Here is a 52,291-nt window from a genome sequence, read left to right as displayed (position 1 = left end):
GTCGTCGAAGCGCATGCGACGAAGTCGCGAGTCTCGACGGCTCGGACGCGAGACAGCAGGGGGCCGCGAACCCGCCGCGGCCACGCGGCCAAAAACACAGATGGCACCATGGACAGGGTGAGTCCTAGCAATCCACCGCACCATCCGCCGCGCGCACTGGAGCAATCCACGAAGCTGCAGAACGTCCTCTACGAAATTCGTGGACCGGTGGGAGCGCATGCGGCACGGCTGGAGGCGGAGGGGCATCGCATCCTCAAGCTGAATATCGGCAATCCCGCGCCGTTCGGATTCGAGGCGCCCGATGTGATCATGCGCGACATCATCGCCGCGCTGCCGTATGCCCAGGGCTACTCGGAATCGAAGGGCATTCTCTCGGCCCGGCGTGCCATTGTGACCCGCTATGAGCTGGTCCCCGGCTTTCCCGAACTTGATGTCGACGATGTCTACCTGGGTAACGGCGTCTCCGAGCTGATCACCATCACGATGCAGGCGCTGCTCGACAACGGTGACGAGGTGCTCATCCCGGCGCCGGACTATCCGCTGTGGACCGCCATGACCAGCCTGGCCGGCGGTACCCCGGTGCACTACCTATGTGACGAATCCAACGGTTGGCAGCCCGATATCGCCGATATCGAATCGAAGATCACCGCCAAGACCAAGGCGCTGCTTGTCATCAATCCGAACAACCCGACCGGTGCGGTGTACTCCACCGAGGTGTTGCAGCAGCTGGCCGATCTCGCGCGCAAGCATCAGCTGCTGCTGCTCGCCGACGAGATCTACGACAAGATCCTCTACGACGATGCCAAGCATATTTCGCTTGCGACGCTCGCGCCCGATCTGCTGTGCCTGACCTTCAACGGACTCTCCAAGGCCTACCGGGTCGCGGGCTACCGCTCCGGCTGGTTGGCGATCACCGGCCCCAAGGAGCATGCGGCTGGTTTCCTCGAGGGCATCGATCTGCTCGCCTCGACCAGGCTTTGCCCGAATGTGCCTGCGCAGCACGCGATTCAGGTGGCACTGGGCGGACATCAGAGCATCGAGGATCTGATCCTGCCCGGCGGGCGACTGCTCGAGCAGCGCGATGTCGCATGGGAGCGGCTGAATATGATCCCGGGCGTTTCCTGTGTGAAGCCGAAGGGTGCGCTCTACGCATTCCCGAAGTTGGATCCGAACGTCTATGAAATCCGCGATGATTCGAAGCTGATCCTGGATCTGCTGCTGCAGGAGAAGATCTTGATGGTGCAGGGCACCGGGTTCAATTGGCCGAATCATGATCATCTGCGGATTGTCACGTTGCCGTGGGCACGGGATCTCGCGGTGGCCATCGAGCGCTTCGGGAACTTCTTGTCGAGTTACCGGCAATAGCGGCCGGGCGGTCCGCAGCCCCTAACCAGCGTGCGCTGAGCTACCGGATCGCCCCGCTTCTGGGTTCAAAACAGACCCCGCGTACGGATATTTGAGAGTTTTGGTTACTAGCTAGCGCTAAACGAGAACTTTTGTGTACAGTGTCTCTTGGCACTTCGAGTGCCCGGTCAAGTTGTCTACCCCCCCTGGACAACCTGACTTCGGGTCAGGCTGCCTACCCCCCTGGGCGCCGACCTGCGGGCGGCGGAGACATCCCCCTGCTCTCCGCCGCCCCCTCCCGATTTTCCATTCGGAATCCTTTCCTGGCTGCCCGCTGTTCGCTGCCGGTCCGTGAGCCGATCTTGAAAATGAAATCCTTTAAGCTCGCACCCAGGACTACAGACGAAAAGGTAGGAGTCCGGTGAGCCAGCGACCGACAACACCGCGCGCCGCGCGCACCCCGGGGCCGACGTCGAGGCAGCGCCATGAGTGATCACCACCACCATCACCATGACCATTCCGGCCCGATCGCGATCGGCGCGACCGCCGCCCGTGTGGTCGTCGGGCTGCTCGCCGCGATCGGTGTCCTGGTCGTGATCGCCGCGATGGTGCTGTGGCCGAGCAGTCAGCACATCGATATCCCGTTGCCGATGCAGAACGCGGGCGGTGGCGCGGTGCAGACCGAGGCCGGAACCGTGGTGATGCAGGACGTCGGTGCCTGCGGCAGTAGTTCTATCGGCAAGGTGTTCATCGATAAGCCCGAGCAGCCGCGCGCCACCGGCTATACCTGTCAGCGAAGTCTGATCAGCATCGATTCAGGTCCGCACGAGGGCAATCACACCCTGTTCGAAATCGCGCCCGGCCCGGGACAACCTGATCTGCGCGCCGGTGACCACATCCGGATCGTCCGGCAGACCGATCCGAGCGGAATGCCGCTGTACTCGTTCGAGGACTACTCGCGCGGGCTGCCGCTGACCCTGATCGTGCTGGCCTTCGTGATCGTGGTCATTGTGGTGGCGCGCTGGCGCGGATTGCGGGCACTGCTCGGCTTGATCTTCGCCTTCGCGGTGCTCGTGCTGTTCATGCTGCCCGCGCTGTTGGACGGCAAACCCGCAATTCCGGTCGCGTTGGTAGCGGGTGCGATGATCCTGTATGCCGTGCTGTATCTCGCACACGGCGTGAATCTGCGCACCAGTTCGGCGCTGCTCGGCACCCTGACATCGATGATCGTCGCGGCGGTGCTGTCGTGGATCGCCATCGATATCACGCATCTGACCGGACTATCCGAGGAACAGAACACCAACGTCGCCACCTACATTCAGCACGTCAGCATTACCGGCCTGCTGCTGGCGGGCTTCATTATCGGTTCGCTCGGCGTACTCAACGATGTCACCATCACCCAGGCTTCGGCCGCCTTCGAACTTGCCGCCATCGACGAATCCGCCTCGCGCCGCCAGATTTTCGCCGCGGCCATGCGCGTGGGCCGGGACCATATCGCGAGCACGGTCTACACCCTGGTGCTGGCCTATGCCGGTGGCGCGCTGCCGCTGTTACTGCTGTTCAGCGTCGCGGGCCGCTCCATCCGCGACGTCCTGACCGGTGACGCCGTCGCCATCGAAATCGCCCGCTCCGCCGTCGGCGGTATCGCGCTGGCCCTTTCGGTCCCGTTGACCACTGCCATCGCCGTCATGCTCGCCCGCCCTTTCGGCCACAAGCCCGAACCGGCCGCCCCCGCCCGGCGCTCGCGTCATGCGAAGTCCGAGTCATCCGGATCGGCCCGGCGCTCCGGCGGTTCGGCGCGTCCGGCCAAGTCGAGCGGGGGAGTCGCCACCGATATCAGAGATACCGGACGTCGGCGGATCTCGGATCAATCCTGGGACGACGAGCTGGGTACCGGCTCGAACAGGCAGGTCTCCTGGCACGACCGGCCCACGAATCCCCGCGCATATGACCGCGATCGCGGCTACCGCAGCGCCGAAGCACCGGACTACGAACCCGATTACGACACTGATCCCCGCGATTACCGCCGCCCCGACTCTCGCGGGTACGAAGGCACGTGGGGCGACCGAGGGTAACCGGCGCTGAATGCGCGAGTTTGCACCACACAGTGCCTTTGGTCACCGCGGACCTGCGCCGCGACGAAAAAGGGCCTGTGCAGTAGGTAACCAGGTCAGCGCGGTGCGGGTGTCGGCGCCGGGAAGGGGAAGAGCTCGGGCGGAATCGTCGGCACCACGATCGGCGGAAGCCCTGGTACGACAATGGTATTCGGGCCGGGTGTCGGTGCGGGGGCCTCGGTGGTTGTCGTGCGGCGCGGGGGTGGGGCGGCGACCGATTCGGCGGACTCGGGGGTGCTGGCCGGAGCGACGGCGATCTGCGGATCGAGGGTGGTGGTGCGCGGCGGGCTGGTCGGGGAGACCGAGGTCGGCGGATCACTGCTCTGCGAATCGCGCGTTAGAACCTGTGGACCGTAACCGAGTCCGAGTCCGATCGCGGCGACCACCGCCAGTGCGCTGACGGTCAACACCGCACCATTGATTTCCCGCTTGCCGCGGCGTCGCTTGGGTGGTGCGGACAGCCAGGCGGGCGAGAGCTCATCATCGTCGAGCATCGAATCCGCGGTGGGCGCGTGCCGCTGCGGGGTCTGGATGACCGTGCGCACCGGCCGCGCCATCAGGGCGGCACCGCGGGTGACCACCGTTTCCGGGCTGTCGGGAACGATGACCGGCACATTGATCCAGCGTTCGAGCACCTTGGCGATCAGCGGAATTCGCGCACATCCGCCGATCGCGAGTACACCGTGTACCGGACGCTCCGACCGCACGATGACATCGCGGGCCATCCGCGCCGACGATTCGATCGCCAACATGATGAGGGATTCGAAGTTCTCCTGGGCCAGCAGCACCAGACCCTGTTCGCTAGGCAGCGCAACGGCGGTATTCGTGGACAGTTGTTCCTTGGCCTCGCGGCACAGTGCGTCCAGGGCGGCCAGCCCCGCTGAATCCGGCGGATGCGCGATTCGGCCCGAGGCGATCTGCTGTTCGCGGATCAGCGAATCCAGGTAGTCACCGCTGATATCGCTGGTGCGTTCGCTGTGCCGGATCTCCCGGGTCTCGGTGTCGACGACACTGACCGTCAGCCCGGAGCTGCCGAGGTCGTAGACGACGAGTGACGAGATGTCGCGAATATCCCCGGTGGCCTGCGCGAATTCGACCGCCGCGATAATTTCGGGTACCAGTTCGTAATTGGTGAGTTGCTGACGTGCCATGGCCGCGCGCAGCGCATTGGCATGCTGTTCACTGCGGTAGGCGATCGCGGTGGCCGCGATGCCTGGCATGGATTCCAGCGTCACGCCGATCGCCTCGGCGGCCAACTCCTCGACTTGGTGTTCGACGACCGGAATGGTCTGCAGATCGAAGGAATGCGGTGCGATGGGGCGGATGGGGCTCGCGGTATGTGGTCTCGCCATACGGACGGCGCCGGCCCCCACCGAAACTCCCAGAACCGAACTCATCAGCTGCCTATCCCGTTCACACATCACGACATGCGGGCCTGCGCCGCCCGCCGGTGGATCGGCCCGCTCTCGGGACCCTACCGTCGACGTCCGACAGACCCGAAGGCAGGACCTGATCGTCCCGGCGTCGCCCCCGTGTCGCAGGCAACTCTACGGTGTACCCAGTCCGGCGTACATCCATCCGCCGTCTCGCCACATGGCACGATTGAGACAGTTCCGGCCGTCGATGATCGACCGTTTGCGAACCACCACATCGAGGTCTTGCGGACGCAATGTGACGAATTCGTCCCACTCGGTCAGCACCAGCACCACATCGGCGCGATCACATGCCTCGGTTACCGAGGTCGCGTAATTCAGGGTAGGGAAGATCCGTCGCGAATTCTCCGCCGCCTTCGGGTCGTACACCGTCACCACCGCGCCGTGCAACTGGATCATCCCGGCCACATTGAGCGCGGGTGAATCACGTACATCGTCGGATTCGGGTTTGAAGGCCGCACCGAGCACCGCCACATTGGCGCCGAGCAGCGAGCCGCCGCAGGCCCGCGCGGCCATATCGACCATCTTGGCGCGCCGGCGCATATTGATGTTGTCGACCTCGCGCAGGAAAGCCACCGCGTGATCGGCGCCGAGTTCACCGGAGCGCGCCATGAACGCGCGGATGTCCTTGGGTAGGCAGCCGCCGCCGAAACCCAGTCCGGCATTGAGGAATCGGCGGCCGATGCGCGCGTCGTAGCCGAGTGCGTCGGCCAGCATGGTCACATCCGCGCCGGTCGCCTCGCAGACCTCGGAGACGGCGTTGATGAAGGAAATCTTGGTCGCGAGAAAGGCATTCGCGGAGACCTTGACCAATTCGGCGGTGGCCAGATCGGTCAGCAGGAACGGCACCTCGGCCGCGATCAGGTCTGCGTAGATCTCGCGCACCAGATCCTCGACCCAGGCCATGTTTTCGCGCTCGCGATCCACACCGAGCACCAATCGATCCGGGCGCAGCGTGTCCTTCACCGCGAAACCCTCACGCAGGAATTCCGGATTCCAGGCCACCTCGATCTCGGCGTCGGTGAGCGCGCGGGCCCGCGCACCCAATGCCGCGGCGGTCCCGACCGGCACCGTCGACTTCCCGACGATCACCGTCGGCCGCTCCAGCAGCGGTGCGAGCGTATCGACCACGGCGTGCACATATTTCAGGTCCGCGGCGTATTCGCCCTTCTTCTGCGGTGTCCCGACCCCGAGGAAATGCACCTGGGCGTGGTCGGCGGCCTCCGCGTACGAGGTGGTGAACCGCAGCCGACCGGCATCCAGGTTCCGGCGCAGCACCTCCTCGAGCCCGGGTTCATAGAACGGCACCACACCATCGGACAGCTTCGCGACCTTGCCCGGATCGATATCCACGCCGATCACATCGTGTCCGAGTTCGGCCATGCATGCCGCGTGCGTGGCCCCGAGGTACCCGGTTCCGAAGACTGTGCATCGCATGATCGATTGATAGGTCCAGCCGATGGCCGCCCCACGTCGGTGCGGCAATGGCCTCGGCAACAGCAGATGTACAAGTGGCGACGTGACTTGCGGATAGGCGGTCTGAACTGCGCAAACTCATTCGGTGCCTGCCCGGTTACGATCGATCTTGTGCGACGCCAGCGCAAATTCGGGGCCCGCAGCGCCTGGGTGGTACTCGGCGTTGTGGTGGTGGCGTTGGTTGCGGGTCTGTGGCCGGTGTACGTCCGGCCCAAGGTCGATGTACCCGCGAAAGCCGATGCGATCCTGGTACTCGGTGGCGCGCACGATGGGCGCGAGAAGCTGGGACTGCGGCTGGCCAGCGAGGGTTACGCACCACGGGTGCTGTTCTCGGATCCATATGAGAACAGTGCGTTGACGAATCGAATCTGTCACAGCCGCTACAGCTTTCAGGTCACCTGTTTCGATCCTTCGCCGCGCACCACGCGCGGCGAAGGTCGCGAACTCGCCGAACTCGCTGCATCGGAGGGTTGGCGTCGAGTCATCGTCATCACCTTCACGCCGCATATCTCGCGGGCCCGCTACATCCTCGGGAAATGCTGGGACGGTGAGGTGCTCATGGTCGACCCGCGGCCGCGGCTGTCGGTCGCCCGGTGGGCTTACGACTACGTCTACCAGTCCGCCGGATACATCAAGGCGCTCTTCGAAGACTGCTAGAACCTGAAAGAGATTCGGCCCGGGTGCGCTGTGCGCACCCGGGCCGATCTTTCGTTTCCGCTTACCCGTCAGTTCTTGCGGCCGGGGGCCTTGGCGCCGGATTTGAAGCCAAGGCCGCCGGGCTTGGCGGGTGGGGGTGTTACCGCGGCGGAGCCATTGCCGTCGGCTGGCTGGTCCGGTTCGTCGGCGGATTGCGTTGCGGCTTCCGGGGTGGCGGGGGCCGGTTCGGCAGGAGCCGATGGTGCCGGGCCAGGGGCCTTGGGTCCGGGGCGTTTGAAGCCGGACTTCATGGCCAGGCCCTTGGCGGGAATGGACGGCTTGGTTTCGGTCGGGGTCGAAACCAGTTCGGTGGCCGGGGTTTCCGTTGCCGGGGTGGCCTCGGCCGAGGGTGCCGGTGCCTTGGCTCCGGGTGCCTTGGCCGCGCCCTTCATCGCGAGACCCTTGCCCGGTGCCTTCGCCGGGCCCTTCATTGCCAGACCCTTGACCGGGGGTGCGGGTGCCGCCGCGGCAGGTGCTGCTTCGGCAGCGGCATCGGGAATCGCCTTGGCTCCGGGCGCTTTCGCGCCACCCTTCATGCCGAGGCCCTTGCCCGGTGCCTTCGCCGGACCCTTCATGGCGAGGCCCTTGACCGGTGCGGCCGGAGCAGCGGTGTCCTCGGCGGGCGTCGCCTTGGCTCCCGGTGCCTTCGCGGCACCCTTGATACCGAGACCGCCACCAGGCGCCTTCGCGGCACCCTTCATACCCAATCCGCCAGGTGCCTTGGCACCACCCTGTATACCGAGTCCACCACCGGCCGGAGCTGCCTTCGGTTCGGCGGGCGCTGCGGCGGCGGGGGCCGGCTCGGGTTCGGCGGCAACCGGTTCCGGCTCGGGGGTCAGCTTCGGTTCCTGCACCACGGTCAGGTTTTCGGTGAGCTTCGACGGGGCGACCCGGTCGATGGCGTCGAGCATCAACTGCGCGACATCGACGACCTCGACACCCTGGCCGACCTCGCCGCCATCCTTGCGGGCGGTGACACCGTCGGTGAGCATGACGCGGCAGAACGGGCAGCCGGTCGCGATCTTGGACGGTTCGTTGCCACCGTTCAAGGTGGACAGCGCCTCGTCGACGCGATCGATATTGATGCGCTTACCGAGCTGTTCTTCCATCCACATCCGCGCGCCACCGGCACCACAGCACATGGAGCGTTCGCCGTGGCGGGGCATTTCGACGAGGGTGGAGCCGGAGGCCGCCATCAACTCGCGCGGCGCGTTGTAGACCTTGTTGTGCCGGCCCAGGTAGCACGGGTCGTGGTAGGTGACATTCTGCGATACCGAGGCGACCGGGATCAGCTGCTTGGTACGCACCAGCCGGTTCAGCAGCTGGGTGTGGTGCACCACTTCGTAGGTGCCGCCGACCTGCGGGTATTCATTGTTCAGCGCGTTGAAGCAATGCGCACAGGTGACGACGATCTTCTTGCGCGACTGCTCGACACCCTCGAAAACCGAGTTCAGCAGTTCGATATTCTGCTGCGCGAGCTGCTGGAACAGGAATTCGTTACCAGCCCGGCGCGCGGAGTCACCGGTGCAGGTCTCGTCGGCGCCGAGCACCATGAACTTGACGCCCGCGGTGGCCAACAGCTCCGCGACGGCCTTGGTGGTGCGCTTGGCACGATCCTCGTACGCACCCGCACAGCCGACCCAGAACAAGTACTCGTACCCGTCGAAGGAGTCCGCATCCTGGCCGAATACCGGGATCTGGAAGTCGAGTTCGTTGATCCAGTTCAGCCGGTCCTTGGCGTTCTGGCCCCACGGGTTGCCCTTGTTCTCCAGGTTCTTGAACAATCCGGCCAACTCGGAGGGGAACTCCGACTCGATCAACACCTGGTAGCGGCGCATATCGATGATGTGATCGACATGCTCGATATCGACCGGGCACTGCTCGACGCACGCACCACAGGTGGTGCAGCTCCACAGCACCTCGGGATCGATGATGCCGTTGACATCCTCGCCGCCGACCAGCGGACGCTCCGCCTCGGCCTTGGCCACCTCGGAGATCTTGGCCAGCTTCGCCGCATTGGGCTTGCCGTCGCCATCGACAAGGCCGATCTCGTCGCCGCCCATATCTTTGCGGCCGCCGGCCAGTAGATAGGGCGCCTTGGCGACACCGTGGTCGCGCAGCGACATGATCAGCAGCTTGGGCGAAAGCGGCTTACCGGTATTCCAGGCCGGGCACTGCGACTGGCAGCGACCGCATTCGGTGCAGGTGGTGAAGTCCAGCCAGCCCTTCCAGGAGAAGTCCTCGACCCGGCCCGCGCCGAAGGTGTCGACATCCGGGTCGGCGGTCTCCATATCGACCGGCTTGCCCTTGGACATCATCGGCTTCGCGGCACCCAGTGCGACGCCGCCGTCGTCCTCACGCTTGAAGTAGATGTTGAAGAAGGCCGCGAACCGGTGCCAGGCCACGCCCCAGTTGATATTGCGACCGACCAGCAGCAGGAAGGTGCTGCCCGAAACCATTTTGATGAACGCGAAGACGGAGACCATGGCCACGCTGGACGGCAGCAGCTTGGCCACCTGCATGGTGAAGAAGTCGGTCCACACCTCGGAGTGGCCATAGGTGGCGATCTTGCCGGCCTTCACCATGACCATGCCGATGCCCTCGATGAATACGATCGCCTCGATGACATAGGCCGGGCCGAACCGGGAACCGCTGAATCGCGACAGCCGCGCGGGCACCCGCGGGTGGTTGAGCTGGCGAATGACGATCAGCACGAGGATGCCGATCACGGTGCCGATGCCGAGCACTTCGTCCCAGAGGTGGTAGATGCCCCAGCTGCCGATGATCGGCCAGTGGAATTCGGGATCGAAGGTCTGCCCGTACGCCTCGAAGTACAGGATCATGCCGCCGAGGAAGCCGATCATCACCAGCCAGTGCGCCCAGCCCACCGTGCGGAATTTGTTCATCCTGGTGTGGGCCAGGAATTCGACGATCATCGTCTTCAGGCGCGGGAAGAATGGCCGCCAGCGATCCGGCGCGGGTTGGCCGATCATGATCGCGCGGGTCATTGTGCCGACGCCGCCGACGAATGATGCCCAACCCAACAGGCTGAACGCCACACCAATCGTGCCCAGCGTCACTGTCAGGGCATTCATGTCGCGACCTTTCTTTAGAGGCAACACGAGCATGGGCGGCGATCTGGCCACCCGGTTGGCTCGTATACTAACTGCCAGTAAGTTACCCATCGGTAACTTAATTGTCTATCGTACGATCGGCGATTGGCGAATGCCCCTACTTCCTGGGGCTTGACCTGTAATCCGCCTGTGAGGGATCTCACGAAGATCGTGCGATGAACGTGCGAGTTCGGGCGACAACCACGGTAAATAGTGCACGGAGCCTGCTCGGTGATAAGGACAGGCTTAGTCACGTCGAGATCACGGTATGAGTAACTGATCTCGCACATTCATGTCGATTCGATTACGCTCACAACGTTCTGTTTAATGTGCATGTCTTCACACCGCTCGGGGAGAATCCGAGGTCCAACCACCTCGGGTTGATGAGTGCTCTCGCGTGTACGGAGGCGGCGCGTGGACAACCTGATTTGGATTGGAAACTGAATGAATCTCCGCAGCACCACCGCGGCTGCCACGATGGTAATCGGCGCGATGACCTTCGGTCTGGGGACCGCGCATGCCGAGCCGGTCGCCCCGGCTGATCCCGGCGTCAACTATTCCGTCAAGTTGGTGGACAAGACCGTCGTGGCGACGCTCAAGGGGGGAACCTTCTCGCTGACCGACGAGGCCGGCGCCACCGAAGATGATCCGAAGACCACGGTCGCCAACGTTCGGGACGACAAGGGCAACACCCTCGTCTCATTCCCGCTGAACGTGGATGTCGACGGCAAACTCGTGCCGGTCAAAGCGGAAATGAAGAACGACGCGACTGTGCTCGAGGTCACCCCGGAGAGGCCGGCGGATCTCGCCGTCTCCGATAAGCCGGTCGTCGCGAAGCCGGTCGTCGCCAAGGACATTGCGTCGCCGATGGAAAACCAGCATGCGCAAAATGAATTCGCGAGCAACTTCGGCATCGCGAGCGCGGTCGGTGGATTCATCGGTACCGCGATCGGTGCGGTCGTCGGCTGCGTCCTCGGGCTCCCGCTGTTCGGTGTCGGTTGCCTCGCGGGTCTGCCGATCGGTGCGGGCATCGGCGGCATCCTCGGCACCATCGCGGTCGGTGGTCCGACGCTGATCGCCGCGGGCGTCGAGCTGCTCAACACCCTGCAGGCGCCGGATGGCACCACGAAGTGGGCCGAGAATCCGGTGGCGGCGTCGGCGAAGCAGCCGGTCGCGCCCCAGCAGCCGAACTGATTCGAACCGAACTCGACCGGCCCGTCCTCCCCGGAGGACGGGCCGGTTGTGTTTTCAGGCCTGGCGCTCGCGCAAATCCAAACTGCCGCTGAAGGTTTCCTCGCCCTTGTGCCGTCCGAAGCGTCCGAAGGAACGCTCGGCCATCTCGAACGAACCGTCCTCGCGCACCAGCAGGACCGTGCTCGCCCTGGTCCCGTGCAGTGCGGTGGCGATGAATCTGGCCGAGAGCGTGCGCTCGCGCCGCAGCGGAACTCCGGTGCGCGGCAACAGATCGTCGGGTGCCTCGGTGCGATCGGCCAGCACCTCGAAGTAGCGCGCCACATTGCCGGGGTCCGCTTCGACCACCGCGCGCAAGTCGGTGAGACCGCCGCGCACTTTGGGCCAAATGGGCTGGGGCGCTTCGAATGCCGCCGCCGGGCTCGGTGTGGTCGAAGTGATGAACATGCCGTTGGATACGCCATGGAAGCCCGGCATCAGCTCCTGGGGCGGTAGCGCGCTGCGGTTGGAATGCCACCACAGCGATTCGAGGTCCGAGACCAGCACGTTGTAGCCGTTGTAGTCATCGGGGGCGGCGGCGACGTCGAGCAGGTACCTTTCCGGGCCCGGTGGTTCCGCGATGTGCCGGTCGCCGATCCCCCGCAGGAAATCCATCAGCAGCGCACCGCGCGAACGCGCGTCGCCGCATTCGTCTTTCGGATTGCGCACATTGGTCACGGTGGCGAAACGATTGCGGCCCTTGCCTTCCCGCGACAACCCGAGCCAGGTACCCGGCGGATCGTCCGCGACTTTGCACAGCGCCCCGAGATCGCGCCCGGCCAAGAGCCCGGGTACCTCGGACCACCAGCGCATCGACTCGGTCGGGCGGGAGTAGAACTCGTCGCGGTTGGCCGCGACGATCAATCGATACTCCGGATGCACCCGCCAACCGATCAACACCAAGCACATGCATCCCAGGATGCCGGAAGGTCGCCGGGCCTCACAGGGCATTTGCGCGCACTCGGGCGACGCAGATGCAGTGGAATGCCCCCAAGGACAGCGAAAAGGCCGACAGCGTCGCCGCTGCCGGCCTTTTCGAAGGTTCCTGCTAGTTGTTTACCTTCAGACCCGGATTGTCCGAAAGAACCACGCTGACCGGCTGCGCGAACAGCTGTGGCGCATTCCCGGTGAGAGCGCCGATCAGATTCGGGATCTCGCAGATCGGGAAGTCGGCCACCGACGACGCGCTGGAGATACCGAGCGCCATCCGGCCGGAGACGATCGCACCGCCACTGTCACCGGGCAGGGCACAGATATTGGCGGAGAATGCCTGGGTGAGCTCCCGGTCGCCGACCTGCACGGTCTGGTCCACCGCGTTGACGATGCCGCAGCTGAAGCCGGTGCGGGCACCGGACTTGCAGACCGGAGCACCGACCACCGGAACGGCGACGCCGTCGATCGCGATCGGCTGGCCGGGCTGGCGCACGAGGTTGTTCGTGAACCGGTCCTTGGCCTGATCGTTGATCCGGACGATCGAGTAGTCCTGGGCGCCGAGCACCGACTTCTGGAACGTGCCCACCTGCGCACCCGGCCGATCACCGGCCAGCTCGTAGACGCCGGCCGCATTTCCGGAGCCCGCCGAGGCAATGTCAGGATTGCAGTGGCCCGCAGTGATGTTCACCACATTGCCGGCCCGGTCGGTGCCGTTGAAGCCGAGCGAGCAACGCAGCGACGTGCGCCCGGCGATCGAAGCGAAGCCGTCGCCACCGGCCAGTGGACCGGTCTGCATCGCACCCGCGACCGGAGTGGCCTGCAACTGCTCACCGGCGACCGGCGGGGCCGTCACGATGACCCGCGACGGGTCGACGAAGTTCGGCATCGGCAGGCCGGCCTGCTCGACCCGCACCGCGATGCTGTTGTTGACGGGATCGACCACCACACCGCGCACCAGCGCGGAGACCGCCTCGGGCTGTCCCTCCAGCCAGCGCTCGAAGGCGCTCTTCTCACCGCGCAGCGCCGCCTCGCTCTTGGCGACATTGTGGACCTCGAAGCCGGCCGACGTGGCCGCCTTGCGGGCCTCATCGGCGCCCGGACCCTGGGCAAGGGCCACGACCGCCTTGCCGCCGTCATCGATCCACGAACCCGCGAAGACCTGCGGGAACTGGCGCTGCGCCGTGGTGGCGAAGGCCGCGACCTGCTGGGCCAGATCGGCCCGGTGCAGGTACTCCTCAGGGGAGATCTTCAAATCGCGCGCTACCGCGGCGATCAGCTCGGCGGGAAGGGCCGGCTGGTCGGGTTGTGCGTTCGCTACTGCCGCCGTTGGACCGAACAGCAGAATCGCCGCCGAGGCGGCGATAACTGTTTTTCGAACCCGGGTCTGTCGCGGAGCTGATCGGAACTGACCTATACGTGCCAGGAGCATGCCCATACCTTAAGGTGTCCGGCCGGTTATGCCTACTTGTGTCGTGATGTTGTTCGTCTCACTAATCGACTGGCCGTCGGTTTATCGGAAATACGATGTCCCGCAAACCATCTCACCCGGCGTTCGGACGGGTCCGCAGCGCGATGCCGGTGCCGACGCCGCCGGCGGCGGACGCGTCGATGTCGGCCAGGATCGAGCGGATCGGAATACCGAGCGTCGCGGTGCCGCCGTACTGCGCGAGCGCGACATTGGCCTCATTGCAGTTGGGTGCGTCGGCCGCATTGGAACCGCTGGTGATGCCGAGGGCCAGCGTACCCGAGACGATCGCGCCGCCGCTGTCGCCGCCGAGCGTGCAGGCCGAACTGGCGAAGCCGCGCACGGTCTTGCTCACACCCTCGGCGGTGTACAGCTGGGTTTCGACCCGATCGGCCACCACGAACCCGCAGGTGAAGGTGGAGGACTGGCCCGACTTGCAGACCGGTGCGCCGGTGACCGGCTCGGCGGTACCGGTAATGGTCAGCGTGGTGCCGTTGGCGCCGCGCACCGACGGCTGGTCCATGCCCGCCTTGACCGAGCGCTCGTTGAGTTTGATGACGGAGTAGTCGAGCGCGGTCGGGCCGCCGAGGCGCGCCGTGACGAAGGTGCCGAGCTCGATGCTGTTCGGGATGTCCTTGACATTGGGCAGGTAGACCGTGGCCTGCTGGTCGCCCTTGTCCAGGTTCGGGTCGCAGTGGCCCGCGCTGATATTCAGCGCGTTACCCGCCGTGTCCACACTGTTGAAGCCGAACGAGCAGACATCGACGCCGCGCAGCGAGGTGTCCTTCAGCGAGGTCGGCGCGGTGATGTAGGTGTCGCCGCCCATCGGACGTCGCTCGATCGGGCCGCCGCTATTGGGCGAGAGGATGACCTTGACGTTGGCGATCAGGGTCGGCAGGTTCAGCGCGTGGCCGACCGGCGTATTGGCCACCGACAGCACCAGCTGGCTGTTGAGGAAGTCGACGGCGACGGAGTTGATCGACTGGGCGATCTCCTTGGGCAGCGCGCTGATCCACTGATTCAGCTGCATCAGCGAATTCTCCAGACCGTCGGCCGAGATCGGGGCCAGGCGGGTCTGGTAGCCGTCGGCCGCGACGATCTTGGCGGCGTCGACCGAGGTGACCGCGACGACCGGCTTACCGTCGGTGCCGAGCCAGGCGCCGGCGTAGGTGTCGGGGCGCTCGCTGCGGAACGATCCCGCGTATTCGCTGAGCTCCTGGGCCTTGGCGGCACGTTCCAGATACTCCGCGGGCGTCATCCTCAGATCGCGAGAAATGGCCTCGGCGAGTTCGGGCGGCAGATTCTCGGCGGAAAGCTGCCCTGGTACTGCCGGTTCGGCCGAAGCGGCGGTGGTGACGAGCAAGGGGGCGATGAGAACGGTCGCGGCGAATCCGATCGTGGCTGCCTTGACCGCGGCGCTGCGCGCCACCAACTTGCGCATGAAGTCCCTTCGTCGGCACGGGGTGTGCCAGCTACATCCGTGGGCCATGGGCTGAATCCGTTGGCGCACAGTCTTCGTCAGCAACAGACCTGATGGCCGCAAACTCTCCCGACTACACCGGTCAGCCGATCACTTTAAGGCACAAACCTGAGTAGGTCGCTGTGAAATCAACCAGGGGGTGCCAACTCGTAGGTAAAAGGCTGTTGCCACGGCAGCTGCGTCCACGTCGGAGGCGTCCACATGGGGAAGCCGGGCCGGGTGGTCGTGGTCCGGCTCGGCCGGGTGGTGGTCGGCGATGTCGTGGTCGGCGGTGTCGTGGCCGGTGTGGTCGGTGTGGTCGGTTCGGGTGTGGTGGTCGGTGTGGTCGACGGCTCTGCGGTCTCCGGTTCGCTACTGGTGATGACCACAGGCGGTTCGATGGTCGGCGGCGTGGTCATCGGCTCGGTCGGTAGCTCCACCGGCGGCTGCGGGGTCGGGCTCGTCGAGACCTGATCGGATTTGGCGTCGGGCACCGGTGGTACCGGGGTCGGGCCCGGATCACGGAACAATATGGCGAAGCCGATACCGCCGAGTATCAGGCCGATGCCGACCGCGACCGCGATCAGCAGCGGTGTGCCGCGGTCTGTCTTGGGAGGTGCGGCCGGCGGCGGCTCGGGTGTGCTCGCCTCGACCGCGGTCGTGTCGACCAGCGGTGCGGCGGCCGGCATCGCCGCCGAATAGGCCTGCGGCGCAACCTCGGGCGTCGCCGGGATGACATCGGTGTCGACGGTCGAGTTCTCGGCATCGCTCGGATCCGGCGGGGTCGCGCCCGCCGGGGTCGCCAGCACCGCGGCCAGCGCGGCGCGCGCGGCGTCGTAGGCGTAGGAATACTCCGGTGCGACGGCGGCGCTGCCGGGGAGATCGCCCTCGCTGACCAGCAATACCGACTTCAGGCCCAGGTAGTCCAGTGCGTCGCGGAGCGAGAGCACGTACTGCGACGTCCAGCCGGCGGGGTAGGCCGCATAGAACTCGGCGGCGCCGTTGAGATGTTCGGCGGTCAGATTGATCAGGCAGAACAGTGCGGTAGCGACCAAGTCCTCGGCCCGGTAGGCCGCGCCGTCGTCGACGGAGATACCCGCCGGATCGCCGACCGCGGCGACGAAACCGGTGATCGAATGCGTTTGCCCGGCCGGGACGGGTCCGCCGAGAACAGCGTCGCCGTCATCGGACATGTGCAGGATCGACTCGCGCACGATGAATGTCGGTTCGCCGTGATCGGTGACGATGGCCGCTGTGCAGTTTTCCTCGGCGATACGCAGGCCCACCCCAGTGGCCATCGTCAAATACCTCGCTTCGGCGTCACGGATCGGCGCGCGCCCCGATCACACCAGCAGCGAGCCGTGTCCCATGGCGCGGAGCATCGACAATAACTCCGAACGGGATCTGGCACCGATCCGGCGTCGGATACGCGCGACATGATGCTCCACTGTCTTGGCGGAAATATACAGGCGAGCACCGATTTCCCGGTACGTCAAGCCGAGTAGGACGAGTTCGGCGACCTCGCGTTCGCGTTCGCTGAGCATCGCCGCGCCGGCGACCGGTTCCGGGGCGGCGGCCTGGCCGCCGGCCGCGTCCGCGGCGGGTGCGGTCGGTCGGACCGCGGGCTCCTGCGGACGGGCATCGGCCCGTACGGTTCTGGCGAGTTTCAGCAATGCGGTCGCGGTCGCGGAATCGGCGGCGGCGAGTGCGGCCTCGGTCGCGAGCCGGGCCGCATCCCAGGTCAGGCCGATCTCGCTGAGTCCGGCCACCGCCGACTGCACCGGGGCCGTGTCGACCTGACCGCGCAGCACCAGCACCCAGGTGCGGCCCGCGTCGGCGAGGATCGCGGCATGCCGGTCACCGGCCTCGGCCGCGGACTTCAGCAGTCGGGCGTGCGGGAGCAGTTCCTGCGGGCTCTCCTGCGCGATCGCGGCCTGTACGCCGTACCAATGGAAGGCATTGGCCCAGGCGGGCGGCTGGTCGAGCCGCCGCAGCAACGCGCGGCAGGCATCGACCAGCGGTGCGATCCGGCGCTCGTCGCGCAACCGGATGCCCGCGAGCCACAGTTCACCGACCGGCAGCAGGGTCAGCAGGTCGGCGTCCACATCGTCGAAGAGTGGATAGGCGGCCCGCCAGGCGCGGGTGAGTGCGGCATGGTCGCCCCCACGGCGGGCCAGACCGACCGTGACACTGTGCGCGAGCAGGCGGTCGCGGATATCGAGTGAATCCATGTGCAGTGCGGCGACGGTGGCCGCGGCGGCCTGTTCGTTGCCGCCGAGCATTGCGGCCCAGGCGGTGAGCACCTGCAACTGATGGCAGCGCAGGCCGCTGGTGGTGGCCCGGCGCAGTGCCTCACCGGCGCGGCGCGGTTCACCGGCGCCCAGGCACAGCAGCGTCGCGATGGAGACCGCGGTGCACGGCAGGAACCGATCGGTGCTCGCATCGGCCTGCGCGGCCTGGATGAGCGCGGATACGGCTGCGGCAGTGCCGGTTTCGTGTTCGACGATGGTACGCGAGAGTGCGGTGGCGATCAGGCGTGCGTGCGCGTTGGCCTCGGTCGGCGGCCACTGCGTCGCCGATTCGGACAGCTCGGCGGCGGCCGCCGCATCACCGGCGAGATACTGCACCGTCGCGCCGACCGCCCAATCCGCGCCGACGCGGTGCGCGCCGAGCCAGGAATACAGCTGCGCGGCGCGCCCGACCAGACCGCGGCGGGTCAGCACCGCGGCGCAGATCCGCACGGCCGCAGCGAGTTCCGCGCCGGTGACACCTGGGCGGGCCAGCACGGGCTCGGCCAGTCGCATGGCCGTATCGCCGTCGCCGGTACATGCGGCCGCTTCTGCCCAGCGCAGCGCGATGACGTCTGGATCGGCCCCGGCTGCCGCCGCGGCAGCGTAGTAGCGCACGGCCTCGCGTCCAGCCTTTTCGGCTGCGGCGCAGAGGAATTCGGCGAGGCGCTGGTCGCGGACACCGGATTCGGCGAGCAGCAGCGCGGTGTGATCGCGCAGCAGACCCGCGTCCAGTCGCGCATTGAGCAAGCGACGCTGCACGGCTACGAAGCGGCGGTCGCCGAGCAGGGTGCGCAGCGGCGCGATGGCGGGCTCGAGCAGCAGATCGGCATCGGTGACCAGCGCGCTGGCCCTGGCCCGGTCGATCAGGTTCTGAGCCGCTGCGGTGTCCACGCCGAGGACCTCGGTGAGTTCGGTGGAGTCCAGACCGGTGCCGGTGGTCGCCACGACCAGGGTCTCCAGCAGATCCGGGTCGAGATCGTCCAGGAGGGCGCGGGCCCAAGCGGCGACGGAGTCGTCGACGGCGCGTATGCCGGCATCGAGGCGGGCCGAGCAAGCGGCGGTCAGCGCCGCGACCACGCCACCGCGGCTGCCCGCGGTCTGGCGATGGATGTGCTGGGCGACCGGGCGCGGCACCGCCATGCCCAGCTCGCGGGCGAACGGTGCGATATCGCAGACACCGAGTGAGCGCAGATCGGCCACCCGGCCGCGGCGGGCGACGGTGTCGGCAAGGGTGCGCAGCCGCGGATCGTGCGGGCGCGGCTGGGTTGCAACAATGACCGTATAGCGGCCGGATTCGATAGTCGCGTAGAGGGATTCGAGATCCGATTCGCTCAGGGTGTGCGCATTGTCGATGATCAGGGCCTGGCGTGGTGTGCGCGCGCCGTTGGTGCGGTGGATCGGTGGGGTCCGATTGGTGGTTGCGTTACCGGTGCGTTGGATGGTGTTGATTTCTTCGGCGGTTCGGGTTCGGTGTCCGTCGCCGGCGGTGTGCGCGCCGTTGCCCGGCCTTCGATTGAGGTACGGATCGCCGTGGCCGAGGTGCCGCCCGTCACCATGCTGGCCGTCTGCCGGTGTGTGCGCTCCGTCGAGCGAATCGGCATGCAGCGCAAGGTGTTCGGGCAGCACCGGATCGTCTTGGAACGGGATGCCGTTGGTGCGCAGACGGGCTCGGATCACCGAGAGGAGGGTGGATTTGCCGGAGCCGGAGCGGCCCCGAATCAGATACACGACCGGTTCCTGATCCGCGGAATCCAGTTCGCGGAGGATCTCGCGCGCGCAGGGCAGCGTGTCGAAGGCGATATCGCCCATTTATCTGCCTCCGGGGATCTTGGGCAGTGCGGATATGACGCTGCCGACCGTGTCGCCGAGGGTGTCCACGGCGCCGGTCGGGAGCGGTGGCACGGTCGGGACCTGGGGCTGCGGTGCGGGCTGGTTCTGCGTTGCCGGAACGTCCGCAGACGGCTGCGTGGCAGGTTGGCCGGGAGCCAGTTGGCTCTGGGCGGGCTGACTGTCGGTCGTGGGAGAGGCCGCCGTTTGCCACGGCACTGCTGATCGGGCGGACGTTGTTCGCGGACTTTTCGACCGGCCGCGGCACGGTGGGCAGTTCCTCGGTTTTCGTGTTGCTGCCCATGGCCGCCGTCGGTGTGCGATCCGCGGTGACGGACAGCGAGTCCGCGGCCAGTTCGGCGGCGGAGCCGCGCTGGTGAGCCGCGACTGCGGCGCGGCGACGACGGGGAGTCCGAACTCGGTGGAGATCAACTCGGCCACCAGCGGGATCGCACCGGTGCGTAGCACCCGGTCTATATCGCCGATATCGACTCCGCCGCGATATACCGCGTCGCGGATGAGATCGAGCGAGGTCAGTAGGGGCCCGCATAGCAGGTCCTCGAGTTCGCTGCGGACCAGTCGGACGTTTTCGGCGTGGTGATCGGCCGGGTTCAAACGGACCAGGACGACCGTCGCGGTATTTGTGGATTGCTCTTCTTTCGCATATCGGCAGCGATCACGCAATGCCGACAATTCCGGTTCGACCACCGGATCGAACGGATCGAAATCTTTTCCATTCAATGCGTTAGCCAGGACGTAGCGCATGGTCAACAGATCGAATTCGGCGCCGGTGACATCGGCGGTGCGCAATGAGGCGCCGAGCACGGCCGCCGGCGCGCCGGTGTGGACCACCGAGACCGTGCGGCTCGATGCGCCGAGATCGTAAACGACAACCGTGTCATCGCCGAGCGCGCCGTGCGCGGCCGCCGGCCAACCCCTGTCGTAGTCGCTGCCATCCCCCGGGGTCGCAACGGCGACCGAATTCGACGCTCCGACAGTGATGCCGAGCGCCAGACGCTCTGTCATTCGAGAACCCCGTTCGAAAACTGTGTGCCCGGTAGCCGCTGTTGTGTTGACGGGAAGGTGGAGGACCTCTCAGCCGCACCACTTCTGTCGGTTGCTGGGCATCAGCCGTTACTTACTCGGGAAGGTGCGGGGTAATTCCCCTAATGGTTCGGGTGCCCCTAATCGGAACGTGCGGTGCGTAGTAGGGGTGCGCCCCGTTTCGGAGTAACGCCGAGCGTTCCTAGCGTGAAATGCGTTCCAACGACTGCGGATCGCGCTGGTCCGCTCATCCAGGAGATGATTTCGATGACACCCAATGCGATTCTGGAGTTCATTCTCGACCTGCTCAGGGACCACGAGGCCGCGGTGGGGTATTGCGCCAATCCCGGACAGGCGCTGGCAGCTGCCGGTCTGCCCGCCGTGACACCAGAGGATATCGCCGCCGTCGCCCCCATCGTCGCCGAATCAGCCCTGATCACGGGCGGCGCACAGCTGTCGGCGATTGTGGCGGCCGGCGGTGTTGCTGAGGCTTCCGGTTCCACACTGACCGGTGCTGCCTCCTCGCCCGTCGGGTACACCGCGAATACCTGGTCGTCGCTGGACGTTTCGAATGCCTTCGGTTCCGGACTCGACAGTTCGGCCGGTTCGCATCCGGACACGTCGGTCACCGGACACAGCGAATCCAACCTCTGCACCGATACTCATGCGGGTACCGATCTGGCCGGACATGCCGGCGCCGATCTCGACGGCGGCGCCTTCCTGCACTGAGCGGTGCCGGCGGCTATTTGGACGGAAGAGGTTCGATGGGGACACCCGCGTTGAATGCTCAGCCGCCCGTGGTACCGCTGCCGCGGTGCGCACATCGCGCGCTCGCGCCCGCCACCCCTGGCCGACCAGTTCACCACCACCGCCTGTCTCACCGCGGCCCGCAGCGCCGAAGGCGCCCTCAGCCTGCTACTGGAGTAATCCTCGGCGCGGATGCTGCGGGCCACGATCGGCGCATTGCCGGATCGCCAGCTCGATGCGCACACCCGGCAGTGCGGCCGCTCACCTGCCGTGGCGGGTCTACGCCGCAGCAGGTCGCTCGCACGGTCGTCGCCAAGGATTGCGCGGCGTAGGTTCCGTCGCAGGTGTGGACCCGCGGCCCCTGGGTACGCCCCGGATATCGAACCCAGGAGCATGCGATGACTCAAAAAGATGTGGTGAATGCGTTGCTGGACCGGGCCGGCAGCGGCTACGCGGCCGAGGCCGGTATCACCCTGGCCGATGAACCCGCTCCGCTGTTCCAACTACTCATGCTCGCCGAATTGCTCAGCACCCGGATTTCCGCCGATATCGCCGTCGCTGCGGCCAAGGAGTTGGTGAGTACCGGGTACCGCACCCCGAACCGGGTCGCGGATGCCGGTTGGCAAGAGCTCATCGACGCACTCGGCCGCGCCCACTACCGGCGCTATGACGAGAGTACGGCGTCGCGCTTGGGTGCCAACGCGTCTCGCGTGCTGGACCGCTACGGCGGCGACCTGCGCAAACTCGCCGACGAAGCCGAGCACGATCCGACCCGCGCCGCCGAACTGCTGCAACAGTTCCAGGGCATCGGCCCGACCGGCAGCGATATCTTCCTGCGCGAAGTCCAGGATGTATGGACGTGGGTCCGACCGCATTTCGACGAACGCGCGCTGCGCGGCGCGGAACGCGTCCGACTTCCGGCCGACCCGGACCGCTTGGCCGAACTGGCCCCGGAAAACCACACCGCCGACCTGGCCGCCGCACTGGTCCGGGTCGGACTGAACCGCGAGATCGCCGATCAGGTGCTCGCCGCCACCTGAGGATCAGGTGATCTGCACCTGCACCCGCAGACCGGCCGCGGCGATCATATTGACCAGCGCGTCCAGGCTGAACAGCTGCGTTCGGCCGCTGAGCAGATCGGAGATCCGCGCGGCGGTCACGCCTAGGTGCTCGGCGGCGACCTCCGGACTCCAGCCGTTGGTCGCGATCCGGTCGGTCAGTTCGAATATCAGCTGCGACCGCAGCCGCATATTCTCGACGTCGCCTCGGATGTCATCGATCGCATCCCACACGATGTCGAAGATCTTCTCGGCCATGCTTAGCCCACCTTCTCGAGCCGTTCGAGGACGTATGTGCGCTGTTGGTGTAGAAGTGGAGAGACCGTGCCCATCGTCGCAGCAGGTATGGCCAGATGGCGGCAACTCCGCCGAACCCGCGTATTTCCGGACCGGGCGTAGGAAGGTCGTGAGGTGATGCCGGACCGTGACGCGCAACCGTTCGCCCAGGTGAGCCTGGCCGCGGGAGCGTTATTCGTCCGCGATGAGCAGGTGCTGCTTGTCCATTCGGTCGATCGGTGTGATTGGTACGTTCCGGGCGGCATCGTCGGGCTCGGCGAATCGCCGGCCGCGGCCTGTCGCCGCGCGATCCGCGAAGAACTCGGCCTGGACCGCCCGCCGCAGCGACTGCTGGTGCACGACTGGGTGCAGAAACCAGCGGGCGACAAGATCGTTTACATCTTCGACTGCGGCGAACTCGGCAACGAATCGGCCGTTCGACTGCGGGAGAGCGACCTGGACCGCTGGCAGTGGGTCCGGGTCGACACCGCGGACAGCTTCGCCGGCCGCGAGCCGGCCCGCCGTATCTGGCAGGCCTTCCGTGCCCGCATGGAGGGCCACGCCGTCTACCTCGAACACGGCCAACCGGCGCTCGGCTACCCGGACACCGCAGTAGCCGCACCCTCGTGGCTCGATCGGCAGCCCGACCGGGACCGGCACCTCGGCTGAGCGTCAGGGGGGCGTCACCGTAGCGGTCGGGTCGATCAAGATCTTCGCGTGCTGTTCCGGATCGGCCAGCGCGGTGAACGCATTATCGATACCGTCCAGCCCGACGGTGCCGGTGATCAATCGAGCCGGATCGACCTTCCCGTCGGCGATCATATGCAGCGTGTCGCGGAATTCACCTGGGTCGTAGCCGAGGGCGAAGCGAAGTTCGATTTCCTTATTGATGGCCATCGCCGGTTGGAAGTGATCGATCTGCATGCAGACGCCGACCACGACAACGCGCGAAAGTGGCGGCGCGGCCGCGAGGATCTGATCGATAATGCCCGGCACGCCAACACATTCGAAGATGACCGGACCCGCCGGACCGGCATTGAGCGAATGCACCAGCCGGAAGATATACCACCAGGGCAGATTCGGGACGCGGCGCAGCCGTTCCATGGTGTCGAAACCGAGGCGGAGAATATCGGTGACACCATTGATCCGCCCGCGCTCGGGCGCTGCCTCCCACGGTGATTCGGTCGCGGGGTCGACCACGATATCGGCACCGCAGCCGACGGCGAGTTCGCGGCGGCGCGGTGCGAAATCACTGGCGACGACGGTGCGCACACCCGCCGCCTTCAGCATGCTGATGACTGCCAAACCAATAGGGCCGCAGCCGATTACGAATGCCGTCTGGCTCTTGCCGACCCGCCCCTTGCGCACCGCGTGCCAGGCGACGGCCATCGGTTCGGTGAGTGCGGCATGTTCGGCCGAAAGTCCGTTCGGGATCGGCATTGTCATGGATTCCTGCACCACCACCTGCTCGGCATACGCGCCCGGTGCGGCCGTCGAGAGCCCGGTCAGCTGCGGTGCGCCATTGTGCCGCACGATCGGCAGTGCGACCACAGGCGTACCTGTCCGCCAGCGTTTGTGGCAGCCCGGCCCGTAATCGACTATCTCGCCACTGAATTCGTGTCCGAGCACCACACTCTGATCCGAGCGCATGAATTGGTCGTATCCGGTGCGGGCGGCCAGCTCGGCCATCTCGTCGGCGTGCGTGCGGACGTGCAGATCGGACCCACAGATGCCGCATCGCGAGACATTGATCAGCACCTGCCCGCGACCGGGTGTCGGTGTCGGCAATTCCTCGACCGAGAACTTGGTATTGGTGACGACGGCGGCCCTCATAGTCGAACTCCTCGGATCGGCGGCGCACGGTGGGCGGGGTGAACCGCCCTAGGTCACCCTACTGCCGCGGGAATAGACCGCGAGGGCCGTCGGTTGAGCTGTTCGACAATGTTGAGTGTGTTCGGCTCAAGTTTCAGTTGACGCCCGGTGTCGAATGGGTGCAGGATTGAGCCGACCACGCTCAGCGTTGCTGGGACCGTGCTCCGTAAGGTGCTTGGGGCGAGGTCTCGCGGCACCCGACTCGGCAGTCGCCGGGGCGGATGTCGCAGGGCGAGTAGATCGCCTGAAACCCCAGCACCGACACAAGTAGTTACGTCAACCCCGGTATGAGAGGTCAGGCACGGAGGCGGCAGCTTGCGTAACCACGCAGTGCCCCGCTCATCCCGAATTGGACACAGGAGGAACCACTATGGCTCGTGCGGTCGGAATCGACCTCGGGACCACGAACTCGGTCGTCGCCGTTCTCGAAGGCGGCGAGCCGGTCGTTGTCGCGAACTCTGAAGGATCGCGCACTACCCCCTCGGTCGTCGCGTTCGCCAAGAACGGCGAGGTTCTGGTCGGCCAGCCCGCGAAGAACCAGGCGGTCACCAACGTCGACCGCACCATCCGCTCGGTCAAGCGCCACATCGGCACCGATTGGTCGGTGGCCATCGACGACAAGAAGTACACCGCGCAGGAGATCAGCGCGCGCGTGCTGATGAAGCTCAAGCGCGACGCCGAGGCCTACCTGGGCGAGGAGATCACCGACGCGGTGATCACCGTGCCGGCGTACTTCGAGGACTCGCAGCGTCAGGCCACCAAGGAAGCCGGTCAGATCGCCGGTCTGAACGTGCTGCGCATCGTCAACGAGCCCACTGCGGCCGCACTCGCGTACGGCTTGGACAAGGGCGATAAGGAACAGACCATCCTGGTCTTCGACCTCGGTGGCGGCACCTTCGACGTCTCGCTGCTGGAAATCGGCGAGGGCGTCGTCGAGGTCCGTGCCACCTCCGGTGACAACCACCTCGGCGGTGACGACTGGGACGAGCGCGTCGTGACCTGGCTGGTCGACAAGTTCAAGGCCAGCGCGGGCATCGACCTGACCAAGGACAAGATGGCCATGCAGCGCCTGCGTGAGGCGGCGGAGAAGGCCAAGATCGAGCTGAGCTCCTCGCAGAGCACCTCGATCAACCTGCCCTACATCACCGTCGACGCCGACAAGAATCCGCTGTTCCTCGACGAGCAGCTGACCCGCGCCGAATTCCAGAAGATCACCTCGGATCTGCTCGACCGCACCCGCGCGCCGTTCCAGTCCGTGATCAAGGACGCGGGCATCAACGTGGCCGATATCGATCACGTCGTGCTCGTCGGTGGCTCGACCCGTATGCCCGCCGTCTCGGACCTGGTCCGCGAGCTGACCGGCGGCAAGGAGCCCAACAAGGGCGTGAACCCGGACGAGGTCGTCGCCGTCGGCGCCGCCCTGCAGGCCGGTGTGCTCAAGGGTGAGGTCAAGGACGTCCTGCTGCTCGACGTCACCCCGCTGTCGCTGGGTATCGAGACCAAGGGCGGCGTGATGACCAAGCTCATCGAGCGCAACACCACCATCCCGACCAAGCGTTCGGAGACCTTCACCACGGCCGATGACAACCAGCCGTCGGTGCAGATCCAGGTGTTCCAGGGTGAGCGCGAGATCGCCTCGCACAACAAGCTGCTCGGCTCCTTCGAGCTGACCGGCATCCCGCCGGCCCCGCGTGGTGTGCCGCAGATCGAGGTCACCTTCGATATCGATGCCAACGGCATCGTGCACGTGACCGCGAAGGACAAGGGCACCGGCAAGGAGAACACGATCAAGATCCAGGACGGCTCCGGCCTGTCCAAGGAGGAGATCGACCGGATGGTGAAGGACGCCGAGGCGCACGCCGCCGAGGACAAGGCCCGCCGCGAGGAGGCCGAGACCCGCAACCAGGCCGAGTCGCTGGTGCACCAGACCGAGAAGTTCATCAAGGAGAACGAGGACAAGGTCCCTGCCGACGTCAAGACCAAGGTCGAGGCGGCCATCGCCGAGGCCAGCGAGGCGCTCAAGGGCACCGATATCGCGGCCGTGAAGTCCGCGGTGGAGAAGCTCGCGACCGAATCGCAGGCACTGGGTCAGGCGATCTACGAGGCGTCGGCTGCCGAGCAGGCCGCGTCAGGCAACGGCGCGCGGAGTTCCGCGAGCGATGACCAGGTCGTGGATGCCGAGGTTGTGGACGAGCCGGTCGACACGGAGAAGAAGTGAGCGAGGGAAACTCCGAACAGGAGCCGATCACCATCGTCGACAACCGCAAGATCGATCCGCAGGAGCGGAGCCTGCGCGGCGACGAGACGGTTCAGGCCGGTGAAATCCGGGAACCGGCGGCACAACCCGCCGCCGGGCCCGGCCCGGAAGCCGGGAACGGCAGCGAACCCGGCATCGGGATCGATGACGGCGCCGAGATCCTGGCCGAGACCATCACCAAGGAACTGGCCGAGCGCACCGCCGACTTGCAGCGGCTGACCGCCGAATACGCCAACTACCGGCGGCGGGTCGAGCGGGACCGGCAGGCCACCATCGACGCGGCCAAGGCCGCCGTGGTCTCCGAATTGCTCGGTGTCCTAGACGATCTCGATCGTGCGCGGGCGCACGGCGATCTCGAATCCGGACCGCTCAAGTCGGTCGCGGATAAGCTCGCCGACGCGCTGGTCAAGCAGGGTCTGCAGGAATTCGGTGCGGAGGGTGAGCCTTTCGATCCGACCCTGCACGAGGCCGTGCAGCACGAGGGCTCCGGCCACGATCCGGTGATCGGCCTCGTCATGCGCAAGGGCTATCGGTTCGGCGATCGAGTGCTTCGGCACGCGCTCGTCGGGGTTACCGATGGCGTGGCCGATCTGGTCGAAGAAGAGGCATCGGATGCTGATGCCAATACGAACAACCAATAGCAACCCGAGAGGAGGAGATACCCGGTGAGCCAACGGGAGTGGATCGAAAAGGACTTCTACAAGGAGCTGGGTGTCTCCTCCAGCGCCTCGCAGGACGAGATCAAGAAGGCGTACCGCAAGCTCGCCCGTGACTTGCATCCGGATGCCAATCCTGGCGATACCAAGGCCGAGGAGCGGTTCAAATCCGTCAGTGAGGCCCATGCCGTGCTGTCGGATTCGGCCAAGCGCAAGGAATACGACGAGACCCGAAAGCTGTTCGCCGGTGGTGGATACGGGCGCGGTGGTTTCACTCCCGGTGCGGGGGGCGGCTTCTCGCAGGACTTCAATATCGGGGACATCTTCGGCCAGCCGAATGCCGGCGACGGTGGCCTCGGTGACCTGCTCGGCGGCCTGTTCAACCGGGGCGGCACGCGCACCGCGAGCCGTCCACGCCGCGGCGCTGATGTGGAGACCGAGACGACCCTCGGCTTCCGCGAGGCCGCACAGGGTGTCACGGTTCCGCTGCGGATGACGAGTCCGTCGCCGTGTACAACCTGTCACGGCAGCGGTGCCAAGCCGGGAACCAGTCCGCGAGTCTGCCCGGTCTGTAATGGAAACGGCGTGATCAGCCGCAACCAGGGCGCGTTCGGCTTCAGCGAGCCGTGCGACGAATGCCGTGGTACCGGTTCGATCATCGACAATCCGTGTGTCGACTGCCACGGCAACGGCATCCAGAATCGGACCCGCACCATCACGGTGCGAATTCCGCCTGGTGTCAGCGATGGGCAGAAGATCCGGCTGGCCGGACAGGGCGAGGCCGGACTGCGTGGTGCGCCCTCGGGTGACCTCTATGTGACCGTGCACGTCAGCCAGGACAAGGTCTTCGGCCGCAATGGCGACGACCTGACCCTGGTGCTGCCGGTCAGTTACAGTGAATTGGTGCTGGGCACAACGGTTTCCGTGCCCACGCTGGAAGGGCGCGTCGGCGTCAAGGTGCCGCCGGGTACTGCGGACGGTCGCATCCTGCGGGTGCGTGGCCGTGGTGTGCCCAAGCGCGGTCCCGGCGGCGGGGCGGGCGATCTGCTCGTCACCGTTAAGGTGGCCGTGCCGCAGAAGCTGGACGACAATGCCGCCGAGGCGCTCAGGCACTACGCGGAGGCGGAGAAGACCAGCGGGTTCGATCCACGTGCGGGATGGGCAGGTGCGTGATGTCCGATAATCCGAAGCGGGCAGCAGGCGGGCCGTTGCGTGCGGAGTTCTTCATGATCTCCGTGGCGGCCCAGCTGGCGGGTATGCACGCGCAGACACTGCGCACGTATGACCGCCTGGGACTGGTTACGCCGCAGCGGACTTCGGGTGGCGGTCGACGTTATTCGGAACGGGACGTCGAATTGCTCCGCGAGGTGCAGCGGCTGTCTCAGGACGAGGGCGTCAACCTGGCGGGCATCAAGCGCATCATCGAACTCACCAATCAGGTCGAGGAACTGCAACAGCGCGTCGCCGAGATATCGGCCGAGCTGGACCAGCTGCGCGCGGGGTATCGCCCCGATCTCGCACCGCAGCAACGCAGTACCGCACTGGTGGTGTGGCAGCCGCGCAATAGGCGCCGATAAGCGCGACGGCAACGCGAAGGCTCCGGGAATCGGTTTTCGGCCGAACCTGGAGCTTTTGTCATTTCACGCCGATTAGCGGATGCGTCAGGGCGCGACGCCGTATCGGGTCGTTGTCTCGAATAACTGCTGGCGGTGTTCGTGCAAACTCCTGATCCGGGTTTCGTTACCCGGCAATCGGTTCAGTCGCCCGTGAGTGTCGGCATACGATTCGACAGGGTTGCCAGTGATGTGCCCAGCCGCGAAGTTTGCTGGGACCCTTGGGCTGGCAAATAATGAGCCGGATCGGGCTGTCGGTTCCGTCGGTCGCCGGGCCGCCCGGTGCCTGTGGTTTGCTCGAGGCCGGATGCGCGGTCCCGGATTGTGGGTTGCCGCAAGGTCGCTCCGAGAACCCGAGCAGGATGAATCTTGCAAATCGGTCCTTGCGAATTCGTTGAATATATGGCCGATTTCACCGTCGTATTCGTTCTTTCGGTTTGTTTCCAAGGGCTTTCGTGGTGCAGGTCCTCGTTTCGGGAAATTACATGGGTGATGTTTATTGCGAGTGATCCCGTAGCTGGCAGACCTCGCCTACACTCGTTCGCATCGGCTGCTGCCGAGTGTCCCGCAGCACTTCACTCGTCGGCACAGGTTTGTGTTCGATTGCAAAAGGGGTTGTGACACAAATGGATTCGCGGACCGTCGCTTCGATAAGAACAACGTTCAAGGCGGTTGCTGCCGAGGAGGATGGTCCGGCCAGGCTAGCCAGTTCGTTCTATACAATCTTGTTCACGAACTATCCCGCCGTTCGGGATTTCTTCCCCGCAGCGATGGATTCCCAGCGTGACCGGTTGGTCAAGGCCATCTCCTACGCGCTGGATCGGCTCGAGGAGCCGGATAAGTTATTGCCGTTCCTCGCTCAACTCGGGCGCGATCACCGCAAGTACGGGGTGCAGGCCGCGCATTACACCGCCGTGGCCACCTCCTTGAAGGCCGCGATGCGGATCTTCGCGGGCACCGAGATATGGACCGACGAGGTCGACCGGGCCTGGGATGAGGGCCTGAAGATCATCGGCGACACCATGATCGGCGCGGCCGAACAGGAATCGACGCCGCCGGTCTGGTCCGGGACCGTCGTCGAGCGCCGCGATGTGCTGCGCAATCTCGCCGTGGTGCGGCTGCAATTGAATCAGCCGATGCAGTACGCCGCGGGCCAGTACATCAGCGTGCAGATCCCGGCCCGGCCGCGCATGTGGCGCTATCTGTCGCCGGCGGTGCCCGCGAATGCGAACGGGGAGATCGAATTCCACATCCGCGGGGTGCTCGGCGGCTGGGTCAGCCCGGCCATCGTCGGCCACACCGATATCGGCGACCAGTGGCTGCTCGGCTCACCGCTCGGCGGACTCGGTGTGCCGCGTAATGCGGAACACAACATGCTGATGATCGGCTGCGGTACCGGCATCGCACCGCTGCGCGCCCAGCTCATCGCGATGGCGCAGCGTCTCATCAATCCGCGGGTGCACCTGTTCGTCGGCGGCCACCATCCCTGCGACCTCTACGATCTGGAGATCCTGAGCCGACTGGCCACCGCGAATACGTGGCTCACCGTCACACCGGTCACCGAGAGCGATGAAAACCCGTGGTGGTACCTGGATTCCGGCGCACCGGAGCGCATCTGGCCGGGCCTGGAAGCCCGGGTAACCGGCCAGATCGGCAAGGTCGTCGCGAGCTACGGCTCCTGGGCCGGCCGGGATGTGCAAATCGTCGGAGCACCCTCGATGGTGCAGACCACGAAGTTCCGTCTCATGGCCGCCGGAACGGAAGCCAAGAACATCCGGCACGACCCGCTCTTCTGAATTTTTGGCCGCACGGTCGCGGCGTGTTCGCGGCGTTGGCTACAAGCCTTCGAATTGGATTCGCGCAGGGGGGGTTCCGGTTTTGACGAGCCGGTCCACTGTCACGCGGACCATATTGGGTGAACCGCAGACCAGCACCTGCTGGTGGTCGAACGCACCGTGTGAACCGACAACTTCGGCGAGCGTGCCGAAGAGCATATCGTCGAGCGGGAATCCGATATCCACGCGCGATTGCTCGTACCATTCGTCGACCCACCCAGGATCCTCCGGGCTCTCGACCACGGGAATCACCGTGAGCCAAGGCAATTCGTTCGCCAAGAGGAACAGCATGTCATCGGCGTACAGATCGCGTGGGGAGCGGCCGCCGATGAACAGGTAGGTGGGCGGCGGATCCTCGTGGCGGGCGAGGTCGAGAATCTGGGAGCGCATCGGGGCCAGCCCGGTGCCGCCCGCGATCATCACCACCTCGTCGCCGTACGGGTCGACGGCGAAAGTGCCCAGGGGAGTGCCGATCTGCCATTCGTCGCCGGGCCGGGTGTCGGCCACGATACTGCCGCTGCACCAGCCGCCCGGCACGGTGCGCACATGGAATTCCAGCTTGCCGTCCAGCGACGGCGGCAGCGCGGGGGAGAGCCGCCGGCGCATACCCGGATGCTGCGGCACCCGGACTTCGACCGATTGACCCGCGAGAAACGGAACATACTCGCCGATCAGGCGGATCACCGCGATGTCGTGGCGCAGCCGGTGGTGACCGACAACGGTCGACTTCCAAACGGGTGCCGCACCATTGCCGTGCGGGCTCGGATCAAATGTCATTGCTTCTCTCAAACGGGATCTGAGCTGATTACCGACTCGGGGGTACCCACCGCCATGAGGGCGCGGCGGGTGTCGGCGATCATGCGGGCCGAACCGGCGATCTGGATCTGCCGGTCGGCCCATGAGCCGAAGCTGGCGACGACCGCGCCTAGATTTCCGATCAGGCGGCGGTGCATGCCGTACGGCTCGTCCTGCGCTGGATGCGGATACCACCACGGGTTGGTCTTCTGTTCGCAGACCGGGACCACGGTAAGCCACGGATTGCTCTGCGAGAGCTGCCACATGTTCTCCACGTCGTACAGATCGCAGGGGTAGCGGCCGCCGATGAAGAAGTGCACCCGCGGATTGATGCCGCGCTGCCCCATCTCGATCAGCTGGGCGCGCAGCGGGGCGATGCCGGTTCCGGCGCCGATCAGCAGCACGTCACGGCCGCTGTCGCGATCGATGTGCAGACCACCGAGCGGGCCCGCGATCATCCACCGATCGCCGACCTTGGTTTCGTTGACAATAGCCGGGCTCACCCAACCGTTGCGGATCTTGCGGACGTGGAATTCGATCTCGCCGTAGGGATTCGCGGGAATCGCGGGCGAGAGATAGCGCCACATCTTGGGGCGCTGCGGCAGCGAGACCGGCACGTACTGTCCGGCCTGATACGGAATCGGGCTGTCGGACTGCAACCGCACAATGGCCAGATCCTCAAGCACCCGGCGATGGCCGACCACGGTCGCATCCCAGTAGGGCTGCGATTTATCGGAATTGGCGCCGATGGCCATGGAGGCCGAGATGAGGATGGTGATATCGCGCCAGCCCTCCTCGAGCGCGCGATTCCACATCGGACCATTGACCGCCCGGAAGGCGGCGAGCAGCGCAGGGCCCGCGATGTCGTAGTGCGCGGCGATCACCCCGTACTTGCGGTGATCGCGCGCGAGCTGTTCCAGGAAATTCTGAGCCCGGCTCCAGTCCTCGAGATTGTCGAGCACGTAATGGATGGCGGTCACCAACCGCTTCGCCTGCATCTCCATCGCGGGCGGAAACAATTCCCGCAGCTGTGGCTTCTCCGCAAACAGGTAACTATAAAACGCACTAATCAACCGCTCGGGTCCGTTCGGTGACTCGATCACCGATCGGAAGTTGGCGCGGACCAGCGCTGCCGAACGCGCATCCACGACGTGGAGCTTCCTTTCCCTCAAAATCTGCCCAGGGAGATGCCGGTAACCGGCGGTCCTCCGCCGACAAGTATCCCTGAAATCGCGTGGTCGTGTGGGTATGGCCGATCACGCCCGCGCCAACGGTAATCCGTGGGCAAATCGGGGCTGCTATGGGCCTGACATGCAGGGTATCGCGACCTCGGTCGCTCCGGGTTACCGCCGGTCAACTCGCCACATTCGCGCGCACCGCGGACGCGACCGATTCGGCGTAGCGATGGACCTGGTCGACGCGGTCGCCCTCGGTCGGCCAGGAGATGAGGCCGTCGATGCGCTGGTCGCGATGCAGCGCGGACAAGTCGTCCACCCAGCGCTCGGGCGGCCCCTCGAGGAAGCCGTAATCCGTGCCGGCTCAGATGGCCAGCACGGTCTTGCCGCGCGCACCCGTCGCGCCGATGACCGAAGGGCCGTGGTCCAGCGGGACGGTCGCGTCGATCGGCACGACCACATCACCGGCGGCGACCCGATCGAGCAGGCGGGCCAACTCCGGTCCACGCCCGAAGGATTCGATATTGCCGCCGCGAATGCCGCGATCGCGAAGTGCGTCCGGATCGGCCGACCAGATGGTGGAGTAGACCGTGCCGCCGTCGCGGACCACCGCGGTGAGTTCGGCCAGCACTTCGGGTGGACTCACCAGATCGAACAGCGCGTCGACGCCGCCGGGATGTGCGGCAGCGACCTGTTCGGCGACCGGTCCCCGGGTGTAATCGATGGTCTCGGCCGCGCCGAGCCTGGTCATCTGATCGGCGGCCCCGCCGCGCGCCGTCGCGATGACGTGCGCCCCGGCGATATTCGCCAATTGCACCAGGAAGGAGCCGACGCCGCCGGTGGCGCCGACGATCAATACCTTCTGGTCCGGCTCGATCTGGGTGGCGTCCACGATGTCCTGCGCGGTGACACCCGCGGTCGGCAGGGCCGCCGCCGTGACGGTGGGCATTCGGTCCGGGATCGGGACCAGGGTGGCGTCCTCGGGCAGTACCGAGTACTCGGCGAAGCTGCCGTGGCCGACCGGTGGGAACAGAAACTTGCCGACAACGCGGTCGCCGACACCGAATTTGGTGACGCCGGGGCCGACCGATACCACCGTGCCCGCGCCGTCGACACCGAGGATCATCGGGAAATCGTGCGGCAGCTTGCCATCGAGAATGCCGTCGACCATCTTCCGGTCGAAGGGGTTGACACCGGCCGCCTCGATTTGGATCCGGACCGCCCCCGCGCCGGGCTCGGGCGTCGGCATCTCGGCCAGTTCGGGTGTTGCTCCGAAGCTTCGTATCACGATCGCGCGCATCCATCGCTCCTCTAGTCGGGCTGGATTGTGCTGCATCAACCAAAGGCCAAACGCCATCGTAGGCACCGCGGTGCCATAGACCCGGTGTTTGATGCCATTCGGCAGTGTCGCGGCGTAGCGTTCGAGTCGAGTCTGATCAGGTGCCCGAGAAATCAAAGTTGAGTGGAACAGACTCAACCTTTCGGACGTTGGATAGTGCGAATCGACTAGTAGGAAGGTGAGTTGTGGACTCGTTCAATCCCACCACCAAGACCCAGGCGGCCCTGACCGCAGCCCTGCAGGCCGCCTCGGCCGCGGGCAATCCGGAGATTCGCCCGGCGCACTTGCTGGTGGCGTTGCTTGATCAAACCGATGGCATCGCCGCCCCCTTGCTCAAGGCCGTCGCGGTAGACCCGGCGACGATTCGTGGCGAGGCGCAGGACATCGTGGACAAGCTGCCACGAGCGACCGGGGCGACCACCACACCCCAACTCGGCCGCGAGGCCCTGGCCGCGATCACCGCGGCCCAGCGCCTGGCCACCGAACTCGGCGACGAATACGTCTCGACCGAACATGTCATGGTCGGCCTGGCCGAGGGCGATTCGGATGTAACTATGCTGCTGCAGAAGTACGGCGCGACCCCCGAGGCGCTGCGCGAGGCATTCACTGCCGTGCGCGGCAGCGCGCGCGTGACCAGCCCGGATCCGGAGGGCAGCTACCAGGCACTGGAGAAGTATTCGACCGATCTCACCGCGGCGGCCCGCTCCGGCAAACTCGACCCGGTCATTGGGCGCGATACCGAAATCCGCCGTGTCGTACAGGTTTTGAGTCGGCGCACCAAGAACAATCCGGTGCTCATCGGTGAACCCGGTGTCGGCAAGACCGCGATCGTCGAGGGCTTGGCCCAGCGCATCGTGGCCGGTGACGTGCCGGAGTCGTTGCGCGGCAAGTCCGTTGTCTCGCTCGACCTGGGCGCGATGGTGGCCGGTGCGAAGTACCGCGGCGAATTCGAGGAGCGGCTCAAGGCCGTACTCGAAGAGATCAAAAGCAGTGCGGGACAGATCATCACATTCATCGATGAGTTGCACACCATTGTCGGCGCCGGTGCGACCGGTGAATCGGCGATGGACGCGGGCAATATGATCAAGCCGATGCTCGCCCGCGGTGAGCTGCGCCTGGTCGGCGCCACCACGCTGGAGGAATACCGCAAATTCATCGAGAAGGATGCCGCCCTGGAGCGCCGCTTCCAGCAGGTACTGGTCGGCGAGCCGTCGGTGGAGGACACCATCGGCATTCTGCGCGGCATCAAGGAGCGCTACGAGGTGCACCACGGTGTGCGCATCACCGACTCCGCGCTGGTCGCCGCCGCCACCCTCAGCGACCGCTACATCACCTCCCGGTTCCTGCCGGATAAGGCGATCGACCTGGTCGACGAGTCGGCGTCGCGGCTGCGCATGGAAATCGATTCGCGCCCAGTGGAAATCGACGAGGTCGAGCGCGCGGTGCGCAGGCTCGAGATCGAAGAGGTCGCGCTGGAGAAGGAGACCGACGCGGCATCCAAGCAGCGCCTGGACAAATTGCGCCAGGAACTCGCTGACGACCGCGAGAAGCTCAACCAGCTGATGACCCGCTGGCAGAACGAGAAGAGCGCCATCGATCAGGTCCGAGTCCTCAAGGAGGAGTTGGAATCCCTGCGCGGTGCATCCGAACGTGCCGAGCGCGACGGCGATCTGGGCAAGGCCGCCGAACTGCGCTACGGGCGTATCCCGGCGCTGGAGAAGCAGCTCGCCGAGGCCGAAAAGGCCTCCGCGACAGCCGGTGACGGCGAAGTCATGCTCAAGGAGGAGGTCGGCCCCGACGATATCGCCGAGGTGGTCTCGTCCTGGACCGGTATTCCGGTCGGCCGGATGATGGAGGGCGAAACCCAGAAGCTGCTGCGGATGGAACAGGAGCTGGGCAAGCGCGTGGTCGGTCAGCCCGAGGCGGTGCAGGCGGTTTCCGATGCGGTGCGCCGGGCACGCGCCGGTGTCGCCGATCCGAACCGGCCGACGGGTTCGTTCATGTTCGTCGGCCCGACCGGTGTCGGTAAGACGGAGCTGGCAAAGGCGTTGGCGGACTTCCTGTTCGACGACGAACGCGCCATGGTTCGCATCGATATGAGCGAGTACAGCGAGAAGCACGCCGTCGCTCGGCTCGTCGGCGCTCCGCCCGGCTACATCGGCTACGACCAGGGCGGTCAGCTGACCGAGGCGGTGCGGCGTCGGCCGTACACCGTCGTGCTGTTCGACGAGATCGAGAAGGCGCATCCGGATGTCTTCGACATTCTGCTGGCCGTACTCGACGAGGGCCGCCTGACCGACGGCCAGGGCCGCACCGTCGACTTCCGCAACACCATCCTCATCCTGACCTCGAACCTGGGTGCGGGTGGCGACCGGGAGTTCGTCATGAACGCGGTCCGCTCGGCCTTCAAACCGGAGTTCCTGAACCGCCTCGACGATGTGGTCATGTTCCATGCCCTCGATGAGGAGCAGCTGGAATCCATCGTCGATATCCAGCTGGACCAGCTGCAGAAGCGGTTGTCGCAGCGCAGGCTGAAGCTGGACGTCAGCGATTCGGCGCGGTTCTGGCTCGCCGTGCGCGGTTACGACCCGGTCTACGGCGCCCGCCCGCTGCGCAGGCTGATCCAACAGTCCATCGGCGACACCCTCGCCAAGGAACTGCTCGCGGGCGAGGTCACCGACGGCGACACCGTTGCAGTCAATGTGACCCCGAACGGCGAGGGCCTGATCGTCGGCCGCGGCTGACATAGGCGGCCCGGCCCGCGATCAACCCGCAGCCGGGCCGCCCTCAGCGGTCACAACGGAGTGAGTCTTACCAGCGAGGAGTTCGCGGGCCGCAGTCTCGCACCTGAGTTGTCGAAGTGCACGCCGCAGTCACGGAACTCGACCGTCCAGGTGTGCATCCATCAAGCGCCGAACGCCCCTCCATCAACGACCACCACGGAGCGAGTCTTACGAGCGAACACGCCGCGCCCGCGCGGCCGAAGATACAGCAAAACTAACAGAGCCTACCCTGGAGGTCATGAGTAATCCCAACGATCCTTGGGCACAGCGACCAGAGGATGCGCCGACGGAGCATATCGGTCCGCCGGGTAAGTCGGGATTTCAGCAGCCCTCGCATTCGGTGCAATACACCGAGGCGTATGGCCACGGCGATGCGACCGCGGTCTATCCGTCCGCCGAGCAATTCGATCCGTGGGCGCCGCCGCCGGTAAATGCCACCAAGGAATTTCCGCCGTACGACAGTCAGGTCCAGTGGGGCGGGCCGGACGGTGGCGCGTGGCAGGAGCCGACCCAGGTCGGTGCATATGGCCAGCCCGGCGCCAGTTATCCGCCCGGACCGCCGGGTGCACCGCTACCTCCTGAGCAGCAACCACCACGGAAGCGCAATACCGGCTTGTGGATCGCCTTGGGACTGATGGTGGTTCTGTTGATCGGCGCGGTCAGCGTCTTCGCAGGTGCGGTGCTCGGTGGTAGGGGCGGCTCGTCCAGCAGCGCCGCGAGCACCTCGGCCTTCCCGACGGCGGGCCGACCCTCGCACACCAGGCCCCCGGCCGGTCCGTCGTCCCCCCAGGTCCTCCCGAGCATTCCGGGACTCGGCGGCATCGATAGCCTCGGCTCGACCATGGGTACCATCACCGCCAATACCGGTGGCCAGTTGACCCTCGACACCATGGGTGGATCCGCCGTGACGGTGCGCACCACCGATAAGACCCAGGTGATCTCGTTGACCGGGTCCAAGCCATCCGATCTTCGGGTGGGTGACATGGTCCTGGTGCAGGGCGATAAGGCCGCGGATGGTTCGATCGACGCGAAGATCATCATCAGTACCGCACTGCCCGGGGGCACGCGGTGAAATATCAGCGGGTAGTAATGCGCAATGGCCCTGTCGGCTCTATAGGGTAGGCGACGATGACGGCAATATGGTTCGGGTTGGCGGCGATCGCGCTCGTTGGTGCGATCGTGCTGCTGTATTTCGATCGGGTCCAGCGACAGCGGACCGGTCATGCGCGCCAGGTGTGGGCGAAGGCCCAGGGCTATACCTATGTGTCGGTGGAACCGGCGCTGGCGTCGACGTGGCGTCGCGGTGCGTTGGCCAAGCTCGGCTACCTATCCGCGGTGGATGTGGTGTCCGGTATCCGCAAGGGCGAGAAATTCGTCCTGTTCGATCTGGAAGACGCGGCGACGCTGGTCGCGGTGCGCAGGCAGATCGGCTCCGATATCGATGTGGATATGCGGCTCAAGACCGCGTCCCCGCCCAAGGACGCCGATCTGGAGCTGCTCGGCGCGATCGGGGACCGGGTGGTGTTCGCGACCAATCCGGAGATCGCCAGGCACGCCGTCGACCAGCGCATGGTCGCCTTCATCGAATCGCTACCCGATACCGTGCAGATGCTGTGGAGTGAGGGCAACTGGACCCTCGGCATGCTGAATGTCGGGACGGTGGCCAAGGATTGGGAGACCGCCATCGATGCGGTGCTTCGCCTGTCCGGTCTGTTGCATGTGTTGCCGCCGGTGAGCGAGGTGCGTGGGGAGGATTCCGGCGGTCACGATCCGGGGCGACCATACCCGCGCAAGTCGCGCTCGGATGATCGGGAAGAGACCGAAAATCCGGTGGCCGCGCGGGTAGCGTCGGCGGATCTGCGCAAGGGCGCGGACTTCGACGACGCGGATTCGGCCTACGGCGAATCGTCTTATGACGAAGACGATTTCGACCGGCCGAAGTACCGGGAGTACGCCGACGACGACTACGACGACGAACCGGTAACCCCGGAGCCGCCGCGCCGACCCAGTCTCGCCGTTGTCCCGGACTCTCGCTCGCGGGCCCGCGACGAGCGTTGGGCAGCGGAAAGCGAGGACGACTGGCCGCAGGACCGCCCGGATCAGCGCAAACCCGCCAAGCCCGAGCCCATCGGGTCCGAGCCGGATGCGGACGAGTGGCCATCGGGCGAGCACCGACCGCCCGGCGGTCCGTTCCACCCGGGATTCCGCCCATATCAGGGACCCGTGCCACAGTGAGCGGGCATAGCGCCCATCCCACACGCCTGCCCGGTGCCACCCGCCCCGTCGCCCTGATCACCGGACCGACCTCCGGTATCGGGCACGGATTCGCGGTGCGCCTGGCCGCACTCGGCTATGACCTGGTGCTCGTCGCCCGCGACAAGGAGCGGCTGAATGCACTGGCCGCGGAATTGGAGCGCAAATTCGCAACCCGTTCGGAGGTGCTGGTCGCCGATCTGGCCGACGCCGAGGATCGGGATCGGGTGCTGGCACGCGCCGCCGACGGCATCGAATTCCTGGTCAACAATGCCGGATTCGGCCAGTCGGGGGAGTTCTGGACGCAGCCGCCCGCCGCGGTCCAGGCGCAACTCGATGTCAATGTCACGGCGGTGGTGCAGCTCACCAGGGCCGCGCTGCCGTCGATGATCGCGGCCGCGAAGGGTTCGATCGTCAATGTGGCCAGCGTCGCTGGTCTGATTCCGGGACGCGGCTCCACCTACTCGGCCTCGAAGGCCTACGTCGTATCCTTCACGGAGGGGTTGGCGGGCGGACTGGCGGGAACAGGGGTTCGGGTGCAGGCCCTGTGCCCCGGATTCGTGCATACCGAATTCCATGAGCGGGCCGGTATCGAGATGTCCTCGCTGCCGAAACAGCTGTGGTTGACCGTCGACAAGGTGGTCGCCGTTTCGCTACGTGATCTGGAGAAGAACCGGGTACTCAGCGTGCCCGGTGTGCAGTACAAAGTGCTCACCACCGTCGCCGGGATGATCCCGCGAGCCCTGGCGGCCCGACTCAATCGCGGCATATTCAACGCACGCGGAAGGACTTGACACACATGATCGACCAGGCGAACAAGGTGGCCGTTTCGACCGACGATCGCGACCGATTGGCCGCACTCGTGCGCGAGCTCGCTGTTGTACACGGCCGGGTCACGTTGTCCTCGGGCAAGGAGGCCGACTACTACATCGACCTGCGTCGCGCCACCCTGCACCACGCTGCCGGACCGCTGGTCGGCAAGCTGCTGCGCGAACTGGTTGCAGACTGGGATTTCGAGGCCGTCGGCGGGCTGACCATGGGCGCGGATCCGGTCGCGCTGGCCGTCATGCACGCACCAGGTCGTCCGATCGACGCCTTTGTGGTGCGTAAAGCCGCCAAGACGCACGGCATGCAGCGCCAGATCGAGGGCCCGAACATCGTCGGCAAGCGGGTGCTCGTCGTCGAGGACACCACGACCACCGGAAATTCGCCGCTGACCGCTGTGCGCGCACTGCGCGATGCCGGTGCGACCGTGGTCGGCGTCGCGACCGTGGTGGACCGGGAGACCGGTGCCGATCAGGTGGTCGCCGCCGAGGGCCTGGAGTACCGGTCCATCCTGGGATTGAAGGATCTGGCCCTCGGTTAAGCTGCGAATACGGTCCAGGGTCGCTATCGCTGGTGGTTGGAGCTTCGCAGAGCTCTGAAACGCCGACAGTGGTGTGACTCGATAACAGGACGCATCCGTCGAGCGCATCGAATCGTTCGAGACAGTGAAGGGTCGTGTGAGTTACCTGTGGTGAGCATTGCAGTAAATAAAAGCCGTGCGAATGTCGCGATGCTCGGCATTGGTGCTTACCGTCCGAAACGCCTGGTCAGTAATGAAGAGGTGTGCGAGGTTCTCGACTCGACCCCGGAGTGGATCTACGAGCGCACCGGTGTGCGCAACCGCCGGTGGATCAGCGGTGACGAAACGTTGCAATCGATCGCGGCGGCCGCCGGCGAGCGGGCGATCGTCAACAGCGGTATCGACCGCTCCAAGATCGGCGCGCTGATCCTGGCCACCTCGAGCTGGTTGACGCTGACCCCGCACGGCGCCCCCAAGGTTGCCAATGACCTGGGGATAAACGGTATCGCGGCCTTCGATCTGACCTCCGGCTGCGGCGGCTTCGGCTACGGCCTCGGCGTCGCCGCCGACCTGATCCGCTCCGGATCGGCTGAGTATGTGCTGCTCATCGGTGCCGAGACGATGACGGTCGGACTCGATCCGACCGATCGCGGCACCGCGATGATCTTCGGCGACGGTGCGGGCGCGGTGGTGGTCGGCCCGAGCGAGGAGAACGGTATCTCCCCGACGGTGTGGGGCAGCGACGGCGAGAATGCCTCGGCGATCGAGCAGGATGTCAACTTCCTCGAATATATGCAGAAGGCACAGCGGATGCAGGGCACCGATCCGGCCGTCGAGCCCCTCGGCCGGATGTCGCTGCGGATGCAGGGGCCGCGGGTATTCCGTTGGGCGGCGGTCACTTTGCCGCGCGCGCTGGCCTCGGCGCTCGAGGTCTCCGGTGTCGCCACCGACGATATCGAGGTCTTCATTCCGCATCAGGCCAATGCCCGCATCAACGAGCTGATGAAGAAGAACCTCGGGTTGGCCGATGACACCCCGGTGGCCAATGACATCGAGAACACCGGCAATACCTCCGCCGCCTCGATCCCGTTGGCCATGGAGGAGATGTTGGTGACCGGCAAGGCCAAGGGCGGTCAGATTGCCTTGCTGCTCGGCTTCGGCGCTGGTTTGAGCTATGCGGGTCAAGTGGTTACGTTGCCGCCCGCCCCGAAAGAGCCGAGCTTCGACTGTGACTGATTTGCAGCGTCCATTCCGAGTCGCGTTCCTGGTGGCCGCGGCGGCGACCGTGTACGGCGCGGTCACCGGCCGGGAAAAGGTGCAGCTGGTGGCGAAGCCGCTGTTGATGCCGCTGTTGGCGGCGGATGTGGCCACCGATCGGGCGGTATCGGATCCGGTCGACCGGACGGTTCTGCTGGGTTCGCTCGGCGCCGCGACCATCGGTGATGTGCTGTTGATCGAGCCGGACAATGATCGACGGCTGATTGCGGGGGCGTCCTCGTTCGCGGTGATGCAGACCGGATACTCGGTGCTGTGGTGGCGCCGCGGTGGGCGGCCGCGTCCGGAGATCGCCGTTCCCCGCGTGCTGGCCTGGCTCGGCGCGGCGGCGCTGATGCGGGCCAAGGCGCCAACGGTCGCGGCTGCGTTGACGGCCTATGGTGCGACGCTGGGCACTGCGGCGGTGCTCGCTTCCGATCCCGGATTGGCGCCAGGCGCGAAAAATATTGCCGGACTGAATATTCCGAGCACCGATCCGCGTAGTCGGCTCGGCCTCGGTGCGTTGCTGTTCACCGTTTCCGATGGGTTGATCGTGTTGCGTCGGCTGTTCGCGCGCAGCGAGCGGTCGCGCCGGATCGCGGAGGGTGTCATTCTGGCCACCTACGCGGCGGCGCAGTACCTGTTGGCCGATCCGCGCGCACACGCGAAAGCTATTGACCCAGAACGAGAATGATCCGATCGCGATTGCGCGGATCGACCCGGATGGAGATGGTCTCGCCGACCGCGAGCCGCGGCTTATCGGCCGGGGTGACATCGAAAACGATGGTGCCGCGGTAACTTTCGGATCCCGGCACAACGAGCTCCAGATCGAATTCGGTCAGCTCGGTGTGATGATCGGTGCGCTCGAGTGTATGCGCGCCCTCGATGGTCGCCCACCCCTCCAGCCCGTGCCGCCACAGCTGCCGATCCGCGCGCGATGGCCGAGCGGTCAGCAGCATGCCTATGCCGACACACGATCCGAATAGGCCGACCAGCGCGACGATCTGGTAGGGCTCGGTCCCCGGCGGCGTATGCGGTAGCAGCCAGCCCAGCCAGAATCCGAGCACCATCAAATACCCGGCCGTCACCCCGAGCACTGTGCGGAGAATGCGTGCGTGATCCATGCCAGCCTCCACCCGACTGCCTGCACCTCAAGGATAGGGCCGGCCACTGCAGCGTGAACGCGCTTGATCACAACCGTGACCTGCCCGTTCTCAGCGCGTGAATTAGTGCGCGGGAGCTGCTCTAGTGCGGCTGGTCCGCCTACCGCAATGGGCCTTATATATCGGATTCGCGGAGGTGTTCGAGGGTGTGGTTGATCCAGGTGGTGAAGGTGGCTGCGAGGTCGGTGGGGGTGGTGGGCCGCACGGTGATGTGCGGACCGTGGAACCACCACGGTGAGGTTCAGCGGATCTTCGCCGTCGAGCCGTTCTTGACGGCGCAGCCGTGCCCGGACACGCTGCTCCGCTTCGGCTGGTTTCGTCGCGACCACCGACGAGGTCAACGCTCGGATATAGTCCTCGGACTGCAATAGTCCTGGGATAACGCCGCTTTCGTAACTGTTGATGCTCAACGCGCCATGTTCGAGGCCGAAGTACCGCAGCGTCTCGTCTCCGAACAATGCGGAATACTGGTTCCACCAGCCACGCTCTTTGGCTGTCGCCCGTAGAGCGAGCAGTTCCTTCTGATCGGCGGCGTTGAACTCCAGCAGGTCCAGCAGGATTCTCAACTTGTTCTCGGTGACTTTCGTGCGGGCCGGTTACCCGAAAAGCGGGCCGCGAAACTGGCCGAATTGGGCATCACCTGGGCGCCGTTCACCAGCGAGTGGGCGGCGTGGCTGGCCGCGCTGGGCGAGTTCCGGGCGGCACACGGGCACAGCGATGTGCCGTACGGTCATATGACCGCCGACGGGCGCGCGCTCGGGACCTGGCTGAGCGCATGCAGTCGCAGGCACCGCACCGGCGAACTCTCCGCCGAGCGGACCGCGGCGCTGGAAGCCCTCGGGGTTGATTGGGATCGGGGCGCCAGCCGCCGCGAACACCGGTGGGAGACGGGCCTGGCCGCGCTGCGTGAACACCACGCGCAGACTGGTGACGCGAATCCGACTATCTATTACGTGACGGCTGACGGATTTCCGCTCGGCCAGTGGCTCAACGATCGCCGCGAGGAGCGCAAAGCCGGGCGGCTGCCGGACGATCAATTCATGATCCTGGAAGTCCTTGGGGTGCAATGGCATCCGGCCATCAGCAAACGAAACAGTCGGTGGGAGAGCGCCCTTGCGGCGCTGACGACCTACCGTGGGCATTATGGGCACACGAACGTCCACGCCACCTATATGACGCCGGACGGGTTCGGCCTCGGCAAATGGCTGCATCGGCGGCGCGGCGAGCACCGAGCCGGGACATTGCCCGCCGATCGGGTGCGCCAGCTCGAAGCGGCGGGCATCGACATGGCGGCCGAAGGCTGGGGCCGCCAGCTGTGGATGCATCATCTGGAGGCGCTGGATCAGTTCCGGCGCGAACACGGCCACGCCAACCCCGTCCAGCGCTACCGCGCTCCGGACGGCTTCCTGCTCGGTACCTGGATCGGCAAGTGCCGCAAGGGCTATCGCGACGGGATGCTGAGCGCCGAACAGATCGACGAGCTGCGGGCGCGCGGCGTGGACCTCGATCCACAGCCGGGTGGCGGCCCCCAGCGCAAGCAAGCACGATGGGAGTCAGGGCTGCGGGAGCTGACGGAGTTTCGCCGCGCACGTCCGCACGCGACCATCGCCTCCGCTCACATCACCGCGGACGGGTTCCGGCTCGGTGCCTGGCTGGCGGACTGCCGACGTGATTACCGCGATGGACGACTGTCCGCCGAACAGGCGGCCGCCCTTGCCGCGCTCGGCGTCGACCTGCACGCCCGGCGCGCCGCTTGGGCGGACCGGATCGCCCAGCTCGCCGAGTACCGGCGCGAGCACGGTACGGCCGACCTGCCCCGCGACTACACCGTCGACGGCGCCCCGCTCGGCGCGTGGCTGTCGAAACAGCGCACCAAACTCGCGCGCGACCAGCTCAGCCCAGCCAGAGCCGCGCAGTTACGCGCGCTCGGTGTCGGATCGGCGACGCGGGGTTGATCCGGTCGCGGATCAGGCGGCGTCGGTCTTCTCGACGCGAGCGACGAACCGCAGTTCGAGTGCGTGCGCCAACCGGTCCAGCATGCCGCAAACGTGTCACACACTGGCTGCCAGCATGGCGGGCGAGCCGACTCAGCCCTTCAGTCGCAGGACCGCGAGCACCCGGCGGTGATGGGTGTCCGATGGCGGCAGATCGAGTTTGGTGAAGATATTGCCGATATGTTTTTCCACCGCGCGCTCGGTAACCGTGAGTGCGGTCGCGATCGCATTGTTCGACAGTCCCTGTGCCATCAGTTCGAGGACCTCGCGCTCGCGGGGGGTGAGCCGGGCGAGCGAATCCTGTTGGCGTGCGGCACCCATCAACTGACTCACCACCTCCGGGTCGAGTGCGGTGCCGCCGGTGGCGACGCGGTCCAGGGCGTCGACGAAATCGCGGACGTCGGCCACCCGATCCTTGAGCAGATAGCCGACGCCGCTGGCGCCGCCGGCGAGAAGTTCGGTGGCATAGCGGGTTTCGATCCACTGGGAGAACACCAGCACTCCGGTGAGCGGATATTTGCGGCGCAACTCGATGGCCGCGAGCAACCCCTCGTCGGTGAAGGTCGGCGGCATCCGCACATCCACCACGGCCACGTCGGGGTTGTGGGTACCGACCACATCGCTCAAGGTGGTGGCGTCGCCGACAATGGCGACCACCTCGTGCCCGCGCTCGGTCAGCAGCCCGGCCAATCCGTCGCGCAGGATCACATTGTCCTCGGCGATGACCACCCGCAACGGCGTACTCATTGTGGACCGGCCATCGGCAGCAGGATGGTCACCACGGTCGGTCCGCCGGTCGGACTCTGCACCGTCAGGGTGCCGTCCACCGCGCGCGCCCGCGTGGCCAGTCCGGAAAGTCCGCTGCCCGTAACGTGTTCCCCGTCCGTCGGCTGCGGTACACCGCCGATTCCGTTGTCGCGCACCGAGACCGCGATGGTGCGTGCATCGGTCGGCACTACCGACACCCACGCACTGCTGGCGCTCGCATGTTTGACCACATTGGTGAGCAGTTCGGCGACCGAGAAGTAGGCGATCGCCTCGATGGCCGGATTCGGCCGCTGCGGCAGGTGGACGCGCAGCTCCACCGGAACGGCGCACCGCGAGGCCAAGGTCTCCAGCGCGGGCGCCAGCCCCAATTCGAGTGCGGGCGGATGTATTCCGCGTACCATTTCGCGCAATTCGGTCAGCGCCTCCTTGGCATTGGCGTGTGCATCGGCGATCAGGTCGCGCGCGTCGCCGCCGAGGGCGATCCGCTCTTCGGCCCGGCCCAGGGCCATGGCCATGGTGACCAAGCGCGCTTGCGTGCCATCGTGCAGATCCCGCTCCACCCGGCGCAGCGTCGCCGCCGAATCCTCCACCGCAGCACGTCGGCTCGCACGCAATTCGACCAGCTGCCGGTCCCGCGCCGTCGCCGACAGCAAGGCAATGGTGAGCAGCCCGTGCACCCAGCACACCGCGCGCAGCAGCCAGGGCAGTGCGAAGCAGCCGATAATGCCGACCGCGGACATCAGCAGCACCCTCGGCCAGGTGTCGATATAGAAGGATCCGAACTGGGCCAGCGAATGGTGCGCGACGCCGTTGTCGTCGATATTCGTCGGGTTGAACAGCACCCACGGGATGGGCGAGAGCGCTATGAATACCGTCACGGCGACCACGATCAGCACAAGATAACCGCCGACCACACCGATTACGGATTGTGCCAACAGGAACAGCACGGCCCGCCAACTCGCGCGATCGGTGAACGCGCTCTTCAAGAATCCGAAAAAGCCCGGCCGCGAGGCATACGGCGGCGGCGCGTCCACCGGCGTATCCAGCAGATCCCTGGCCAGCGCGCGGTACACCTTCGCCCACAGCCGCCCACCCAGAAGCATCAGTGCCAGGATCGGAATGCCGATGAGGAGGAAGATCGAGGCGAATAACCCACCGCCGAAGCCGAAGAACAAATAGCAGACGGCGAGCATGCCGATCGCGAAAACGGTGAATACATAGACGAGTTGCTTCCAGGTCCGGGCCTGGAAGGGCGCCCGCAGCACCGCGCGCAGCACCTTTCGCGCGCCAGGACCGGCCGGGCCGGTGGGCGCGTCGAGCACGAGGGTTTGTGTCTCGGTCATGGACTCCATGATTGTCGTGGTCGCGGTGGCATTCGATCGAGCTGACCGCCGAATCCGAGGTGTGGCCAGCTACACCACCAACTACCATCCTGCCCATGAACTATCCGCCGCCACCGCAGTACGGTTCGCCATACGGCTACCCGGCCTATGGTCCGCCGCAGGATCATCCGCAGGCCATCACGATCATGATCCTCGGGATTCTCGGCCTGCTGCTGTGTCAGTTCCTGGGTCCGGCCGCGTGGGTGATGGGGCGGAAGGCGCTCAACGAGATCGATGCGTCCGGTGGTGCCCTCGGTGGTCGCGGCACCGTACAGGCCGGGTACATCTGCGGCATGATCGCCTCGATACTGCTGATCCTGACCGTTCTGTTCATCATCCTCATGGTCGTGCTCGCCGCAATCGGCGTACTCGGCGCCTCGTCCTCGACCTACTAGGTGTCGCCGGATTCCGGCCACGCGATGGCGGAATTCGATGTGCGGCCCTCGCGGGTCCCTCCGTGGGCGCGTATGCCCTTCCCGTAGTACCCCCGTCGACGGCCCGCCGACTGTGCCTCAGAGCCCGTCCGCTCACGCCGCAGGGTACGGCCGGAATTAGCATCGTCGGGGTGAACCACCCCGCGCCGGATACGGCCGAGCTATCAGGCCCCACCGAATGGGGCGAGCACCCGCACGGTGTCGGACCGTGGACGCAAGAGCACGGGGATGCCCCGCCCGAGGATCCCCGCTACGACCCGGAACTGCTCGCGGGCGGTGACCGCCGCAATGTCGTCGACGCCTACCGCTACTGGTCGCGCGAGGCGATCATCGCCGATATCGACCGCCGCCGACATCCGTTCCACGTCGCCATCGAAAACTTCGGCCACGATGCGAATATCGGCACCGTGGTGCGCACCGCCAATGCCTTCGCCGCGGCCGCGGTGCACATTGTCGGCCGGCGGCGCTGGAATCGCCGCGGCGCCATGGTTACCGACCGCTATCAGCACATCGAACATCACTCCGATATCGGCGAGCTACTCGCCTTCGCGCAGCGGGAAGATCTGACCGTGGTCGCGGTGGACAATGTGCCGGGCTCGGTTCCGCTGGAAACAGTCGAGTTGCCGCGCCGCTGCCTGCTGCTGTTCGGGCAGGAAGGGCCGGGTGTCACCGAACATGCCAAGGGTGCGGCCGCGCTGACGGTTTCGATCGCGCAGTTCGGTTCGACCCGCAGTATCAATGCCGGAGTCGCGGCCGGCATCGCAATGCACGCATGGATTCGGCAACATGCCGATTTGACGTCAGCTTGGTAACGAAAAGATCGGTATTAATCGGCTCGAAGCTGGCACCATTGACCCATGACCTCGCCGAGACCGGATACCGCGCGCGATGCAGCCCCCACGCCCGTGCTGTGGTCGGAGCGCGCGGATATGGCCGAATCCGCGATCATCTCGCGGCACCTACGCACGCTATGGGGCGTGCCCGGTACCGAATTGGGTGTCGTCGGTTGGCCGGCGACGCGTCGTGAGCGGGCCTTCACGTCCTGGCACTACTGGTGGCAGGCACATCTGATCGACTGCGCGGTCGATGCCGCCAACCGGGTGCCGACGCCGATGCGACGCAAGCGAATCGCCGCGATAGCGCGGGCACATCGGCGGCGCAATATCACCGGGTGGACCAATGACTACTACGACGATATGGCTTGGCTGGCAATCGCTTTGGAGCGGGCCGAGCGAACCCAGGGCATTACCGAGGCGCGCGGCGGCCTGATCGCACTCGAGCGGGCGCTGTACGGCGCTTGGGATCCGGCGGGTGGCGGTGGGGTGCCGTGGCGGGTCGACTCCGACTATTTCAATGCCCCCGCCAACGGACCGGCCGCGATCGCGCTGCTGCGCCTCGGCCGCCATGTCCGGGCGCAGGAAATGGCGGACTGGATCGATGCGACGTTGTGCGACAAGGAATCCGGCCTGATCCTGGACGGCATCCACTTGCCCTCCGGCGAGATCGAGCGCCCGACCTACACCTACTGCCAGGGCGTGGTGCTCGGCCTGGAGGCGGAGCTCGCGGTGCACACCGGCGAGCAGCGCCACCGCGAACGGGTGCACCGACTGCTCACCGCGGTCGAGGAGCAGATGACCACCGATGGGGTGATCACCGGCGGCGGTGGCGGCGACGGCGGCCTGTTCAATGGAATCCTGGCCCGCTATCTCGCCGTGGTCGCGCTGATGCTGCCCGGCGATGAGCGCGACCAGGTGGCCGATCGGCGGACCGCGGCGGCCATTGTCCGCGCCAGCGCCGCGGCGGCCTGGGCGAACCGGCTCGAGCTCGAGGGGGAGCCGCTGTTCGGGCATGACTGGAGCAAACCCGCCCAGTTACCCGGCGGCCCGTCCGGTGCCGGACATTTCACCGCGGGCGGTTCGGTGACCTCGTCGCAGGTGCCCGAACGCGATATGTCGGTGCAACTGTCGGGTTGGCTGCTGATGGAGGCGGCCTACCAGGTCAGCGCCGCCGGGCTGTAGGCGTCAGCACTCGGTTTCCAGTATGGCGATGGGTACGGTGTCGAGATCGAAATCCTCGGCGGGTTTGGCGATCTCCTGGCGGTAGTGCCGGATACCGATGCCGGTTCCGATGATCAGGCCGACCACCAGGGTGCCGATGACTCCTGGCATCAGCCACGGCACCCGATCCAGGAAACTGCCCGCGTAGTAGCCGATGAGCAGTAGCACCGGCGCCCAGATGACGGCGCCGACGCTGCTGGCCAGGGTGTACTTGCGGTGATCCATTCGCGCTGCGCCCGCGACCATCGGGCACAGCGTGCGCACCCAGGGGATCCAGCGCGAAATCAGCACCGCGAGGAAACCGTGCCGCTGCAGCAGTTCGGTGACGCGCGCCAGATTGCGGGTGTTGATGTAGCGGCCGTTCTTCCTGGCCACCAGATGATGGCCGGTGCGGTGCCCGATGACGTAGCCGACCTGGTTGCCCGCGATCGCCGCGAGCATCGCGCCGATGGACAGCGCCCAGACATGGGCTTCGCCCGTGGCATTGGCGGCCATCACGATGCCCGCCGTAATCAGCATCGAGTCACCGGGCAGGAACAACCCGATGATCAATGCGCATTCGAGGAAGACGAAGGTCAGCACCACCGTCCAGACGAGCGCGGGCCCCGCCGAGGTCAGCGGATCGAAACTGCCCACTGCTAGGGGCAACTGCGCCATGGACACCGGGCTCAGTGGGTTGGCTCGTTCGTCGAGGCGGTCAGCGCGGCATCGTGCTGAGCGGCCTCGTCGGTGTCTGATTCGCGGTTGAGCACCTTCTTGGCGACTGCGATGATGCCGGGCAGGATCGAGATCAGGACGATGAGCAGGAAGATCGGCTCGATGTTCTTGCGAATGAATTCGATATTGCCGAGGAAGTAGCCGAGCACCGTGACACCGCCGCCCCACAGGATGGCGCCGACGATGTCGAAGGTGACGTACTTGCGGTAATCCATCTTGGATACCCCGGCCAGCACCGGCATGAACGTGCGCACGATCGGCACGAATCGGGCCAGGATGATCGTCTTCGGCCCGTGCTTTTCGAAGAAGGCGTGCGTCTCGGTGACGTAATGCTTTTTGAAGAAGCGGGTGTCTTCCTTGTGGAACAGTGCGGGCCCGATCGCCCGGCCGATCCAATAGGCACATTGATCACCGGCGAACGCGGTCACCATGACGGCGGGCAACAGCAACCAGATCGACACCGGCGGATTGTCCGTCGCGGACAGCAGGCCGCCGGTGAATAGCAGCGAATCACCCGGCAGGAGCGGGAAGAGCAGACCGGTCTCGATGAAGACGATCACCAGGATCGCCGGCAGTACCGCGTTCTTGAGCCACGTCTCCGTGAGCAGGTGCAGCGGGTCCAGCAACTGGGTCAATGCGACGTTGCTAGTCACCGATTCGGTCGCTGCCAGCAGTATCACGCGGCCTCCTGTCCCGGGTACGGCTGGCCACATTGCTTGCCACCGCATCGGAAGCTGCCAGCGCAATTACCCGGCCAACAGTACCGGGTCCAACTGAGAAACCTCTTGCTGTACGAAAAGTTCGATTTGTCCGACCGGCCGGTCCATCTTGTCGACCCGCCGCACCGAGCGGTCCCCGCACGTCGGTCGAAAGCCCGCTGGCCTACTCTGAGGACTGACAGAATTGTCTTTTGCCGCACAACACGGAGGTCTTCAAGTGCCCATCGCGACTCCGGAGGTCTACGCCGAGATGCTCGGTCGGGCCAAAGCGAACTCCTTTGCCTTCCCGGCCATCAACTGCACCTCCTCGGAAACCGTCAATGCGGCCATCAAGGGCTTCGCCGACGCGGGTAGCGACGGCATCATCCAGTTCTCCACCGGCGGCGCGGAGTTCGGCTCCGGCCTGGGTGTGAAGGATATGGTCGTCGGCGCGGCCGCACTGGCCGAATTCGCGCATGTGGTCGCCGCGCGCTACGACGTGACCATCGCGCTGCACACCGACCACTGCCCCAAGGACAAGCTGGACACCTTCGTGCGGCCGCTGCTCGCCATCTCCCAGGAGCGGGTGAACGCGGGCAAGAACCCGCTGTTCCAGTCGCATATGTGGGACGGTTCGGCGATCCCGATCGACGAGAACCTGGAGATCGCCAAGGAGCTGCTCAAAGCGACCAACGCCGCGAACATCATCCTCGAGGTCGAGATCGGCGTCGTCGGCGGTGAAGAGGACGGTGTCGAGGCCGAGATCAACGAGAAGCTCTACACCTCCCCCGAGGACTTCGAGAAGACCATCGACGCGCTCGGTTCGGGCGAGAACGGCAAGTATCTGCTCGCCGCGACCTTCGGCAATGTGCACGGCGTGTACAAGCCGGGCAATGTGGTGCTCAAGCCCGAGGTGCTGGCCGAGGGGCAGCGGGTCGCCGCGGCCAAGCTGGGTCTGGCGGCGGATGCGCAGCCGTTCGATTTCGTCTTCCATGGCGGTTCGGGCTCGCTGAAGTCGGAGATCGAGGATTCGCTGCGCTTCGGTGTGGTGAAGATGAATGTCGACACCGACACCCAGTACGCCTTCACCCGGCCGGTCGCCGCGCATATGTTCACCAATTACGACGGTGTGCTCAAGATCGACGGCGAGGTCGGCAACAAGAAGACCTACGATCCGCGCAGCTACCTGAAGAAGGCCGAGACGGCCATGGCGGCACGTGTCGTCGAGGCGTGCAATGATCTGAAGTCCGCGGGTCGCTCGATCAGCGCCTGATCCTTTTACCTCCTGCGGTGTTCGCGTACGGCCCGGAGGCGGTAGCTTGCGTAACCACACGGCGACGCGAGCGACGTGCCCGCAGGAGGTAGCGGAGCGTAACCATGGAGGGCGCCGGGAGC

Annotated in this window: 45 protein-coding genes and 1 pseudogene; 25 read left to right on the top strand and 21 right to left on the bottom strand. The window is 65.9% G+C overall.

The window, feature by feature from the left end:
- Positions 1 to 108: 108 nt before the first annotated feature.
- Entirely contained in the window at positions 109 to 1,365 is a 1,257-nt protein-coding gene (locus AB0L63_RS09110; RefSeq protein ID WP_364496848.1) for a pyridoxal phosphate-dependent aminotransferase, read from the top strand.
- Between the two features lie 464 nt (positions 1,366 to 1,829).
- Positions 1,830 to 3,071: pseudogene (locus AB0L63_RS09105) on the top strand (YibE/F family protein); the annotation flags it as partial.
- A gap of 443 nt (positions 3,072 to 3,514) precedes the next feature.
- On the opposite strand, the gene AB0L63_RS09100 reads toward AB0L63_RS09105, so the two are convergent.
- Together AB0L63_RS09100 and AB0L63_RS09095 are read right to left on the bottom strand one after the other, a co-directional pair.
- On the bottom strand, positions 3,515 to 4,855 hold the full coding sequence (locus AB0L63_RS09100; RefSeq protein ID WP_364496845.1) for an Hsp70 family protein: 1,341 nt from the start codon (positions 4,853 to 4,855) through the stop codon (positions 3,515 to 3,517).
- Between the two features lie 150 nt (positions 4,856 to 5,005).
- Positions 5,006 to 6,328: a UDP-glucose/GDP-mannose dehydrogenase family protein gene (locus tag AB0L63_RS09095; protein ID WP_364496842.1), complete on the bottom strand. Its 1,323-nt coding sequence runs from the start codon at positions 6,326 to 6,328 to the stop codon at positions 5,006 to 5,008.
- A gap of 150 nt (positions 6,329 to 6,478) precedes the next feature.
- On the opposite strand from AB0L63_RS09095, the gene AB0L63_RS09090 reads away from it, so the two are divergent.
- On the top strand, positions 6,479 to 7,024 hold the full coding sequence (locus tag AB0L63_RS09090) for a YdcF family protein (RefSeq protein ID WP_364496839.1): 546 nt from the start codon (positions 6,479 to 6,481) through the stop codon (positions 7,022 to 7,024).
- A gap of 68 nt (positions 7,025 to 7,092) precedes the next feature.
- Here the strand turns inward: AB0L63_RS09090 and AB0L63_RS09085 are convergent, their stop codons facing one another.
- Complete coding sequence (locus tag AB0L63_RS09085; RefSeq protein WP_364496836.1) at positions 7,093 to 10,158, bottom strand: heterodisulfide reductase-related iron-sulfur binding cluster; 3,066 nt, start codon at positions 10,156 to 10,158, stop codon at positions 7,093 to 7,095.
- 462 nt (positions 10,159 to 10,620) lie between these two features.
- Between AB0L63_RS09085 and AB0L63_RS09080 the strand changes: the two genes are divergently transcribed.
- On the top strand, positions 10,621 to 11,370 hold the full coding sequence (locus tag AB0L63_RS09080) for a hypothetical protein (protein WP_364496834.1): 750 nt from the start codon (positions 10,621 to 10,623) through the stop codon (positions 11,368 to 11,370).
- Positions 11,371 to 11,424: 54 nt separating this feature from the next.
- Here the strand turns inward: AB0L63_RS09080 and AB0L63_RS09075 are convergent, their stop codons facing one another.
- The 6 genes from AB0L63_RS09075 to AB0L63_RS09050 form a co-directional block, all read right to left on the bottom strand.
- Entirely contained in the window at positions 11,425 to 12,315 is an 891-nt protein-coding gene (locus tag AB0L63_RS09075; protein WP_364496832.1) for an NRDE family protein, read from the bottom strand.
- 139 nt (positions 12,316 to 12,454) lie between these two features.
- Positions 12,455 to 13,768, bottom strand: a complete 1,314-nt coding sequence (locus AB0L63_RS09070; protein ID WP_364496829.1) for a S1 family peptidase — start codon at positions 13,766 to 13,768, stop codon at positions 12,455 to 12,457.
- A gap of 112 nt (positions 13,769 to 13,880) precedes the next feature.
- Positions 13,881 to 15,245 (bottom strand): S1 family peptidase, encoded by a 1,365-nt coding sequence (locus tag AB0L63_RS09065; protein WP_364496826.1) that lies wholly within the window; start codon positions 15,243 to 15,245, stop codon positions 13,881 to 13,883.
- A 167-nt stretch (positions 15,246 to 15,412) separates the two neighbouring features.
- Entirely contained in the window at positions 15,413 to 16,561 is a 1,149-nt protein-coding gene (locus AB0L63_RS09060; RefSeq protein WP_364496823.1) for a hypothetical protein, read from the bottom strand.
- Between the two features lie 45 nt (positions 16,562 to 16,606).
- On the bottom strand, positions 16,607 to 19,363 hold the full coding sequence (locus tag AB0L63_RS09055; protein WP_364496820.1) for a LuxR C-terminal-related transcriptional regulator: 2,757 nt from the start codon (positions 19,361 to 19,363) through the stop codon (positions 16,607 to 16,609).
- Positions 19,364 to 20,407, bottom strand: a complete 1,044-nt coding sequence (locus AB0L63_RS09050) for an Hsp70 family protein (protein ID WP_364496818.1) — start codon at positions 20,405 to 20,407, stop codon at positions 19,364 to 19,366. It lies immediately after the preceding gene.
- Between the two features lie 285 nt (positions 20,408 to 20,692).
- Between AB0L63_RS09050 and AB0L63_RS09045 the strand changes: the two genes are divergently transcribed.
- The 3 genes from AB0L63_RS09045 to AB0L63_RS09035 all read left to right on the top strand — a co-directional run bounded on the left by AB0L63_RS09045 (position 20,693) and on the right by AB0L63_RS09035 (position 22,212).
- The gene (locus AB0L63_RS09045; RefSeq protein ID WP_364496815.1) at positions 20,693 to 21,154 is read left to right on the top strand and encodes an IniB N-terminal domain-containing protein; all 462 of its coding nucleotides are present in this window, start codon (positions 20,693 to 20,695) and stop codon (positions 21,152 to 21,154) included.
- 54 nt (positions 21,155 to 21,208) lie between these two features.
- Positions 21,209 to 21,352 (top strand): hypothetical protein, encoded by a 144-nt coding sequence (locus tag AB0L63_RS09040; RefSeq protein ID WP_364496814.1) that lies wholly within the window; start codon positions 21,209 to 21,211, stop codon positions 21,350 to 21,352.
- 218 nt (positions 21,353 to 21,570) lie between these two features.
- Positions 21,571 to 22,212, top strand: coding sequence for an endonuclease (locus tag AB0L63_RS09035; RefSeq protein WP_364496812.1), 642 nt, complete (start codon positions 21,571 to 21,573; stop codon positions 22,210 to 22,212).
- Between the two features lie 3 nt (positions 22,213 to 22,215).
- Here the strand turns inward: AB0L63_RS09035 and AB0L63_RS09030 are convergent, their stop codons facing one another.
- Positions 22,216 to 22,488, bottom strand: a complete 273-nt coding sequence (locus AB0L63_RS09030; protein ID WP_364496809.1) for an XRE family transcriptional regulator — start codon at positions 22,486 to 22,488, stop codon at positions 22,216 to 22,218.
- A gap of 156 nt (positions 22,489 to 22,644) precedes the next feature.
- Here AB0L63_RS09030 and AB0L63_RS09025 point away from each other — a divergent pair, with 156 nt between their 5' ends.
- On the top strand, positions 22,645 to 23,175 hold the full coding sequence (locus AB0L63_RS09025) for an NUDIX hydrolase (RefSeq protein WP_364496919.1): 531 nt from the start codon (positions 22,645 to 22,647) through the stop codon (positions 23,173 to 23,175).
- Between the two features lie 3 nt (positions 23,176 to 23,178).
- Here the strand turns inward: AB0L63_RS09025 and AB0L63_RS09020 are convergent, their stop codons facing one another.
- Complete coding sequence (locus AB0L63_RS09020) at positions 23,179 to 24,339, bottom strand: zinc-binding dehydrogenase (RefSeq protein WP_364496806.1); 1,161 nt, start codon at positions 24,337 to 24,339, stop codon at positions 23,179 to 23,181.
- Between the two features lie 409 nt (positions 24,340 to 24,748).
- On the opposite strand from AB0L63_RS09020, the gene dnaK reads away from it, so the two are divergent.
- The 5 genes from dnaK (at position 24,749) to AB0L63_RS08995 (ending at position 30,700) form a co-directional block, all read left to right on the top strand.
- Positions 24,749 to 26,596 (top strand): molecular chaperone DnaK, encoded by a 1,848-nt coding sequence (gene dnaK / locus AB0L63_RS09015; RefSeq protein WP_364496803.1) that lies wholly within the window; start codon positions 24,749 to 24,751, stop codon positions 26,594 to 26,596.
- Positions 26,593 to 27,276 carry a nucleotide exchange factor GrpE gene (gene grpE, locus AB0L63_RS09010; protein WP_364496800.1) on the top strand — a complete coding sequence of 228 codons (684 nt, stop codon included), beginning with the start codon at positions 26,593 to 26,595 and terminating at the stop codon, positions 27,274 to 27,276. The genes dnaK and grpE overlap by 4 nt, the downstream gene beginning before the upstream one ends.
- 24 nt (positions 27,277 to 27,300) lie before the next feature.
- Positions 27,301 to 28,464 carry a molecular chaperone DnaJ gene (gene dnaJ, locus AB0L63_RS09005; RefSeq protein ID WP_364496797.1) on the top strand — a complete coding sequence of 388 codons (1,164 nt, stop codon included), beginning with the start codon at positions 27,301 to 27,303 and terminating at the stop codon, positions 28,462 to 28,464.
- Positions 28,464 to 28,868 (top strand): helix-turn-helix transcriptional regulator, encoded by a 405-nt coding sequence (locus AB0L63_RS09000; protein WP_364496794.1) that lies wholly within the window; start codon positions 28,464 to 28,466, stop codon positions 28,866 to 28,868. The genes dnaJ and AB0L63_RS09000 overlap by 1 nt, the downstream gene beginning before the upstream one ends.
- A 662-nt stretch (positions 28,869 to 29,530) precedes the next feature.
- Entirely contained in the window at positions 29,531 to 30,700 is a 1,170-nt protein-coding gene (locus tag AB0L63_RS08995) for an FAD-binding oxidoreductase (RefSeq protein ID WP_364496792.1), read from the top strand.
- A 39-nt stretch (positions 30,701 to 30,739) separates the two neighbouring features.
- Here AB0L63_RS08995 and AB0L63_RS08990 read toward each other — a convergent pair whose 3' ends face one another.
- The 4 genes from AB0L63_RS08990 to AB0L63_RS08975 form a co-directional block, all read right to left on the bottom strand.
- Positions 30,740 to 31,516 carry an FAD-binding oxidoreductase gene (locus tag AB0L63_RS08990; protein WP_364496789.1) on the bottom strand — a complete coding sequence of 259 codons (777 nt, stop codon included), beginning with the start codon at positions 31,514 to 31,516 and terminating at the stop codon, positions 30,740 to 30,742.
- An 8-nt stretch (positions 31,517 to 31,524) separates the two neighbouring features.
- Positions 31,525 to 32,682 carry an FAD-binding oxidoreductase gene (locus tag AB0L63_RS08985; RefSeq protein ID WP_364496786.1) on the bottom strand — a complete coding sequence of 386 codons (1,158 nt, stop codon included), beginning with the start codon at positions 32,680 to 32,682 and terminating at the stop codon, positions 31,525 to 31,527.
- 205 nt (positions 32,683 to 32,887) lie between these two features.
- Positions 32,888 to 33,028, bottom strand: a complete 141-nt coding sequence (locus tag AB0L63_RS08980) for a hypothetical protein (RefSeq protein WP_364496784.1) — start codon at positions 33,026 to 33,028, stop codon at positions 32,888 to 32,890.
- 45 nt (positions 33,029 to 33,073) lie between these two features.
- Entirely contained in the window at positions 33,074 to 34,009 is a 936-nt protein-coding gene (locus tag AB0L63_RS08975) for an NADP-dependent oxidoreductase (RefSeq protein WP_364496781.1), read from the bottom strand.
- 224 nt (positions 34,010 to 34,233) lie between these two features.
- On the opposite strand from AB0L63_RS08975, the gene clpB reads away from it, so the two are divergent.
- The 7 genes from clpB to AB0L63_RS08940 all read left to right on the top strand — a co-directional run bounded on the left by clpB (position 34,234) and on the right by AB0L63_RS08940 (position 42,377).
- Positions 34,234 to 36,792, top strand: a complete 2,559-nt coding sequence (clpB, locus tag AB0L63_RS08970; protein ID WP_364496778.1) for an ATP-dependent chaperone ClpB — start codon at positions 34,234 to 34,236, stop codon at positions 36,790 to 36,792.
- A gap of 277 nt (positions 36,793 to 37,069) precedes the next feature.
- A complete protein-coding gene (locus tag AB0L63_RS08965; protein WP_364496776.1) occupies positions 37,070 to 37,903 on the top strand; it encodes a DUF5666 domain-containing protein in 834 nt (277 codons plus the stop codon).
- A 56-nt stretch (positions 37,904 to 37,959) separates the two neighbouring features.
- Positions 37,960 to 39,066, top strand: a complete 1,107-nt coding sequence (locus AB0L63_RS08960) for a hypothetical protein (protein ID WP_364496773.1) — start codon at positions 37,960 to 37,962, stop codon at positions 39,064 to 39,066.
- Positions 39,063 to 39,878 (top strand): SDR family oxidoreductase, encoded by an 816-nt coding sequence (locus AB0L63_RS08955; RefSeq protein ID WP_364496770.1) that lies wholly within the window; start codon positions 39,063 to 39,065, stop codon positions 39,876 to 39,878. Before AB0L63_RS08960 ends, AB0L63_RS08955 begins: the two co-directional genes overlap by 4 nt.
- A 5-nt stretch (positions 39,879 to 39,883) precedes the next feature.
- On the top strand, positions 39,884 to 40,450 hold the full coding sequence (gene pyrE, locus AB0L63_RS08950) for an orotate phosphoribosyltransferase (protein WP_364496768.1): 567 nt from the start codon (positions 39,884 to 39,886) through the stop codon (positions 40,448 to 40,450).
- 147 nt (positions 40,451 to 40,597) lie between these two features.
- Positions 40,598 to 41,665, top strand: coding sequence for a beta-ketoacyl-ACP synthase 3 (locus AB0L63_RS08945; RefSeq protein WP_364496765.1), 1,068 nt, complete (start codon positions 40,598 to 40,600; stop codon positions 41,663 to 41,665).
- Positions 41,658 to 42,377 carry a lysoplasmalogenase gene (locus AB0L63_RS08940; protein WP_364496762.1) on the top strand — a complete coding sequence of 240 codons (720 nt, stop codon included), beginning with the start codon at positions 41,658 to 41,660 and terminating at the stop codon, positions 42,375 to 42,377. Before AB0L63_RS08945 ends, AB0L63_RS08940 begins: the two co-directional genes overlap by 8 nt.
- Here the strand turns inward: AB0L63_RS08940 and AB0L63_RS08935 are convergent.
- Complete coding sequence (locus AB0L63_RS08935) at positions 42,355 to 42,807, bottom strand: hypothetical protein (protein WP_364496759.1); 453 nt, start codon at positions 42,805 to 42,807, stop codon at positions 42,355 to 42,357. The genes AB0L63_RS08940 and AB0L63_RS08935 overlap by 23 nt on opposite strands.
- On the bottom strand, positions 42,768 to 43,304 hold the full coding sequence (locus AB0L63_RS08930) for a Scr1 family TA system antitoxin-like transcriptional regulator (RefSeq protein ID WP_364496917.1): 537 nt from the start codon (positions 43,302 to 43,304) through the stop codon (positions 42,768 to 42,770). The genes AB0L63_RS08935 and AB0L63_RS08930 overlap by 40 nt, the downstream gene beginning before the upstream one ends.
- A 171-nt stretch (positions 43,305 to 43,475) precedes the next feature.
- On the opposite strand from AB0L63_RS08930, the gene AB0L63_RS08925 reads away from it, so the two are divergent.
- Entirely contained in the window at positions 43,476 to 44,801 is a 1,326-nt protein-coding gene (locus AB0L63_RS08925; RefSeq protein ID WP_364496757.1) for a helicase associated domain-containing protein, read from the top strand.
- A 132-nt stretch (positions 44,802 to 44,933) separates the two neighbouring features.
- Here AB0L63_RS08925 and AB0L63_RS08920 read toward each other — a convergent pair whose 3' ends face one another.
- Positions 44,934 to 45,587 carry a response regulator transcription factor gene (locus AB0L63_RS08920; RefSeq protein ID WP_364496755.1) on the bottom strand — a complete coding sequence of 218 codons (654 nt, stop codon included), beginning with the start codon at positions 45,585 to 45,587 and terminating at the stop codon, positions 44,934 to 44,936.
- Complete coding sequence (locus AB0L63_RS08915) at positions 45,584 to 46,951, bottom strand: sensor domain-containing protein (RefSeq protein WP_364496752.1); 1,368 nt, start codon at positions 46,949 to 46,951, stop codon at positions 45,584 to 45,586. The genes AB0L63_RS08920 and AB0L63_RS08915 overlap by 4 nt, the downstream gene beginning before the upstream one ends.
- Positions 46,952 to 47,046: 95 nt before the next feature.
- Here AB0L63_RS08915 and AB0L63_RS08910 point away from each other — a divergent pair, with 95 nt between their 5' ends.
- The 3 genes from AB0L63_RS08910 to AB0L63_RS08900 all read left to right on the top strand — a co-directional run bounded on the left by AB0L63_RS08910 (position 47,047) and on the right by AB0L63_RS08900 (position 49,442).
- The gene (locus AB0L63_RS08910; protein WP_364496750.1) at positions 47,047 to 47,385 is read left to right on the top strand and encodes a DUF4190 domain-containing protein; all 339 of its coding nucleotides are present in this window, start codon (positions 47,047 to 47,049) and stop codon (positions 47,383 to 47,385) included.
- Positions 47,386 to 47,555: 170 nt separating this feature from the next.
- Positions 47,556 to 48,236 carry a TrmH family RNA methyltransferase gene (locus AB0L63_RS08905; RefSeq protein ID WP_364496747.1) on the top strand — a complete coding sequence of 227 codons (681 nt, stop codon included), beginning with the start codon at positions 47,556 to 47,558 and terminating at the stop codon, positions 48,234 to 48,236.
- Between the two features lie 117 nt (positions 48,237 to 48,353).
- A complete protein-coding gene (locus AB0L63_RS08900; RefSeq protein WP_364496914.1) occupies positions 48,354 to 49,442 on the top strand; it encodes a glycoside hydrolase family 76 protein in 1,089 nt (362 codons plus the stop codon).
- A gap of 3 nt (positions 49,443 to 49,445) precedes the next feature.
- Here AB0L63_RS08900 and AB0L63_RS08895 read toward each other — a convergent pair whose 3' ends face one another.
- Together AB0L63_RS08895 and AB0L63_RS08890 are read right to left on the bottom strand one after the other, a co-directional pair.
- Positions 49,446 to 50,138 (bottom strand): DedA family protein, encoded by a 693-nt coding sequence (locus AB0L63_RS08895; RefSeq protein WP_364496745.1) that lies wholly within the window; start codon positions 50,136 to 50,138, stop codon positions 49,446 to 49,448.
- An 11-nt stretch (positions 50,139 to 50,149) separates the two neighbouring features.
- Positions 50,150 to 50,878 (bottom strand): VTT domain-containing protein, encoded by a 729-nt coding sequence (locus AB0L63_RS08890; RefSeq protein ID WP_364496742.1) that lies wholly within the window; start codon positions 50,876 to 50,878, stop codon positions 50,150 to 50,152.
- A gap of 256 nt (positions 50,879 to 51,134) precedes the next feature.
- On the opposite strand from AB0L63_RS08890, the gene fbaA reads away from it, so the two are divergent.
- Complete coding sequence (gene fbaA, locus AB0L63_RS08885) at positions 51,135 to 52,169, top strand: class II fructose-bisphosphate aldolase (protein WP_364496739.1); 1,035 nt, start codon at positions 51,135 to 51,137, stop codon at positions 52,167 to 52,169.
- The last annotated feature ends 122 nt before the right edge of the window (positions 52,170 to 52,291 follow it).

The organism is Nocardia sp. NPDC051990, from assembly GCF_040680755.1.
In the GTDB taxonomy this organism is placed as follows: Bacteria; Actinomycetota; Actinomycetes; order Mycobacteriales; family Mycobacteriaceae; genus Nocardia.
Note: the sequence above shows the minus strand (reverse complement) of the source record. Positions and strands in the feature narration are given on the sequence as shown.

Bases quoted from the DNA above. Each gene is read 5' to 3' on its own strand.
- AB0L63_RS09000 (WP_364496794.1), top strand. From the start codon at position 28,464: ATGTCCGATAATCCGAAGCGGGCAGCAGGCGGGCCGTTGCGTGCGGAG.
- AB0L63_RS08995 (WP_364496792.1), top strand. From the start codon at position 29,531: ATGGATTCGCGGACCGTCGCTTCGATAAGAACAACGTTCAAGGCGGTT.
- AB0L63_RS08895 (WP_364496745.1), bottom strand. From the start codon at position 50,138: ATGGCGCAGTTGCCCCTAGCAGTGGGCAGTTTCGATCCGCTGACCTCG.
- AB0L63_RS09110 (WP_364496848.1), top strand. From the start codon at position 109: ATGGACAGGGTGAGTCCTAGCAATCCACCGCACCATCCGCCGCGCGCA.
- AB0L63_RS09045 (WP_364496815.1), top strand. From the start codon at position 20,693: ATGACACCCAATGCGATTCTGGAGTTCATTCTCGACCTGCTCAGGGAC.
- AB0L63_RS09040 (WP_364496814.1), top strand. From the start codon at position 21,209: ATGCTCAGCCGCCCGTGGTACCGCTGCCGCGGTGCGCACATCGCGCGC.
- AB0L63_RS08900 (WP_364496914.1), top strand. From the start codon at position 48,354: ATGGCCGAATCCGCGATCATCTCGCGGCACCTACGCACGCTATGGGGC.
- AB0L63_RS09050 (WP_364496818.1), bottom strand. From the start codon at position 20,407: ATGACAGAGCGTCTGGCGCTCGGCATCACTGTCGGAGCGTCGAATTCG.
- pyrE (WP_364496768.1), top strand. From the start codon at position 39,884: ATGATCGACCAGGCGAACAAGGTGGCCGTTTCGACCGACGATCGCGAC.
- AB0L63_RS09030 (WP_364496809.1), bottom strand. From the start codon at position 22,488: ATGGCCGAGAAGATCTTCGACATCGTGTGGGATGCGATCGATGACATC.
- AB0L63_RS09020 (WP_364496806.1), bottom strand. From the start codon at position 24,339: ATGAGGGCCGCCGTCGTCACCAATACCAAGTTCTCGGTCGAGGAATTG.
- dnaK (WP_364496803.1), top strand. From the start codon at position 24,749: ATGGCTCGTGCGGTCGGAATCGACCTCGGGACCACGAACTCGGTCGTC.
- AB0L63_RS09035 (WP_364496812.1), top strand. From the start codon at position 21,571: ATGACTCAAAAAGATGTGGTGAATGCGTTGCTGGACCGGGCCGGCAGC.
- AB0L63_RS08915 (WP_364496752.1), bottom strand. From the start codon at position 46,951: ATGACCGAGACACAAACCCTCGTGCTCGACGCGCCCACCGGCCCGGCC.
- AB0L63_RS09055 (WP_364496820.1), bottom strand. From the start codon at position 19,363: ATGGGCGATATCGCCTTCGACACGCTGCCCTGCGCGCGCGAGATCCTC.
- AB0L63_RS09075 (WP_364496832.1), bottom strand. From the start codon at position 12,315: ATGTGCTTGGTGTTGATCGGTTGGCGGGTGCATCCGGAGTATCGATTG.
- AB0L63_RS09025 (WP_364496919.1), top strand. From the start codon at position 22,645: ATGCCGGACCGTGACGCGCAACCGTTCGCCCAGGTGAGCCTGGCCGCG.
- AB0L63_RS08935 (WP_364496759.1), bottom strand. From the start codon at position 42,807: ATGGATCACGCACGCATTCTCCGCACAGTGCTCGGGGTGACGGCCGGG.
- AB0L63_RS08975 (WP_364496781.1), bottom strand. From the start codon at position 34,009: ATGCGCGCGATCGTGATACGAAGCTTCGGAGCAACACCCGAACTGGCC.
- AB0L63_RS09095 (WP_364496842.1), bottom strand. From the start codon at position 6,328: ATGCGATGCACAGTCTTCGGAACCGGGTACCTCGGGGCCACGCACGCG.
- AB0L63_RS08920 (WP_364496755.1), bottom strand. From the start codon at position 45,587: ATGAGTACGCCGTTGCGGGTGGTCATCGCCGAGGACAATGTGATCCTG.
- AB0L63_RS08960 (WP_364496773.1), top strand. From the start codon at position 37,960: ATGACGGCAATATGGTTCGGGTTGGCGGCGATCGCGCTCGTTGGTGCG.
- AB0L63_RS09070 (WP_364496829.1), bottom strand. From the start codon at position 13,768: ATGCTCCTGGCACGTATAGGTCAGTTCCGATCAGCTCCGCGACAGACC.
- AB0L63_RS09065 (WP_364496826.1), bottom strand. From the start codon at position 15,245: ATGCGCAAGTTGGTGGCGCGCAGCGCCGCGGTCAAGGCAGCCACGATC.
- AB0L63_RS09060 (WP_364496823.1), bottom strand. From the start codon at position 16,561: ATGGCCACTGGGGTGGGCCTGCGTATCGCCGAGGAAAACTGCACAGCG.
- AB0L63_RS08965 (WP_364496776.1), top strand. From the start codon at position 37,070: ATGAGTAATCCCAACGATCCTTGGGCACAGCGACCAGAGGATGCGCCG.
- AB0L63_RS08910 (WP_364496750.1), top strand. From the start codon at position 47,047: ATGAACTATCCGCCGCCACCGCAGTACGGTTCGCCATACGGCTACCCG.
- AB0L63_RS09100 (WP_364496845.1), bottom strand. From the start codon at position 4,855: ATGAGTTCGGTTCTGGGAGTTTCGGTGGGGGCCGGCGCCGTCCGTATG.
- AB0L63_RS08990 (WP_364496789.1), bottom strand. From the start codon at position 31,516: ATGACATTTGATCCGAGCCCGCACGGCAATGGTGCGGCACCCGTTTGG.
- AB0L63_RS09080 (WP_364496834.1), top strand. From the start codon at position 10,621: ATGAATCTCCGCAGCACCACCGCGGCTGCCACGATGGTAATCGGCGCG.
- AB0L63_RS09085 (WP_364496836.1), bottom strand. From the start codon at position 10,158: ATGAATGCCCTGACAGTGACGCTGGGCACGATTGGTGTGGCGTTCAGC.